Source organism: Micromonospora psammae (assembly GCF_036902725.1).
Lineage (GTDB): Bacteria > Actinomycetota > Actinomycetes > Mycobacteriales > Micromonosporaceae > Micromonospora.
Genome location: NZ_JBAKHM010000002.1, coordinates 566101 through 617110 on the forward strand (window position 1 = coordinate 566101; position 51010 = coordinate 617110).

The window sequence follows — 51010 nt, forward strand, 5'->3', positions numbered from 1 at the left end:
ACACCGGCTGGCTGGAGCAGCTACGGGCCGGGGCGCTGGCCGTCGGTGGCGACGGCAGCCGGGAACGCACCGCCACCCGTACCCTGCTGCCCCAGGTCAGCACCGCGGTGACCGAACAGCTGCCGCTGGTCCGGGAGGTGCAGCGGACCCGCATGTCGATCCCCGTCGCGGCCGACCTGATCACCGAGGCGCGGCTCGCGGGGGAGCTCAGCGCGACGGAGGGCGCCGTCCCGGTCACCGGGTTCCTGCTGCGCTCGGCGTTGGTCAGTGGCTGGCCCGGCATGGAGGTGCGGGCGTGGGCGAGTGACAGCCCGGCAGACGTGCCCTCCGGTGTCGATCCGGACGTCCTGGCCCGCAACCGCCCCGACCTGGTGGTCGAACTGCTGCGCCTGGAGCGGCTGTCGCCGTCGGTGCTGATCGCGCTGTTCCGCGGCGCGCCCCGCCTGGTCTGGCTGGAGGAGCCGCCGCAGAGCGTGCAGTTCGGTCTGGAGGCCGCCGGGTCCGGCTGGCAGGTGCCGATCCGCGACGGCGCGGGACGCGACGTGGGCATGGTGGCCGTGCCGATGCGATCGGCCAGCCCGGTCCCCGGTGTCGTGGACGTCGCCGGCCTGGCCCGCGCCCTGGACCAGGCCCGCCCGCTGCCCCGCGCGCGCGGTGGTGCAGCGGTGGCGCTGTCCCTGCTGCAGGCCCCGTCCCGGCAACGGTTCGGCGCTTCCACCCCGCCGTCGTGATCCGCCGCTCCGCCGACCTCCGCCGGGCCCGGAGCACCGGTCGGCCCGCCCCGAACAAGGGAGCCTTCGCGTGACAACTCTTCTCGTCCCGGTCGCGCTCGACGTGCTGGTCGTCCGGGAACCCTCCGCCCCATCCGCCTGGGCGCGCACCGCCCTGACCCGGCCCACCCCGCCGGCCAGCGGCCGGGTCCAGCAGGACCTGCTGCCCGAACCGTTCAGCGCCCGTGAGAACGCCCGGCCGCCCGGCGCGCACCTGCACTGGGGCCTGCCCGACGGGCTGACCCGCGGCATCGCCGACGACACCGGGGCGACCACGTTCCCGCCGGTGCCCGACCGGTGGCTGGTGGTCCGGCTGTCCGGCCCGGCCACCCCCGGACCGCGCGCGGTGGAGGCGTGGCTGCTGCCGTACGCGGGGCTGATCGAGCCGGTCCGGGTCGACCGGGCACTGACCGGGCCCACCCTGCCGCCGCCCGGCGCCGCGCCGCGCTCGCCGCTGACCGCGCTCGGTCACGGCGACCTCGGCTGGGCCGGCTACTACGACAACGTGACGAACCGGTTCGCGCTGCACGACGAGCTGAGCGACGTCACCGGGCCGGTGGCCTACCTGGTGCTCGGCTGGTACACCGACCTGGCCCGGGACCCGCTGCGGGTCACCGGCGAGGTGACGCAGCAGGAGCGGTTGGAGGAACTCGGTTGGGAAATCTTCCCCAAGCCACCGGGAGGCCAGCCGCTGCTCGAGCGGTCCGTCTACCACGCCGCCGCCGTCTCCATCGGCTGGCCCGATCCCCAGTGGCCGGGCGACGGTGGCCTGCTCGGCCGGGAGACGGACTACCGTCCCACCCCGGACGCGGTGGCCCTGGCCCTGGGGGAGACCCTCGCCGAGGCGCTTGCGGCGGTCGCCGCCGAACCCGACGACCCGATCGACGCGGCCCGGATGGTCGAAGCGCTGCTGCAGGGCGCGCTGTCCGACGTCACTGCCGCCGACGGTCCGGCGCGGCTGGACGCCGGGTTGCACCAGAGCCGGTTCGGCTCCACCCCGTCCGTCGCCGGCAACGAGTACATCTGGCAGCAGGCGACCGGCGCGGCGGGCGCCGCGGGTGGCGGGTCCTTCGTGCAGGTGGAACGGACCCGGCCGCGGGTGTGGCACGCGTTGGAGCCGGCGCTGGTGGTCGCCGGCGGCGGGCGCAGCCCGAAGCACGGCGCCGACGGCCGTTACTCCACGCTCGGCAACCTGCTGTGCCGCCTCGACGACCGGACGGTACGGGGGTTCGGGGTCGCCGCCGGCGACCCGGGCCGGGGTGCCGCGGTGCTGCCGCCCACCCCGCTGGCCGGTCTGCGGCCCGAGTACGGCGTGCCGCCCGTCGCCGGTGCGCTGCTCGTCGAACTGGCCAGCCTCGACCCCGGTTCCGCCCCCGATCTGGCCGGGTCCACCGCCACCCAACCGTCCCCGGTCGCCGCCGCCCGGGCCGCCTGGTGGGCGTCGTTCGACCCGGGCGTGGCCGATCCTGCGACGCCACCGCCGGGCGCCGTCGTCGACGGCGCGCTGCCCAGCCCCGTCGGGGTCACCCCGCCGAGCCGGCCGTGGAACCCGCTGCTGCTGGAATGGTCGGCCACCTACCTGCCCTCGCCGCGCGGCGCGCACGACTGGCCGCTCGGCGAGATCGACTTCGACCTGCCGGCGGTGGTGACCGAACCGGAGCCGGACTCCGGCCGGACCCTCCGCGGGCGGGTGATGCTGTCCGCGTCGGCCGCCGCCCTGCTCGACGCGACGATCGACGCCGACGACGCCGAGCGTGACCTGCTCTCCGGTGAGCTGGTCGGGATCGCCGAGCAACTGCGCCGCGACACCACCGGGCTGACCGTCGATGCGCCTCACGCCGCCGACTCGGCGCAGCCGCCGCCGACGCCCCGCGCGCCGGACTTCGTAGCCCTGCGCGCCGGGTTCCTGCGGCTGGACCGGGCCCGCCTCGTCGACGGTTACGGCCGTTACCTGGAGGTGCTCGGCGCGGACGTGGCCCAGCCGGCGCCGGTGTCGCACGGCGTGACGCTGGCCGTGCCCGGTCACTCCGACCTCGCTGCCCTCCGGCCGCGGTTCACCGCCCCCGCCCGGGTGCTGCTGCGCTTCGCCGACGCGTCCGGCGCGCCGCGCGACGCGGACGCGGGTGTCAGCCCGGTCTGCGGCTACCTGGTGCCGTCCCTGGTGGACCGGACGCTGGAGTTCTTCGACGACAAGGGCAGCGGCTACGGTCGGTTGCGGCCGGACCCGGAGACGGTGAGCGCGTGGGAGGAGGACCCGGGGCGGCCGGCGACGCTGGGCGCACCACCGAGCCGGTTCCTGCCGAACCCGCTGCTGGCCCGGTTCGCCGACCGGATGCTGGCCGTCGACCAGGCAGTGGCCACCGCCCGCGCCGGCGGCCACCCGGCCGGCACCGCCCAGAGCGCGCTGGAGTCGCTGCTGCGGGTGCTGGACACCACGCGCTGGACCGTCGACGTGACCGGGCGGGCCGGTGACGAGCACCTGGCCCTGCTGCTCGGCCGGCCGGTCGCGGTGGTCCGGGCGTACCTGAAGGTCGAGGTGGAGGACCCCCGCCAGCCGCCGGAGAACGCGACACGCGGCGTCCCGGTACGGCTCGGCGCGCTGTCGCGGGCGCAGGACGGGTTGCTGGCGTACTGCGTCGGTGACGACATGGACCGGCTGCACATCGTCGACCCGGCGGTGGCGCTGCTGGCGCCGGGGCTGCCCGACGACAGCGGGGCCGTCTCGGCACCTGGGGCGGATCCGATCACCTCGCCCTACGTGGACACCTCCGGCGTGTTCACGATCAACCCGGGACTGCCGGTGCCGCTCACCCTGCTCATGGTGCCCGGCTCGGACGTGCACGTCACCGTCGGCCTGCTGCCGCAGAAGTCGGTGGGGCTGCTGCGGGAGTGGACCGCCGCCGCGCTGTCCCGGCTGTCGCCGGCGCTGCGGTACGGCCCGGTCCTGCACGACCTGGAGACCACCCGGCTGCCCCTGCCACAGGACGTGCGAGGCTCCTGGCACTGGCACCGTCGCGACCAACCGGGGCAGTGGCGGTCGGACCCCGTCGTGCCCACCACCCCGGACGCGCTGCTTCCCAACGAGCCGTCGGTGGCCAGTGACGGCTGGCTGCAGGTGGAGCTGGCGCCCGACACCGAGTATTACGACACGGCCGTGCCGGTGCGGGTCAGCTGCGTCCGCACCGCGAACGGGACGACGGTGGCCCTCGGCGGCTACAACGCGGACGGAACGCACTTCCTCATTCCGGTGCCCGATGCGATCCAGTTGATGGGCAGCGGCCGGTTCGCGTTCTTCGTGCAGGAGCCGGGTGCCGCCCGGGCCGCCCTCCGGGTGGTCCGGCCCCGACACGGCCGTCCCTACCTGCGTACGGCCGCCGACGACGCCTCGCCGAACAACCTCGACAGCCTGCGGGAGTGCGCCCATGTCTGACCAGGGTGCCCGGTCCGGATCCGGCTGTGAGGGAGCACGCCGATGGCTCTGGTGATCGCTGGCCGGGTGGTGCCGCTGGCCTCTGATCCTGCCGTGGCCGCGGACACCTCGGCATCGTTTCGGGGCCGGGTGTGGATCGGCGACGACGGGATGATCGCCGCGGTGACGCGGAGCCGGCAGGCGGGGCCGGCCGGCTTCGAGGCGGCGCCGGTGGTGGACGTGGGTACCTCCCTGGTGCTGCCGGGACTGATCGACCTGCACAACCACCTGGCCTACAACACGCTGCCGTTGTGGAGCGAGCCCACGCAACAGGCACCCTTCGCGCATCACGACTCGTGGACCCGGGCCCGCTCCTATGCGGCGTCGGTGACGTGGCCAGCTCACGCGTTCGTCACCGCCGCCCCGCAGGAGCTGCTCGCCTACGCCGAGACGAAGGCGATCGTCGGCGGCACCACCAGCGTGCAGGGCTCACCCCCGAAGAACCGGCCACGCGACGGGTGGCTGGTGCGCAACGTGGAGGACGAGACCTGGGGCACCCGCAACCGGAACCTGGTGTACGCGTCGACGTTGACGATGACACCGACGGCGCTGGCGGAGCGGGCGAACCGGATGCGGGCGGGAAGCCTCTTCATGTACCACTGTGCGGAGGGACAGCCGGGTACGGTCGCGGCCGCGGAGTTCCGCGACGCCGTGGCGGCCGGCTGCCTTCAGCAGCTGTTCGTGGCCATCCACTGCAATGCCGTGGATTCGGGGGCGTTCGCCCAGTGGACCGAGCGCGGGGCGGTGGTGTGGTCGCCGCTGTCGAACCTGTGGCTGTACGGCACCACCACGGACGTGCCCGCGGCGCGCGACGCCAGGCTTCCGATATGTCTGGGCTCGGACTGGGCTCCATCGGGCAGCAAAAACGTGCTGGGGGAGCTGAAGGTGGCTCGGATCGTCGCCGACCACCACGGGTGGGCGCTGGCCGACGCGCAACTCGTGGAGATGGTGACGGCCAACCCTGGTGATGTGCTGGCCCGCAGCTGGGGACGGCAAACCGGCCGCTTGCAGCCGTACGCCGCCGGGGACGTCACCGTCATCAGGGCGGCGTCCGGCGCAGACCCGTTCGCCACCGTGGTGAAAGCCACCGAACGCGACGTCCAGCTCGTGGTCGTCAACGGCAAGGCCCGCTACGGCACGCCGGCCTTGATGAGGAGGTCGAGCGCCCAGCCCGTCACCGACCTGACGGTGGCCGGTCAGCGGCGGGTGCTGTCGTTGACCCGGCCGGACGACCCGGCGCAGGCGTGGCCGTGGGAGGAGATCCTGGCCCGGCTGGAGCAGGTACGCGCGGACCCGAAGCGGGAGATCGAACTCGGTCTGGCCCGGTTGGCCGCCTACAGCGGACCCTTCGACGACCCGGGCTCACCGCTGCGCCTGGCGTTGGACATGCCCACCGGTATCGCCCCGGTGGGTGGACTGCCCAAGGACCTTACCCAGATCCGGATCCCTGCGCTGGACAGCCTCACCCATGACGAGGCGTTCCTGGCCTCGCTGGTCGGTCGCGGCTGGCACGGCGGAGTCCTGCACAAGCTCGCCGACTACTACCGCTAGTTCTCCCGGACCCCCGACACGACAGGTAGGCGTAGATGCTGGCAAAACTTCCCGTTGACGTGCTGGCCGCGCAGCAGGGCACCGAACTCGCCGCGGGCCAGGTGCCCCGCCGCGTCGGCCGTCCGCGTGCACCCGGCGCCGAGCCGACGCTCGACGGCGGGCAGCGCCTGCAGGTGATCGACACTCTCGCATGCGTGATCGAGGGCGCCTACTGCCACCTGCCGCAGAAGCGCGCCGGCTACGCTGTGGATCCCGTGCAGGCCCTGCAGCTGCTGCGGCGCCGCTGCGTCGACATGACCGACGGGGAGTTTCACCTGGCCGTCACGGGCCTGGTCACCGGGCTGCGCGACGCGCACACCCGCTACCGCGGACCAGCCACCGTTCGCGGCAGCGTCGCCGCGCTGCCGTTTCTCATCGAATGCTACGGACGCGACCAGCAGCCCACCTTCCTGGTGTCGAAACTGGCGGCCAACTCGGGCATTCGCAAGAAGACCTTCGTCCCCGGGGTGGAGCTGCTGCACTGGAACGGCATCCCTTTCGCCCGTGCGGTCGACATCTACGCCAAGCGGGAGACCGGCGGACGACCCGACGCGCGTCGCGCTCGCGCCCTCGAATCCTTCACCTTTCGCGCCCTGGACTACGGCCCGCCCCCGGACGAGCAGTGGGTCATCGTCGGCTATCGCACGCTGGACGGCGACGACGACGAAGTCCGCGTGCCGTGGCGGCGCATCATGCCCGGCGCGGCCGGCACCGCCGTGCAACCCAGCTCCGGCGTACGCCTCAAGGTCGCGGCCGACCCGGCCCGCGAAGCCGTCCGCCGCGCCAAGAAGCTCATGTTCGCTCCCGCCCTGTGGCAGGCGGACCAGGCCCGCACCGCGGCGCCGGCCGGCGACTGGCTGCCCACCGAGATGCAGGACACTATCGCCGCGCGCCTCATCAGCACCCGCCGCGGCGAGTTGGGCTACCTGCGCATCTGGAGCTTTGACGTCGACGACCACGAGGCGTTCATCGCCGAGGCCATCCGCCTGCTCGCCCAGCTACCCGACCGAGGCCTGATCATCGACCTACGCGGCAATCCCGGCGGCCTGATCTGGGCTGCCGAGCGCCTGCTGCAGCTGTTCACGCCCAACACCATCGTTCCCACCCGGTTCGCTCTGCTGGCCTCCCCGCTGACCCGCGCCATGGCGGCCAGCCCCTTCAACCGGCTCGAGCTCGAAGCCTGGACCGCGTCGCTCGAGAACGCCATCGCCACCGGCGAGCTGTACTCCCAGCCGCTTCCGCTGACCGAGCCGGACTGGTGCAACGACATCGGCCAGCGCTACACCGGGCCCGTCCTCGCCGTCGCCGACTCCAACACCTACTCCTCCGGCGATTTGTTCGCCGCCGGCTTCCTCGACAATCGGATCGGCCCTCTGGTCACCGTCGGGCAGGCCACCGGCGCCGGCGGCGCCAACGTCTGGAGTGACAGACTGCTCCGCGACGCCCTCACCGGAACCCCGTACGCCTTCGCGCCGCTGCCCGCCGGTGTCGGATTCACCCTCGCCATCCGCCGCGCAATCCGCAGCGGACCCGCCGACGGCATCCCCATCGAGGACACGGGAATCCCCGGCATCCGTTACGCCATCACCCGACGCGACCTGCTCGAGGGCAACTGCGACCTGCACGACTTCTGCGCTGACCTCCTCGCGGGGCAGCAGACATGACAGGTGCAGGACCGTGCCGATCCTGACTGGCATCCTCGGCGGGCTCAGGCTGCGGCCGGTCGTGCCGCCCGAGACGCCGCAGGCCCGCAACCTGACCATCTGGCCGCAGCTCACTGAAGACGTCGCACATCGAACGATTGGACATGTCCGGACGCGGCGTCGCCGCGCCGAGGAGGCGGGGAGCAGATGACCCAGACCTTGAGCGAACCGGGCGTGCGCGAAGCCGTCCTCGGCAGTGTGGGGATGCGACGGCCCGAGCAGATGGCGGTCAACCAGCCTTCCCACAGCCGGGTGCCGCACCACGTGCTCCTCACCGAGCTGTACGAGGCCGTCGACGAGCTGGTCCCGTACGCGCTGGAGCTGCGGCCGGTGCGCGGGCGGCTGTACGCCTGGGCGAACCCGCCCGCCGACGCGCCCGCACCGTCGGCCACCACGATGGCCCGGCGGGCACGCGGCGTCGAACTGGCCTGGGTGATGGTAGTGACGCTCGGGCCGACTCTGCGCCAGCTGGCCGACCTGGTCCGGCCCGGGCGCTACCTGCCCCCGTTCGAGTTGGAGCTGTGCGGGCTGCTGAAGCAGGCACGGCGGGCGTACTGCGCCGCGATCGCGGCGGCCCTCGACGCGGCGCCGGCGCACCGGATCGAGGCCGAGCAGAACGCGGGCGACCGGCTGATGAGCGCCTTCTCGACCAGGATGCCGCTGCTCTACCTGCACGACAGCAAGGGTCTGGAGAGCACCATCCGGCAGCTGGCCGACCAGGTCGCCGACCTGGTCGCGCTGCGCGCCGAGCGGGAATCCGACGCGCTGCCGGAACGGGCCGCGGACGCCGAGACCGGCGTCGGCATGACCGACCCCGGCCAGGATTGGTTCCTGCGCAAGCGGCTGCTGACCGACCTGCAGAGCGTGCGCGGCTACCCGTTCCACGACTACATGCAGCCGTACCTGCGGTTCAGCCAGCGGCTGAGCGCGATCAGCCTGGCGGTGCAGATCCTGTTCGTCCGCGAGCAGCTGTCCTGGCTCGCCGACCAACCGCTGCTGCCCAGCGACGCCGCCGACCGGGCGGACGGCTACGTGCTCGAGCTCGCCGCGGCGCTCACCCACGTCGAGCACAGCATCCTCCTGCACAAGCAGGGCAAGTACGTCGAGGCGACGGACGCGGAACGGCTGGCGCGTGCCGTACTGGCCACCGTCACCGGGCGGCCGCAGTACCAGGAGGACTTCAAGGATCTCACCGACACCGTCGAGCTGCACCAGACGGCCAAGGCCGTCGCCGCCGCCGTGGCCATCGGCGTCGCCACCGCCATCACCGCCGGCGCGGTGGGTGCCGCCGCCGGCGTGGCGCTGGCCGCCGTCGTCGACACCACCACCGTGTTCGGCGCCCTCGTCGTCTTGGCCGGCGTTGTCACCACCCGGCTGATGTGGGAGACGCTCGTCGCGCGCAGTGGGTCGGAACTGCTGCTCGGACCGCAGTCCATCACCGGATCGTCGTTCCAGGAGGACCTCGCCTGGCTGGCGTTGCAGACCGCGGTCGTCCGCGTCGTGCTCTTCGGCTCCGGCGACATCTTCAAGGCCATCGCCCGGTCCGGCGACCGGGCCGAGCACGCCGCCCGGCTGGCCGTCGAGCAGATCACCACCTTCGGCTTTGGCGAGGTGCAGCACCTGGTCAAAACGGGCGAGCTGCGCAGCCTGCGGGACAGCGTGGTGGCCGCGGTGACGCAGGCCGCCACCACCGGCACGATCATGGTCGGCGGTCTGCTCGCGACAAGGTTCATCGACCGGCTCGGCGACGCCCGCGGCCGGCTCAGCACGGACGGCGAGCGGCGACTGCAGGAGTTGGAAGCCGAACGTGCCCAGGTCGCCGAGGACTTCGCCGCCGTCCGTGACGGCACGGCCACCCCGGAGCAGTTCCGGGCCTGGGCCGGTCGTGCCGCCGACGCGTGGAACGGGCTTGTCAAGCTCGTCGACGAGATGGCCGCGGGGCCGGAACGCGACGCCGCCAAGCTCCGGCTCGCCGCGGCCAAGGGCGAAATCGAGCTACGGCTGGCCGAGGCGGGTATCAGCGCGACGCTGACCTGGCCGGACGCCGTAACCACCTTCGAGGGCCTGCTGCCCGGCCTGGTGACCTACAGCGAGGATGGCCGGGCCGTGCTCGATGTCGCCTACCCGCCCGCCACCCGGAAGCCCACGGAGACCTCGGACGCCGTGCTGGTCCAGGGCACCGGCGGCCGGCGGCTGCTCCTGCTGCCCGAGGGCGACCTGCCGGCGCGACCGGCACCTCCGGAGCGGCTGGCCCACGTGCCCGAGATGGGCCAGCGTCCCGGGCCGCCGCCCGAGCCGGTGGTGCTGCCCGGCGCCGCCACCGTCGGACTGGAACTGCTGCGGGCCGCCTACAACCCGGACAAGACGGCGGCCATACTCGCGCAGGCCGCCAAGGGGCGGGAGGCCTTCCTGAGCCTGCTCGCGCACCCGGACCTGGGCAGTGTCGGAAAGATCCAGGCCCGGACCACGTCACTGTACGGCCTGGCGTCGCATCCGGCATCGATCGCGTTCGGCCGGCGGTGGGGCCCGTTGCTCGTACTGCGGCTGCGCGGCCTCGGCACCGTCAGGCTCGACGACGTTCTCCTGCGCGCCGAGGCGTTGCTGGAGCAGACCCCGGAGGCGGACCGGCCGGCACTGATCGAGCGGCTGATCAAGCGGAACGGCGACAGGCTGCGCCGGGAGCTGGAGCTGATTCCGCCGCTGCGCCGGCCCCGCCGCACAATCAATCTGGACAACCTGGGCATCGACCGCAGCCACCCCAGCTGGCACGCGCTTGCCGCCGAGGTCGCCCGGCACCACCCCGGCCTCACCCCGGAGCAACGCGCTGTGATGACCGACTGCCGGCAGATCATCGAGGTCGCCGAGTCCGGCGCGTTCGACCGGTACGGACCGTCGACCCGGCTGGGCATCATCGACGCGTTCGAGCGTCTGATGGTCAACGGGCAGATTCGCCGCCCGGAACTGACCGCCGTGGCGAACCGGATGCGGGGCCGCCTCGCCGAGCACCTCTTCCTCGGTCCGCTGCCCATCCAGCAGCAGACCATGTGGTTCCTCGGCGCACGGACCAACGTTTGGCTGACCGGCCGATCCAACCTGGATGGCCATTGGACGACCGGCAACGTCCTCGGCTTCCTGGAGTTGAAGTCCGACGACATCCACCTGCAGACCGCCACGGAGCAGCAGGCCACCGCCCGGCTGTACCTCCAGCATGCGCTCGCCGACTTCGAGAACATCCCGGCGGACGCGCTCTACCACCTGTGGTTCATCCGAGACCCGGGAGCGGACGGGCGGCAGCGGATGCTGTCCATTCTCATGCCGAGTGGCGGGAAGATCACCGGGGTGCACTTCGGGTCGCAGCCGCCGGTACCGGTGCCGCAGCGGTAACCGTCGGGCGGCTCTGGACCCGGCGGGCGAACCGCTCGCGCAGATCCCGCATGCCGAAGCAGAAAAGCCCCCGCTCAGATCATGTGCGACAAGCCTGCGATACACCGCGTGGACGAGGTCATCGGGTTCGTCCGAGTCCCGGTGATCCTCCGCGCCATGCACGCGTGTCTCGATCGGGCCCGAATTCGATGTCGTCGGTCGGCGGTCTGTCATCCAACTCCGCCATTGCGATTTCGACGCGGTCGGCGCGGATTCGTGAGTCACGCCGTTCGCGTCGGTCCTCGACGTCGTCGCTCGGCTGGCGGGGGCGCCCTTGTCGATTCCGGCTCATAGCGAGTGAGAGTCGCATCTTGGGCGTGCTTCTTCAAGAGCCTAACGACCTGTCGCCACCTTGCCGACTGACGTGGCTCCCCGCTTCGTCGCAGGCTCGCGCGTGTTCCCGGTCGCCAGGGTTCGCCCATGGAGCACTCGCCGGACGCGCAGCACCGGAAGTACATGTAGTTGGCCCCCGCTCGGCTGATCGGCGCGGGGACCGGTGGTCGGTGGCCTGCGACCGGGGCTGCTCCACCTACGCAGGGCCGCGCAGGCGCCGAGGAAACGCACTGCCGGAAGCTGGGCCGTGGCCAGCAGCCGCGGCGGTCTCCTCGCCGACGTGTTCAGCTTTCGGTCGAGCTCGCTGGCGCGCGAGGCCGGGTCTCTTGGCGGTGACAACTCTGCGACCTGTGGATGACGCCCTGATCATGCTGTGCCTGTACTACGGCCCCGGATCTCCGGGTGAGTTCAGTTGGTGTCGGCGTCAGGGTTGACCATCAAGTGGCGGTACGTCGGTGATGGCGAGGTCGAGGCGGGGGCGTCGGTAGCGGACGAGATGGCGCCACCGGTGGTGCTCGTAGGCGGTGTCGACGTCGATCTCGGCGGCGACGGCAGGGAGAATCGGGGTGTAGGGAAGCGGTTGTGGCCTGTTGAGCTGTCCCGTCCAGGAGGCGGGCAGTGGCTGCGGCCAGGGGTGGGTGGGCCCGTCTGGTGCCGGCGTGTGAGGCGTGAGCAGGTCAACCAGCTCCGCGCGCTGGGCGGGCCGCAGGGCGTGGGTGCGACCGGCGTAGCGGAGTCGTCCGTGCTCGTCGAGGCGGCCGAGCAGCAGAGTCTGCGGGTTGCCGAGGTCAGGGTTGACGCCGCCAATGATGGCCTCTGTGGTGTGGTAGGCCCGGTACTTCTGCCAGCCGCGTTTGTCGGGCTCGTAGCGGCTGTCGAGCCGTTTGATGATGATGCCTTGTGCACACCCGGTCAGTGACCGGCATGATCACGGCCGTGACGAGCCCCGTGTGGCGTGTGCTGTTTACGCGCGCCGAGTTGATCGTGCCGCCGTCGCCGATTCATGGGATGGCGGAGGTGTGCGCGGGTTGGCCAGCATGGCTGGCGGGGTCCGGGCTGGAGCCGGGTACGCCGTTTCTGGTGTCGCCGTCGCTGGAGTACGACGTGGCGTTGAACGAGTTCTTCGTCGATCCTGCGATGCGGGCGGCGGCGGTGACGACGCAGGCAGGGTACGCGCGGGATCTGGCGGCGTTCCTGTCGTTTCTGTGGTCGGCGCGGGGGAAGCGGTCGTGGCGGGACGCCACCGAAGCTGATCATGTCGCCTACCTCGTGTGGCGGCGTCGGGACCCAGATGGGCCTCGGGTGGCCGGTGCGACGTGGGACCGGGAGGTCGCTGCGGTGAACCGCTTCTACCGCTGGGCGGTGCGCCGCGGTCACGTGGCGAGCAATCCGGTGCCACAGGTGTCGCGCCGGCCGGCTGGTTTCGGCGCTGGGCGGGCTGGTGCTCGGACGTTGGATGAGCAGCGGCCGGCGACGTACTCGCATGACGTGGTGCGGGAGCGGGTGCAGTGGCTGCCGCCGGAGTCGTATCGGCGATGGCGCGATGTCGGGGTGCGAGGGTTCACCGCCGATGGGCTGCCCAGGGCGGGGTTCCGTGGTCGGTGGGCTGGCCGCAATAGCGGGTTCTGCGACTTGATGGTCCGTACGGGGCTGCGGTTGTCCGAGCAGGCGGCGTTGACGGTGTTCGACGTTCCGCTCGGTCGGGGTTACGGCGGCTATCAGCGGTTCTGGCTGAGCGAGGCGGTCGCGAAGGGCCGGTCCGCGCGGTGGGTCTACGTGCCGGCGTCGATCGCACTCGACCTGGCCGCGTATGTCGAGTGGGACCGCGCCGAGGTGGTGGAGCAGGCGCGGGCGGCGGGCCGGTACGCGGCGTGGCGGCGGCCGTGGGTGGTCGAGGATTCGGATCGTGCGGTGGCGCGGCGCGCCGGCTCGTCGGAGAGGGTGAAAGTGGCGCAGTTGGGGTTCGCTGAGCGGCAGCGGCTGCTCGTCGATGGCCCGGGCGGGTTGGCTCCAGCGTGGTTCTGGCTGGGTGAGAGCGGTCTGCCGCTATCGGTGTCGGCGTGGAAGGCGATGTTTGCCGAGGCGAACCGGAGGTGCGCGGCGGTGGGGCTGGCGGTGCGGTGTCACGCGCATATGCTGCGACACACGTTCGCGGTGGTGACGTTGGAGCAGCTGCAGCGCGGGCATATCGCGGCACTAAATGAGATGGTGGCGCCGCAGCGGGAGCACTACACCCGCATTTTCGGTGACCCGCTGGACTGGGTGCGTCGCCGGCTCGGGCACCGGTCGGTGCTGACGACGCAGATCTACCTGCACGCGCTGGCCGAGCTTGAGATGCATACGAGGATGGCGCTGGTGCCTGACGGCTGGGAGGATCCGCCGCCTGCGGCAGCTGGTGTGTTGGCGGTGCGGGCGTGAACCGGACCGGCCGGGGCAGCACCCGGCCGGGCGTGCGCGCACCGCTGCCCTCCGGTGCATACGCGCCGAGCTCGGTGCAGCGGGTGAGCAGCGCCGGCAACCCGGTCGTCGAGTTCGAGGGTGAAGACGGTCGGCGGCGGACGTTCGACTTCGCACAGTGCCCGCTGCCGGGCTGGCATCCGGTGTTGGCGGAAGTGCTGGCGCGGCGGGTGGGGCCGGCCGGCGGGTTGCGCACATCGACGTCGTCGCTGGCGGCGTGGAACAACCTTCGTGCGTTCCTGCGGTTCTTGGAGGCGCGCTCTGACTGCCCGGGTGACCCGTCGGCGTTGACGACGTTAACGCCTACACCGCTGCGGAGATTGGCCGGGCGGGCCCGGTCTATGGCGCTCGCAGAGCGGATCACGTGTGGCGGCTGCTGCGGCTGGAGCCGGCCGCCGGCGTGATCGATGCGGCGGCGATCGGCGCGTTACGGCTGCGCGGCGCGGGCACGCCCGGCGGGGGCACGGCTGGATACAGCGATCGTGAGCTGGCCCTGATCGTCGACACCGCCCGCCGTGACGTCATGCAGCTGCGTGACCGGCTCCAGGCCACCGAGACGTTGCTGGGCCGGTTGTCGCTCGAGCCGGCGCGGCTGACCGATATGGAGCGGGCCGAGGCCTTGCGGCTTGCCGAAATCGCAGCCGAGGGCGTTGCTGCGCCAGGAAGCGGGCAGGGCTTCAATGCTCACCGTTCTCGGCGGGAGCTTGCCGAGCCGCTGTTCGTGACCCGCCGGGATGTGCCGGCGATGCTGGTCCTCCTGGTCGCGGTGACGGGCCGCAACATCGAGACGGTCAAGGAACTGCCGGCGCAGCACCGGCTGCTAGACGGACGCGCCGTGGAGGTCCAGCTGACCAAGCGACGTCGCGGCGCCGGACGGTGGGTGCAGACTGTGACATGGGAGATCGGTCCGCCCGGTCGGGAGCTGCACCATCCCGGTGGGGTCTACCTGTTGCTGCACCGGCTGATGGCCTGCGGACGGGAGCTGAGCACCGGCCCGTCGTCGTTCTGGGCGGTCTGGCGCAACCTACGCCGACAGGCCAGTGCGACAGTCAACGAGATCGGTAACCCGTTCGCGGCGGCGCTGACCGCAGGGATCGAGGTCCGGCAGTGGGGCCTGGACCAGCATCGGCTGCGCGGCGACGACGGGCAGCCGCTGCCCGTGGCGTTCAAGCGGCTGCGCACGAGCGTCGAGGTTCGCCGGACTCGGGCGCTTGGCGGGCATCTGCCGTCAGCGGCACGGTCAAACACGGCCGTAGTGCTGTTCCGCAACTATCTGCAGGCCGACCCGGTGGCGCGCGAATGGGCGCAGGAGGTGACCAGTGATGCCATCACCGCCGCCGAGCAGGCCGCCCTGGACGCGCACCGCAGCGCCCTTGCCGGACCGGTACGCCCCACCGTTTCCGGCCAGCCCTCAATGTCGCATGACGCCGCGCACCAGGGCGGCCAGGAAGGGCCTTGGTCGGCTTGTCGCGACGTGAGCAGCCATCCGGCGACCGGCCGGGCCTGCCGGTCGTCGTTCCTGGACTGCTTCCACTGCGGCAACTGCCTGATCGACTCGAGCCATCTGCCCCGACTGCTGGCGCTACTCATCGCGCTCGAAGAACGCCGGCAACAGATGACCGAGGAGCAGTGGTGGGCCAGATACGGGCCAGCGTGGGCCGCGATTCGCAGCGATGTACTGCCCCGATTCACCCCGGCCGAGGTCGCACGCGCCCGCCTGGCTCAGGTCCCGGACGCGCTGCTCGACCTCGTCGACGAGCCCTGGGAGCACCCGTGAGCCACGCGACCGCATCCGCCGCCCTAGGCCGCCCGGGATGGCCCGACGGTGACGATCGGCACAGGTGGTGTGGCCGCCTGGTCCTCGCCGATCGGCCACTGCGCCCGGGCCACACGCTGGAGGGCACCTCCTCGTTCGATGGCGACGTCTGGGACCTCACCCCGGCGATCTTCCAGCAACAAGCCCGGGCGCTTGTGCTGAACTTCGCCCCGATTCCGGCCGCCTACCGCACCTCGGTCAAAGAACTCTGCTACGTCATGCTCAGCGGGGACCTACCACCGAACGAGGCCCGGCCGAAAATCCTGTCGATCCGCCGGCACCTGGTCGACCTCAAACGCTTCACCATCTGGCTGGACACTCGACCGCAACAGCAGGCGCTGAGGGACCTGACCGCTGCCGATCTCGCCGCCTACAGCTCGCACCTGGACTCGGTGCTGGGCCGCGGCGCATCGCGGGAGGTCGCCGAGGTCGCCGTCCGGCTGTTCTGGCGCTACCGGACCGTCCTGCCCACCGACGGGCTCAGCGTCGACCCGTTGGACGCCGACGGCTGGGGCAACAGCACCCGCCGCCGCGCGGAGAACACCACGCTGCGGATCCCCGAAGACGTCATGGGACCGTTGCTGGCCTGGTGCCTGCGTTTCGTCGACGACTTCGCACCGGACATCATCGCCGCCCGCGCGCACTGGCAGAAGCACCGCCACGCTCCGCGGCGCAGCCGGCTGCCCGTCGCGGCGGTCCAGGAGCAGCTCCACGCGACGCTGGAGTGCTACCTGTCCTCCGGTCGTCCGCTGCCCGGGCATGCCGGCAAGGTGAACTATTCGGCATTGGCCGCCGAGATCGGCTGCAGCGACTCAGCGCTGTACCTCCCGCAGAACGATACGAAGATCGCTGCGGTCGCGGCCCGCACCGGCATCACGGTCTCGCCCCCGGTGCCGATCCCGATTACCGGCCGGCTTGACGGGCAACCGTGGCTGCCGCACATCGGCACCTCGACGTCGGACCCCAACGGCACGGTGCCGCTGGCGATCCTGCTGCAGGCTGCCTGCTACATCACCATCGCCTACCTGTCCGGAATGCGCGACAGCGAGATCAAGCACCTGCGTCGCAGCTGCGTCCGCACCCACCGCGACAGCACCGGCCACCCCTACCGGTGGACGATCACCAGCCTGGCGTTCAAAGGCGAGACCGACCCCGCCGGCACCACCGCCAACTGGGTCATCGGCGCAGCCGCCGCCCGCGCCGTTGACGTCCTGCAACGACTGCAGCCCGACACCGTCGACGAATTGTTCCGCACCGTCGCCAACGGCGGCACCCGCAATAGCCCCGAGCCGCGCCCGACCCGTACGCAACACGTCGGACGCACCAATGAACTGCTCAACCAGTTCACTGCCTGGGTCAACACCTACTGCCACACCCACGGCCGCACCGACACGATCCCGCCCATGCCAGGCGAACACTCCCTGCAAACCCGCCAGTTTCGGCGCACCCTTGCCTGGCACATCGCCCGCCGCCCCGGCGGCGCGATCGCCGGGGCCATCCAGTACCGGCACCTGAGCATCCAGATGTTCGAAGGCTACGCCGGTACCTCCGAATCTGGCTTCCGCGTCGAAGTCGAAGCCGAACAAGCCCTCGCCCGCGGCGAACACCTCCTGGCGATGACCACCAGCCACCACCACGCAAACCTGACCGGACCCGCCGCCGCCGACGCCCGCCGCCGCATCACCACGTTCACCGCCGCCGCCGACACCGCCCCGTCCACCACACCATCGCCTGCCCACCCGGCGGCCGGCGCCGGGTTCACCGGCACCGTCGTCACCGACCCCGCCCGCCTGAAACGACTCATGCAGCGCCGCGACCCACACATCTACCCCGGCACCTACAGCACCTGCGTGTTCGACCCCGCCAAAGCCATGTGTCATCCCCGACCCGACAGCGGCGGCACCACCCGCCCCGCCCAAGCCGCTTGCCAGCCGCTCGACTGCCGCAACACCGCGCTCACCCCGGCCAACCGCACCGCCCTGCGCGCCGAAGCTGACCAGATCAGCATTCAACTCGACCAACGGCCACCCCTGCCGCCACTGCTCATCCACCGCCTCACCGACCGCCGTGACAAGATCACCACGTTCCTGACCCGTCACGAACCCGCCGAGGCACCATGACACAGCCGTCGCCGCTTACCGACACCGACGTTCGCGCCGCCCTCGACGCGCTGCACCACGAGACCGCCATCACCGGCCGCCGGCCCAGCGTCCTCGCCCTCGCCCAGCGCCTCGGACTGCCCAACACCACCCTGCGTCGTCGGTTCCCCGAAATCTGCGCCGAGCTCACACCCGGCCGTACCACGCCAGCAGCATCACCCGCGATCGACGGCGCCACCGTCACGAACCTGCGCCACGACAACGCCCGACTACGCCGCGACAACCACAACCTCGCCGCGAACCTGGAAGTAGCGATCTCGAACATCCAGCAACTCACCCTCGAAGTCCACCAGCTACGCGAAGCACTCGAACACGCCCGCAACGTCACCCGCCTGCCTCGCCCACCACGCTGACCGAAGCCGACCGGCCTACTTCTCCACCTGGGCGACCCCACCGCGGATCGAACAGTCGCAGATTGAACTCGCGGGGCAACCACGATCCGGCCGAAGGTGAGGTACCCGCATCTGCCGCCGTTCGTACGTGCCAGCCCGCGGGAAGCTTTCGCACCGCTCGGCGAGCGGTGCAAGGGCACCTGAACTGCCGGCGTGAGTGCGGCGCCTGCCGACAGGGGCGCGGGCTCTGCCATCACCGTGCGGTCAAGTAACCATCGGCCGTCGGCTACTCACACGGCAAACGTGAAGATTCTGCCGTTCGGTGGTGCCTGCTAAGGTTGTCCGTGGAACCGATGAACGCCGACAGAGAACAGCACGTCAGAGGGTGCGTGAAATGCCTCCTCGGCGAAGCCGGCGTCGGCGAACCAGCCTCGTATCGCCGGGGTGAGATCAGGATGGCGGCGGGTCCTGGTCCAGATCACGGTTGCATTGGATGCGCAGAGCCGAGGCAAGGCGCCGATCGTTGATTGCACGTCTCCGTCGCTGATGTTGCCCAGCACCCCGGCGAGAACGACCAGATCGGCGGGGGCGGCCGTGCGGTACGTGGCGAAGTCGCCCGCATCGGCTTGGGTGGCGGTGATCCCGTCGAGCCTAGCGGCGGAAATACCCATCCGGGCGGCGGCCACGTTGCGTGGGTCATACTCGATCAGCTATGCGCGTACACGATCAGCGTCTGACCGCAGCGCAAGGGCGCCGATGAGGTCATGCCCTTGTCCCGCGCACACGCTGACAACCCGGAGCGAGGAGTCCGGCCGTCGGTCAAGCCAGTCGCTGATGTGCCGCTGAACGAGCCGAAGCCTGCGCGATAGCGGCGATGTGTCGTCGTCGTAGGGCAGGTGCCAGTCGTGCCAGTCCGTAGTAGCGGTCACCGAAGCCATGCTGCCATCCGGAGGGGAACTGCCTTGCTGGGCGGTCAACGCACGGCGGCGAGGGAGACGACGCAGGGGTAGCCGTGTCGTAGGCAGGTGCGGGCTTGGTATTGGCGTTGCGGTCGACGTTCAGGCCAGTCGCCCGACACCCCGGAGCGAACTCAGCCTGCCAGCGGGCGCGCTCAGCGCGGCTGGCTCACCAATTGCATGGTCGACCAAGGCCAGCGGTAAAGCGCCGACAGGCCCGGCCTGCGGGCGCCTGGGAGTATTTGCGACGCCCCGGCGACGCGCTCACCCGTCGTGTCGCTGGACCGGCTCGGCCGCTCCCTGGAAGACCTCATCACCATCCTGGGCCGACTCAAGCGCGAAGGTGTAGAGCTCGAAGCCCGGGGTCGCGGGTGGGTGATAGGTGTCGGCTGATTGATCCTGAGGCGACCTGTCCAGAGAGCAGTCGCCGTTGTCTGGGCAAATTGCATTCGATGAAATTCCCGCAGGCTGGCAGCGTGAATATGAGTCATGTCGCAGTATTCACCTTCCGCAAGCTGGGCGCTGAGGAAGTCATTGACGCATTGAAATGCTAGAACTACGTCCTGCTCATGCAATGTCGCTGTCTGGAATCCCAGAGCGCGGCTCTTCGTCGCTCCGGTAGGCCGACACGATCCACAACACGGGAGGGAACGGCATGAGTAGACGACGGTTGGTCAGTCGGCTCGCGAGCGTAGGAGTGGCCAGTATCTTGGCCGCCGGGCTCGTGGGCTTCGGCTCGGTGTCGCCGGCGTTGGCCGACGGGAAGCCGGGTACCACCGCGCCGGCGCCGGCCGGGGGCTTCGGAACGCTGGCGGCCTGCGGCGACACCCAGGACGTCAACCTGTACAACGGAGGCGTCAAGGCCGGCGAAGCTCACTGGACCGTGGGTTGTCCCAACAGCACGGCCGTCAAGATCACCGGCTGGTCCGAGGACCATCGGTCTGACGGCTTGTGCGTCCAGGTCTACGCCCTGATCGGCAGCACCTGGCACTACGGGCCCCGATCGTGCCCGAATGGTGATGTCGACAACTTCGAACTCAATGGCAGCGGCCGGCCTATCGAGGTGTACGCCCGCCTGATCGCGTAAGGGGGAGGCCCGCGAATCGCGGCAATATTCCGCTCTGGTGGCCTACGATGTACGCCGGGCGTCGTCGGCGTCCACGCTTGCTAATGCCGGTCGCGAGTCGTGTCTTGGATGCTCTCAGACTCGGCTCGGGGCCGGTTCGGCTTGACCCGGGAAGATCGGGGGCTTCTGTCGGTGGCGCACGATCCGGTATTGACGTTTCGGGGAGTAAGTCGCGTCTATCACGTCGGAGGGACGACCGTCCACGCCTTGACGGACGCCGACTTTGAGGTGTACGCGGGCGAGTTGGTTGCGGTGGTCGGACCATCTGGCGCTGGCAAGTCCACACTTCTCGCGATTGCGGGCGGGCTAGATTCGCCTACCGGTGGCGAGGTGTGGGTCGACGGCGCACCACTTCACGCGCTCGGAACTGCGGAACTGGCGGAGCTACGGCGTGATCGGGTCGGTTATGTCTTTCAGGACTTCAACCTGGTAGGCGCACTGACCGCTGCCGAGAACGTCGCGTTGCCGCGTGAGTTGGCCGGTGTCACGCGGCGGGCAGCCAGAGGTGAGGCGCTGGCCGAGTTGTCCGCAGTGGGCTTGGCTGACCAGGCCGACCGCTACCCGGACCAGTTGTCGGGCGGCCAGCAGCAGCGAGTGGCTATTGCCCGGGCACTCGTTGGTGGGCGGCGGTTGTTGCTCGCCGATGAGCCGACCGGCGCGTTGGACACGTCGACCGGTAGCGCGGTCATCGATCTCCTGCGTGCTCGGCTCAGTCGTGGTGCAGCCGCTGTTGTCGTCACCCACGAGCGGGGGGTGGCCGAGCGGGCTGACCGTGTGATCGAGATCCGCGATGGAAGCATCATTGCCGCCACGGCAGATCCCGCCAGCGTGGGGCACGCCGAGGAGCGGACGCCGTGACCCGCCGTCCACGGGAGTCAGGTAGGGCGCGCATCGGCTCGTGGCGGATAGCGCTACGAATCGCGACGCGGACCGCGGCGCGGCACCCGGTCCGCAGCGGTTTGGTGGTTCTGTTGCTGCTCGTGCCGGTCTACGCGGCGGCGGTTCTCGCGTCGGCTTGGGCAGCGGTGTCAGTTCCTGCCGAGCGGGAGGCCACCTGGCGGCTGGGGCAGGCCGACATGCTTATCTCCGGCGGGCAGGCCGAGGAGGTCCTGCGGGACTTGCCGGCAGGCAGCCGGACCACCCCGTATCACGACGGGGAAACGGTGGTGGCATCTCATGGTGGTGGCTATCTGATCCGTGAGTACCGCGCGGTGGACCTGGCCGACCACGTCAACGACGGCGCCTATCCGGTGAGGGCAGGTAGGCCACCCGCGGCAGCCGGCGAGGTCGCGATCACCGCCGCCCTAGCGACGGCGCTGCGGGTAGGGCCGGGCGACTCTGTACGCGCTGGCCTGCCCGAGCGGCGGCTCGCTGTTGTCGGCATTGTCGACACGCCGGACAAGCTCAGCCGTGAGGCATTGCTGGTAGCGCCCTCGCAAGAGCTGTCGGCAGGCGGGCGCCGGGGCTTCCTCGTTCAGCTTCCACCAGCCGCAGCCGGCTGGCATCCACCCCTCGGTCAAGGGCGCACCGATTTGGGCTATCTCTTGCGGGACTCCCTCGGCCCGGACCCGTCTGAGCAGGCGCTTGTCGCGGCCGGCATTGCGGTCGTGGTGGCTTTCGCGGGTGCGCAGGTCGTACTGCTAGTAGCCGCAGCGTTCGCGGTTGCCGCCCGCCGCCAGCGACGCGAACTTGGACTGGTCGCCGCTGTGGGCGCCACCGGCCGCCAGTTGACCCGAATCGTGCTCGCGAACGGGCTGGTATTGGGTCTTCTCGCGGGCGCGTTAGGAGTCGTCCTCGGGGTGCTGACGGCCCAGGTCGGGCGCAGCTGGCTGCAACGACTGGTGGATCGACCCCTGGCCGAGGAGGGAATCGCCACGTGGCAGTTACCGGGCATCGCCCTACTGGCGGTGGTGGCTGGCCTGCTGGCTGCGTTGGGACCAGCCAGGGCGGTGGCCCGAGCACCCGTCCAGGCTGCCCTGGCCAACCGCGAGGTGGCCGGTTCCAGAGGAAGCCGTCGACTGCTGATCACCGGACTTGGCGTGAGTGCTGTCGGTATCATCCTCACGACCTGGGCGGCGCAACCCGAGGTCGCCGGAGTGGCCATCGTCGCGTTCGGCAGCGGGCTGATCCTGCTGGGCGTGGCAGCGTGTGGCCCTGCCATGGTCGGGCTGGCGGGGCGACTCGCGGGCTTTCTTCCCACGGCGGTAAGGCTGGCATGGCGACACGGCGCACGCCATCAATTCCGCACCGGTGCCGCGGTTGCCGCCGTATGCGCCGCGACTGCGGGCAGCGTCGGGCTCATGCTTTTCACCGCTGCCGATACGAGAACCGGCTCCGCCACTCAGCCGGACGCCCGAACCGGGCAGATCCTCATACCAGCCGACGTCGCCAGACTGCTCAACGCCGACCAGGCCCGTATGCTGCGGCAGGCCCTGCCCGTGCAAAACCTGCAGCACCTCACCGTAGCCGACACAGAGGTCGCCTACGCGAATGTCGCACCCCAACCGGGGCCGCCTCCAGTGGTGTCACAGACCGTTGTGGTCGGCGGGGAAGAAGTGGTCCGCGCTATGACCGGGCAGGAGCCCGGCCAGGCGATCAGGAACGCCATGGGCAACGGACAGGCTGTGGCGTTCTATCCGGAGTTCATCTCCGACGATCGCCTACGCCTGAACGGGGCAGCGCAACCGACAGCGATCCCCGCAGTGTTGGCCGCCGCGCCCGCGTACTTCCGTGACCGGTCCGTCCTGCCCGGCGCGCTGATCTCCAAGGAAACCGCAGCCCTCCTCGGGATACGGACCCGTCCTGGAGGAATCATCATCGACACCACCCGCAGGCCCAAGCCGGACGAGCTGGCGACCGCCAGGAACATCGTGCTCGGCGCGCAAGCGCAAGCATCGCCGACCGATGTCCCGGCTAATCCCGTCCGGCTCATTGCCGGGCAACCAGACAACTCAGCTGGCCCCCGCCTCGGGCCAATCGCCCTGCTGCTCGCCCTGGTCAGCGGCTGCGTCACTCTCATCGCCAGCGCGACCGCCGTGGGCCTCGCGACATCAGAGCTCAGGAGCGACCTTTCCACCCTGGCTGCTGTCGGCGCCGGTCCAAGAATCACCCGCTGGATCACCGCAGCCCATGCCGGACTGGTCGTCGGACTTGGCGTACCACTCGGTGCCCTCGCGGGCGTCGCGCCGGCAGCGGGCGTGATCGCGCTTCGCCCCGAAACCGCCTGGAAAGTGCCATGGCCGGCAGTTGGCGTCGTCATAGTGCTAGCACCTGCCTTGGCGGTAATCGGCAGCGCAGCCCTGACCAAGAGCCGACTCGTCCTCGTCCGCCGACTGACCTAGTAGTACTGCAACGACAGCAAGCGAATCGAGTTCGATTCGAGTTCGTTGGCCCCGAAATTCAGCGGCAACGCCGAGCGGTCAAACGGTCAACCACAAACCCTAACTACAACAGTCCTTCGAGGCCGGCGGCAGTCCAGGTGTGCAGCCACTCGGTGGCCTGTCCAACGTCGGTGCTCGCCGGTGACAGGGTGACCTGTGCCGGGGCGTCGGCGAGCAGTGACGTCAGCAGGGCGCGCCGTTCGGCGAGCGGCTTGCCCAGCAGGGGCAGGCCGGGCGGAGCGCTAAGGAGGTCGAAGACCACATAGTGGGCGGGGTGGTGCCTAACCAGGGCCTCGCGGTCAGTCCCGGCGGTAACCCGCCGCTGCAGCTGGGAGAAGTCGGTCCGTTCTCTCTCCCAGACCACGAGTTCCCCGTCCAGCACGGTGCCAGGTGCGACCGCGCGGCAGACGGCCTCGACCACGTCCGGGAAGTACGTGCCCAGGTCCCGGCCGGCTCTGGACTGCAGGTAGACCCCGTTATGTTGGCGGAACGCCAGGGCACGCCAGCCGTCCCACTTCGGCTCGTAGGACAGGCCGGGGCCCTCCGGCACGTTCCCGACGGGTTTTGCCAGCATCGGCGCGATCGGTGGCCGCAACATCCCATCGGCGTCGGGCGGCTTGGCCCGCCGACGGCCAGGGCTCACCGTGAGACACACCTTCGCCAGACCTGAATTGCCCTCACCTCCCTTCTTCATGGTTGGACCGCGCGACGAGTGGCGCAGGAAGATGCCGAACAGTCGATGGCTGTACGACATCCCTTCACAGGCATGCCCTTCGATCGACATGATCGTTAGAGACGGTAGCCGTCCACCACCACGAGGAGGCCCGCATGTCGATCACCCAACCCTCTGCCCGATTCCCGCGCGCCAGACGGCACGCTGCCGCGCTCGCCGTCGCGGCACTCGCGGGAACCTTGCTGGCGAGCGTGAACGCGCAGCCCGCGTCGGCCACGCCTCCCGGCATCCCGTCCAAGGCCACGGCACAGTCCCAGCTCAACGCCCTAACGGTGGCGGCGCAGGGCTCAACCAGCGGCTACTCCCGGGACCTGTTCCCCCACTGGATCACCATCAGCGGCAGCTGCAACACCCGCGAGCAGGTCCTCAAGCGCGACGGCACCTCCGTCGTCGTCGACAGCTCCTGCGCGGCGACCTCCGGCCGCTGGTACAGCCCGTATGACGGTGCCACCTGGTCGGCGGCCTCGGACGTCGACATCGACCACGTCGTGCCCCTGGCAGAGGCGTGGCGCTCCGGCGCCAACTCCTGGACTACCAGCCGGCGGCAGAGCTTCGCCAACGACCTCACCCGCCCCCAACTGATCGCGGTCACCGACAACGTCAACCAGGCCAAGGGCGACCAGGACCCGTCCACGTGGCAGCCGCCGCTGTCTTCCTACCGGTGCACCTACAGCAAGATGTGGATCACCGTGAAGTACAGCTGGGGTTTGACCCTGCAGTCGACGGAGAAGTCCGCGCTGCAGAGCATGCTCAACACCTGCAGCTCCTGACCGGGCAGTTCCGGCCGGGCGACTACCTTTGCGGGATCCGACGTCCCGGCCGGAACTGGACCCGTCACCGGGGTGAGGCGGCATCACCGGCGTGTTCGCGCCGACGCCCGCGTCGCGGCAAGGAGCCGCCGGCCCATCGCCATGGCTTTCGCTTCCGTATCGAACTCCCACCGCAACACCCGGCCCGTTTCCACGTCGCCGGCGCGGGCGATGACCTTCCACCGGACCTTGCGGGTCAGCCAACGTCCCGGCGGCCCAGGCGCCCCCCGATGCCGTTTCACCAGCCCCGCCACTTCCCACACCAGCGCGTCGTGCAGGTGTTCGATGTTGGGTCGGCGGGCTGATAGTCAAAGGCGGCGGGGCAGGGTCCGGCGCCGACGGTCGGCAAGGCAGTGGCAAGCGAACGGCGGGAGCCCGACGTGGGCGACGAGTGCCGACACCCGGCGATCCTGGGAGTCAGGAAACTGAACTGAGATAGCCCCTGGCCTTTCCCCTAGGCTTCGGCTGTCTGATCATCGGTGCGTCCCTGGCTCTGGCCGTCGAGGTGCGTCACGGTTGGCCGCTCGCTCATGATGGCGAGGTCGGCGAGGGGCCACCAGGGCCCGGACGTCAACGCCACCTCTCGGCAACCTTCCCAGCCAGGGAGCGGGGTGGTGGCGAATGCCGTGCGGTAGGTGTCAATGGCGGCCAGGACGACGAGGTCGGGGTAGAAGTGCCATGCGGGGTCGAAGAATCGGTCGTTGGCGTCCGGGAGGCAGTACTGCACGACGGCGCGTGCCTCGTCTTTCTGTTCGACACCGGTGTCGTAGGCCTGCCAGTACCGGGCGGCGCTGAGGGCGTAGCTGCGCATTACTGGGCCCAGCGCGTCCCAGGCGGGGCGCAGTCGCTGCTCGTAGGTGCTGCGCAGGGTGGTCAGGACCGGTTGCAGTACGGCGCGTTCTGCTGGCAGGACTGGTGAGCAGAGGTAGGGGTGTTCCATCAGGTCGTAGCGTTCGTCCACGCCGTCGTAGCGTTGTTCGCCGTAGTAGCCCTCCCACTCGAAGAAGTGATGGAAGGCGCTGAAAGCCTTGCTCTGTTCGAGGTCGGATGCCTGCTGCCACAGCGGTGCCCGCGCCGTGGAGAGGGCCTTCTGGAGGACGTCTCGGCGTACCTGACGCACCAGCGGCGTGTGTCCCTGGCTGATGTGGCGCCGGAGCTGGTCCATGGCGTCTTGCAGTGACGTGCACCAGATGAAACGGGGCGGTGCCGGCAGGCTGGCGGCGCGGTAGGCCGCCTGGGCGGCGGCTTCGGCCCGATCTCGGTCGACGGGACCGGTCGCTAGGGCAGCCTTCGTCCAGAGGGCGGCAACGTCGTCGGTGGATGCTGGCGTGATCGATGGTCCCACAGCTCTATCCAATCCATGGTGGTCAAGGTGTTACAGCGTTCAAGGGCAGTAGGGGAGATCACCTCCAGTGATCCCCGTCGTCTTGCGCGCTGGTGCTGTGCGTGATTCACGGGTGACGAAAAGATGATCCTCATGTTTGACTGAGATCTATGCGACCGGGGGAGGCGCGGCTAGCGATCGACTGTGGCAGTGCCACCACGACTGCGGTCGTGGCCTGGCCGGACGGTCGGTGGATTCCGCTGCAGTTCGACGGCGAACCGGCGCTGTCCAGCGCGGTGTTCCTGGCCGATGACGGGAACGTCCTGACCGGGCAGAGGGCCTGGCAGGCGGGAATCGCCGAGCCGCAAAGGTTCATTCCGTCACCTCGACGGTCCGCCGAGCAGATGCTCACCGTCGCCGGCGCGGACGTCGACACGCTGGATCTTGTCGCGGCTACTCTGCGCCGGGTCGCCGGGGAAGCGCAGCAGGCGGTGGGCGTCGCGGTGGAGGACGTACGCGTGGTGGTGCCCGCGGGGTGGGGCCCCAGGCGGCGGACATGGATGCGCCACGCCGCGCACCGGGCTGGCCTCCCGCAGCCCCGCCTCGTCGAAGCGCCGGTCGCCGCGGCCGGCCACCTGGTGTCGACAGGTGCGCAGCTTCCGGTCGGCGCGTTCCTCGTCGTCTGCGACGTCGGCGCCGCAGCGGAGGTGAGCGTTCTGCGTCGTGGCCCGACCGGCTTCGAGGTCCTGGCGACCCTCGCTGACCCGGACGCCGGTGGCAGCGCCATCGACCAGGCGCTAGCGAACATGTTGGCCGGCGCAGCGACCGGTTCGGCTGGCGAACAGGGCCAGAGGTGGGCGCTGGCGGCCAGCGTGCAGGCGGCGAAGCACGCCCTCACCCACCACGCCGCGGCCACCGTTCCATTGCCAACCGGGCCCGCGGCGGTACTGAACGGCGGCCTGCTCGAGCAGGCCGCACAACCCGTGCTCACCCGGGTCGCCGAGCTGACGGTGGAAGCCCTCGCCGCGGCGGAAGTAGACCGGGCCGACATCGCGGGCCTCTACTGCGTCGGGGGCGTCGCCCAGATGCCGGCGCTGGAGAAAACCCTCGCCCAGACGACCGGTATAACCCCGGTCGTGGCCGCCGATCCTAACCTCGCCGCGGTGCACGGCGCCGCCGACGCCGGATCCACCCAGGCCGGCGACGCTGCCCCCGAGGACCAGTCGGCTACGGTGCCGCCGGTGCGAAGGGCTGTCGCCATCGCGGTACCCGGCTTCGCGTCCCTAGCTCTGGTGGCACAGTTCCTCCTCACTCCGGAGTGGAGGGGAGGGTTCCTCGGCGTCATTCCTGCCACGGCGGTGCTGAACTGGGGTGAACTGGCCATGGCCGCGGTCTTCGCCCTGATCGCCTGCCTCGCCGCCGGCACGGTCATCGCCTCGGCCATCGCCGCCCGCAACACAGCCGACCACAGCCCGCCCGGTGTCCAGACCGGCACCGGCATCCTCGCCGCCGCGAGCATGGGCACCGCGGTCGCCGGCATGTACGCGGTGGTCGGCAGCCTCTACATCGCAACGGCTGTCGGGCCGTTCCTGCGGTGGGCGCTGATGCCTATCGCCCCGATCGTCGTGGTCGCGGCGGTGCTGGCACTGGTCGCCGCCCGACAGTGGCGCACACCCCGCGGCGGCTGGTCACAGCTCCTATCCTTCCCCACCAGCTCGGTACTGACAGCGGCCGCCGGGATGCTGTGCATCCAGTACTCACTGACCGCCGACCGCTGGCCCGACATGATCCTGTTCATCGACATCACCGGCCGCCTCGGCGGACTGCTCCTCGGCGCCGGCACCATCATGGCGGTGGTGCGCCAACCGCTGCTGCGGCTCATCCTGGGCGCACCCCTGGCGGTCATCACCGCAGCGCTGGTCAGCCCCCGCGCCTCCGGGATCCTCGGCGTCATCTACGCCATCGCGGTCGCGGTGTGGTGGCTTCGCCAGCTGTGGGCCCGGATCTTGCGCCCTCACCCCCGCCTCGCCTCATGAGCGCCCTCACCGAGGTCAATCCTGATCGTGCCTGCGGTGCCGGCGGCTGGTGGCGGCGGTGAGGTGGCCGCGACGGATGGCGGCGTGGGCGGGCCTGCTGATGCTCCTGGTCGGTCCGCCCTTGCTCCTGGTCAAAGTCTCAAGCTGGCCCCTGCGAGGCGTGCCCACCACTGAGCAGGTGCAGGAGTGGGTGGCGCAGCCTCTGACCGAACGGACACTGACCGCCGGTTTGACCCTGCTGGCCTGGTCGATCTGGCTGTTCGTCGCCTACACCGCCGTCGCGGCCACTGCCCGCCGGGTGCGCTCGAGCGCGCGGTGGCTGCGCCGCCTGCCACTGCCCACGCCGCTGCAGGCCACCGCCACCGGCGTCGCCGGCGCGGCGGCCCTGAGCGCGGGTCACGCCGCTCTTGCCCAGCCTGCCGAACCGGTGGCACCGGTCACCGCCTCCGCCGTTGATGGCGCACCCCTAGGCCCCGACACCGCTGACACCGTGGACGTGGGGGAGGGCGTCACTATCGCGGGAGGGTGGCTGCCCCGCGAGGCGGCTGAGCAGGTAGCGGCTGCGTCGGCGCTGGTGTGGCTGCGTCGCCGCCGCGACTATGAGCCCCTGACCGGGTCAGAAGCGCCGCTCCATGACCTGCCGCCGCTGTCGAGGACGGTCGCGGCTGTCCGGGCGGCCCTGGACGCCACCGCCCATACCGGTGTCGAGTCTGAACGGCCGCCACCGGGCGAGGCTAGGGCGGCGGGGCCGCTGACCGTGCTGCCGGCGGCTGTCGCATTGACCGGTCCCGGTGCCCTGCACGCCGGCAGGGGAGTCCTGGTCACCACACTGCTTGCCGCGCTACGGCAGCCGGCGGGCGGGACGCCGACCGTGATCACCCGAACGGCGTGGGCGATGCTGCTCGGCCCGACCGCCACCATGACACCGCACCAGGGGCTTCCCGGCTTGCAAGTGACGGCCAGCCTCGACGAAGCGCTGACGCTTGCACACAGCACCGCACGCGCGATGCTGCTGATCAGCGAAACCGTGCCCGCGCCCGCTGGCAGCCGGTTGGCCACCGTGCTCGATACCGGCACCGTCACCGCAGTGGTTCTCGGCACCTCACCGGTCGGGACGGCGTGGCACGTCGATGTCCACGGCCACACCAGCGAGGCCGGGCGCTCGCAGCAGGGCGGGCCGCGGCTGTGCGTCCTGGACCAGGTCGCCGCCACCGACCTGCTCGCCGTCCTCACCCTCACCCAGCCCCCGCTGCAGCGCCAGCCAGCCGACGCCACGGCCGTTCCCCGCCCACGGCCCCCCGCCGACACCGTCACCGTTCACCCGGCCATCGCCCGCCCGGCCCCGCCGTCGACGCAGCTGAGGGTGCTCGGCAAACCCGCCCTCCTCGTCGGCGGACAACCCGTCACGATCCGCCGCAGCGCCGCCTGGCAAGCTCTCATCCTCCTCGCTGTTCACCCCGACGGCCTGCGTACCCGGCAGCTGACGGACGCGATCTGGCCGGGTGTACCCGCCCACACCGTCACCGGACGCCTTTACACCACCCTCAGCGAGCTGCGCCGCAGCATCAGCGCCGCTGTCATCGACCACGCCGAGGACCGCTACCGCCTCGATCCGGAGCAGGTAGACGTCGACCTGTGGCACCTGCGTGCGGCAGCCCGCCGCGCCGCCACCGCCCTCACCGATCACACCGGCGCCTGGCAGAAGGTCACCGACGCCTACACCGGCGATCTCGCCACCGGCCACACCTGGGCCTGGGTCGATCCGCCGCGCGAAGCTACCCGGCGACTGGTCATCGACGCCTACGCCGCCGCGGCCGCCGCCCAACCCGAACCGCGCCGCGCCGTGGAGTTGCTGCAAGCCGCGCTGCGCGTCGACCCCTACAACGCGGACCTGCACCGCCGCGCCGCCGACGCGCTCACCGCCGTCGGTGACCACACCGGCGCAGCCGAAATCCTGCGCACCTACACCCACCGCCTCACCCACGCCGGGCTCTCACCCACGCCCCTCGACCAGGCGGCGCCCTCCACGCGGTGACATTCCCGGGGCCTGACTGCCCGGGCCCTGCCTAACCTCGGCCGGATGGAACTGCCCTCTTACTTGGCTGACCTCGGGGTGTAAGGCCGTGTGAGGTCGTGTGAGGCCCTGTCAGCTGCCAACCCCTGCCCGCTCCTTCCCGCCACTTCTAGCGTCGATCACGAACCTTGCCGATCGGATCGTGTGGGCGTGAGGAGATGACGGGTGAGTTCCAAGACGGGCGGCGCAGCCGCCACCACTGCGACAGCCTTCGTGTCCGCGGGCTACGCCACGCTCCTACACACCGAGGTGTGGCAGAGGCCGCGGGTCCCCTCAGCGTCGCAGGCGCGCGCCTGGCTTGCGCAGCCGCTGACCGAGGGATTCATCATCTTCCTGGCCCAGGTCGGCGCCGCCGCCCTCGCCGTCTACCTGATGACCGCCATGTTCGCTCGCCTGGTCGCGCGGCTCACCCGCGCCACCCGCTGGCTACCAGCGCTGCGCCTGCCCGGACCCCTCCAAGGCTTGGCCGCCGCGCTGCTGGGCGCCACGGCGATCACCGCCACCGTCGGCGCCAGCCCAGCCACCGCAGCAACCGACGCCGCCGCCGAAGGCGACGGGCAACCCACCCGGCCCCGCGCACCCCACGACAGCCACGACGCCCCTCAAGAGCCGTCACCGGTGGCAGAAGGCGTCCCGGATAGCCCCACCTACACCGTGCGGCGGGGTGACACCCTGTCCTCAATCGCTGCACGACAGCTTGGCGACGACAGTCGTTGGTCCGACATCTACGCCCTCAATCGCGGCACCCACTTCCCCCGAGTCGGCGGCACCCTGCACGACCCCGACCTCATCCGCCCCGGCTGGATCCTCGACCTGCCCGCCGACACCACCGAATCCACACCACCCACGCAACGAGCGACCCCGGCACCGCCGACCCGCCAGCCGGACACCAGACCACAACCAGCGCCCACCACCGCACCGGCGCCCAGCCCGGCGCCCACCAGCACCGCCGACGACCCGGCGGCCACGACAGCCCCCAGCACTCCCACCGCGTCCACGGACACCTGCACCGTCGGCAGCAGCCCGGATACGAAACCGACCCACGACCACGGCGCCGAGCGGACACCTCGCGGGATCACGTTGCCTACCGGTAGCTGGATCGACGTGGGCCTGGCTTTGGCCGTCGCGGCCGCCGTCGCGCTGGTGTGGGCGCACCGCGGGCACCGCCACACGCCCCGCCCACTGGGAGCGCCCAGCACGGACACCACCAGCATCAGTCCCATGCCGCGCGTCGTGGATCAGATCCGCCGCGGACTACGCCGGGCCCCCTCCACACACCACGGTGACCAGCCAATCGAGCCCGTCACAGACGCCCCGCGCGGCGAGAGATTGAACGCCAGTCACCCCACGTCTGAATGCGGGCACGCGCCGGCCAGCGAGGCCCCCGACACCAACGGCACTACTCCCGCCGCCACCGGCCTTACCGGTCCACAGATGGACAGCGGCAGCGACAGGACCAGCGGGCAGCCGACACCACTGGCGCCGGCCCTGCACAATCCGCTGTCGGCACTGTGGCCACCGGCCGGACTCGGACTGACCGGGCCCGGCGCGGCAGCCGCCGCGAGGGGATTCCTGATCGCCGCCCTTGCCTCCGGCGGGCCACACCAGCCGCATGCCCAAACCACGGTGGTCGTACCTGCACCGACCGCGGTAAGACTGCTCGGCGTTGCCGCAACGGATCTGCCGCACACGCCACGTCTGCTGACCCCGTCCACACTCGAGCAGGCCCTGGACCTCGTGGAAACGCAGACGCTGCACCGCACTCGTCTGGTCGACCAACACGACGTCAACACCGTCGCCGACCTGCACGACTCCCACCCCGACGAGCAACCGCCGCCGCCGCTCATGCTCCTAGCCGACGCCACGCCCGACAACGAACGCCTCCGTGTCGCCGCGCTCCTGAACCAGGGCGAGCACCTGAACATCCACGGCGTGCTGCTCGGACCGTGGCCGCACGGCAACACCATCGTCGTCACCGAGGACGGCACCACCACCCCCGCCGACGGTGAAGGCGCCCGCCATGGCACCCATCCGGCCGACATCGGCCGGCTTGCCGTGCTCAACGCCGCCGAAGCTGTGGACCTGCTCGCCACCCTCGCCGAGTCGCACACCCGGCAACCCCAACCGCATAGACCAACGACGCAGACACCGCCGCCACGGACCGGCTCCCAGGCCGGGTTCACCTGCCGACAAGCGCCAGACAGCCCAGCGTGGCCGCCAGACCCCACCGATCAAGCCACGCCTGCCCCAACCGTTGAGTCCTCCGACCACGCGGTCGAAGACGAGGTGCTGGACGGTGATACGGGCCGGGCGGGCGTGGTCGAGGGCGCCGCGGCCCCGACCGACGCCGTCAACGACACGCCCAGGTTTTCCACCGAGGTCACCGCGACGAGCGGTAAGGGTATGCCTCCTCCGGAGGACTTCCCCGATGTCGCCGCACAGGGTAAAGACGCAGACGGTGAGCCTGCGCGGGAACTGTCAGGGCGGGTGAGGCTCACCGTGCTGGGCGCCCCCCGCATCGTCGACGGCGACCCCCAACGCAACATGCGCGCGAAATCCCTCGAGCTGCTGGTCTACCTGGCCGTGCACAACGGGGCAGCCTCGGCGGAGGCCATCCTCGACGACCTGCTACCCGACGCCCCAACCAGCAAGGCCGCCGGCCGGCTCTACACCTACGTCTCCGGGCTACGCGCCGCTCTGCGACACAACGGCGGCCCCGGCAGCTACGTCACCCACCCCGACCACCGCTACCTGCTCAACCCCGACATGCTCGACATAGACCTCTGGCGGATGCGGGCGGCGATCCGTGAGGCCGGGCAGGCCATCGACCCGCAGGCCCGCGCAGCCGCCCTGCGTCGGGCGGTCGAGGCCTACCACGGGCCACTCGCGCAGGGCTGCGACTACGAATGGGTCGAGTCCTACCGCGAGGCGATACGCCAGGAAGCCCTCGACGCCCACCTCGCTCTCGCCGACACCTTGGACGGACAACCGGCACAGCAGGCCGCCGTCCTCGAGGCCGCCATCGCCCACCAACCGCACCACGAGGCCCTCTACCAGGCGGCGATGCGCGCCCGCGCCGAACTGGGCCACCTCGACGCGATCCGCACCCTGCGCCGCAGGCTGACCCGCGCCCTCGCCGACATCGACGCCAGACCCGGTGCCGACACCCTCGCCCTGGCCGACCACCTCGTCGCCCAAGCCACACACCCCAAGCCAGGCCCGAAACCCGCACCCCACATGGCAGGGGAGACCCCGGCATGAGCACCACCGCAGCCGTTGCCAACGTCGAGGTGGGGGAGCGGGACCTGAGCCAGTTGCGGCGGCTGCGGTGGGCCGTTCGGGGTGTGCTCACCCTCGGCGTCGCTGCCTCTGTCGCCGCGAACGTGCTCCACGCCCGACCCAACCCGGTCAGTCAGATCATCTCCGCGTGGCCACCTCTGGCGTTGATGCTCACCGTCGAGCTCATCTCCCGCGTACCCAGCCACCAGCGTGTGCTCGCCGTGGTGCGGCTGCTAGCCGCCGCCTCGATCGCAGGAATCGCGGCATGGGTGAGCTACTGGCACATGGCCGGCGTCGCCGCACGGTACGGCGAGACCAAGACCGCCGCCTACCTGCTGCCCATCAGCGTCGACGGGCTCGTGATCGTCGCCAGCGTCAGCCTCGTCGAGATCACCGCACGGATCCGCTGCGCCACATCACACCGACCCCGACCGACGACCCGGCCCGAGCCCGGACCGTCCGTCACCTCTCCGGATACTCCCGCATCGCACTCGGCCACAACCCGCACACTCGCCTCTTTCACGCACCGTCCGGAGGCTGACTCTCACCCTGCTGCGACACCAGCCGCCACGGCGCGTACCACCAAGCCGGTGACCGGATCCATCATGGCTTCCGCACCCGAGATGGTGGCGGGTCTTGCCGCTGAGGCAGGCAAGCAGCGGCGGACCGAGTCAGCCCTGCCCTCCGATCCCGCGCAAGCGGCTGATGCGCCGCACGAGACGAAAGGTAGCGAAGGGCTGCCCGCCACGCAGACATCGCCATCGGATCCGCATGACCGCCACGAAAAGAACAGCCGGCAGGCACCTGCCAGGACCGGTAACGTCTCCTTGCGCGTACCGGCTCAGGATCGCCGACGGCGCACACAGGTGAGCCACGGCATGCCGAACGACGACACAACCGGAGGCGAGGTGCCGTCGACAACACCCGCTGCTGTCGCCTACTGGTACCGGCGGGATCCCAATCTGCATCCAGCAGAGATCGCCACGCGCATTGGCCGATCCGAACGCACCGTACGTAGGCATTGGCCCCCGCCCACCGACACCGCCTCGCCCCCCGTCAACGGCCCGCGCCATCGCCAGGTCGCCGACGGCCTGCACCGGTGAAAGCGCGTTGTGTCAACCTGGGCAGCCGTCGCAACGCACAATGCCTACGTTCATGCTCCGATCCCGGCCTCCTGGTCAAGCTTCTCGCCTGCTTCTGACCACGCCCAGTCTCCGGGCCGGGCGAGGATCGCGACCTTATCGGACGTGCGGCCGCCGCGGGTGGGTGCGGGTCAGGTCAGGACCGGTGGTTCTCGGTGCCCGTCATCCGATCTTGGTGAGCGTGACAACCGAATCGCCTGGATAACCGGAACAATGATTCTCAGTTGCGACGGCCGGCCACCGGCGGCATAGTGCGAAGGCCCTCCACCGGAGCCACCTCCCTCTGTGCAATCCAGACGGGGCCGCGGACGAGGCCGGACCAGAGCCCCACTGGCAGGGCCTCGATCATCCCTGATCGTGCGCATCGGACTGCTGACCTAGTGCGGATCAAACGGTGAGGGACTGTCCGATGCTGGTGTAACGGCCCGGCACGTTGGTGCTGCTGGGGGCGGTGCCGCCTTTGGAGGTGATCGCGAAGCCGTTGAGGGCGGGCTTCCAGCGCACGGCCCACTTGTCGCGGCCTCCGCCGGTGGTCGGGGTGATCGGTGATCGGGTGACCAGGTCGGGCGTTGAGGGCGGTTTGGTCGGTCGGGAAGTGCCCGCGAACCCGCACTGGCCGGCGGTGGCGGGCGTTGAGGGACTCGATGGCGTTGATGGAGCAGATGATTCGGCGGATCTCCACGTCGTAGTCCAGGAAACAGATGAACTCCGACCAGGCCGCCCGACAGCTTGACGAGATGTGCTTGCAGATCCCGCAGGTATCGCACGGCGCGCGCTGACCGTGGCTGCTTAAGAGCAGGCGTACAGCATTCGGGTACGCAACCCATCGCACCGTCAGAGCCATGACCGACCGGCAGTTCCCATGGGTCGGACCCAGACCGGCCAATACAACACCGGCCATACCGACCCACCCCGCGCCTAGCGTCAGCCTGGATCCCGCGATAGCCGTCTCTACACCACCAGCGCGGACTTGATCAGGCGTAGTTCACTACCAGGCCTTGCTGCGGATCGGAGGGACGTCGAGGTCGTGGTGCCCGCCGCGGTGCTCGGCGAGCAGCTGGCGGCGGATGGTGCGCCAGGCGATGCGCTCCTGGCGGTGGGCGAGCTTGCGGTACAACTGGAAGGTGCAGAGCTGGCAGCCGCACAGGTTCGGGGCATGGGCCGACGCCTGCCGGTAGCAGCGGGTGCGGATCCAGCGGTCGGCGGCGAGGAATTCGTCGAGGTCGCACGGTCCGCGGCCGTGCTCGTGAACGTCGGTGAACCAGTGGCGCACCAGCGGGTCCCGCTGCTGCACGCGTTCGGGTCGGTGGATGTCGGTCCGGGCCATGTGACGACCTGCCCTTCGGCTGCCCGCGCACCGTGCGCGGGACTAACGCCTGGCTGACATGTCGATCACCTCCGGACAGGGGGAGTGGAGCGCGTGGGGTCCAGGGTAGGGGTTGGGTCCGACGGGCCGTCGCATCGGTGCGCGATCCGCCTCAGAGGCGGCAACCACCGCGGCGGGTAGACGATGAACGCCCGAGGGCCGCAGCTTGGGCGTTCCCAAACCTCGGCGCTCAAGATCGTCGGTGGCGCAGGCGTCGCTCTTTCGGCGAGAGATGCCGCCCGGGATGCGGCCAGCGCCGGCGACGGTCTCGCTGCCGACGACATGATCGCCGTGGGTAGCCCTGGCATGCGCGTCGACAGTGCCAGCGTGTTCAACTCGGCCCTCGTCACGTCTGGGTTGGTGCCGCCAGGCCGGCACGCGTGCGTGTCTTCATCAGGGCTCTTGAATGACGCGGTCGGGATGGCATTGGCCGTGGTCGAGTTGGGTGAGGCTGTACTTGCCCATGATGACCCGTGCCTGGTTGCGGATGCTGACGCTGTCCTCGTTCCAGTAGTCGCTGTGTCTACGGGTGTCGGCGGTGTGGCGGTTAGCTCCGAAGCCGTCGTAGTGAGGGCTGGGCCCACGTCCGTGGTCGTAGGCGGCCCGGCCGGCATCGACGGTGCCGCCGAGGAGGGTGCCTCGGAACACTTGCTCGTGTTGACAGGGGAGTGGCCGAGGCATCGAAACTAAGCTAAGACGGCTTGATAGACGCTCCACCTTGTCACCTGGCCCTGGGCCCACTCGGTGGAGTGTTGATGCGCAGCGGGAGGCGAGATCAACATTCACGCCGAAGTGGTGCCGATGTCGCGTGGCGCGCACCGTCAGCCGGCGCGATGTAAGGCACCTCGGCTGACGGTGGCTTCAATTCCCCGGCGGATGCGGCCAGTGCCACGGTGAAGCAGTACGAGTATCAGGCCGATGAAGCTAGCGGTGAAAAGCGTCCAGTAGTCACCTCCGAGGGCTCGCACCAGGGCGAGGCCGGCAAGGCCAGCTAGGACGACGAGCAGGATGAGCCGGATTCCCGCCAGAGCTTTGCAGGCCGAGACGAGCCGGGACCGAGAGACGGCTGCCTGGCCTGTGCCCGATCGTGCCCAGAGCACGGTGGCGACCAGTGCGATGGTGGCGAGTTGGGCGACTGGGCCGCCGATGGCGAATGGAAGTGCGGGTGTCTCGCCGGCTGCGAGCATGGCGATGCCGCCGGCGGTGAAGCCGGTGAGGAGGCCGACGACGACGATGCCGGCCCAGATGGTGCGGCGGGCGCTGCGGCGTGCGGCGGCGGGATCTGGGAGTGGAATGCGGTCGTCGCGATCGTGCACCGGCGAGGTCTCCATCAGTTCTTGATGTTCCAGTCGAGGGTCTTACCGCCGTCGTGGACCCGGCCGTTGGAGATGTCGGAGACGAGGGTAGGCCAATTGCCGCCCGGCAGGCCGTCGCTGTTGTGCAGGCGTTGGTCGAGGTCCCGCATCTGGGTCCAGAGGGTGGTCAAGTAGGTGATGGCCGCGGTGACGACGGCGGTGGTCAGCGCGATGGCCTTTGCGGTGGATGCTCCGGCTGCTGCTGCCGAGGCGGGCGCCGTGACAATGCCGAGCGCCGCTGCGGCAGCCGCGATCAGCTCGACGATGTAGGGCACCAGCACGGCCGCGATGCCGAGCCAGAAGGCGATGATCCCACCGGCTACCTTCGAGCGCGTCGTCCAGCTCGTCCGTGGCGGCCTTGATGGCGGCAAGAGCCTTGCCCTGGAGCGGAACTACGCCGGTGTAGGCGGTCGCGGCGGTTCCGGTCCAGTAGTCGTCGATGAGCAGTTGCCCGGCGTCGACCTTCGCGGCCAGCTCGTGCACTGGACCGCCGACGTGTCGGGTCCAGGTTTCGCCGTGGGAGTAGAGCGTCCAGGGCACTCCCCAGCGGGTGAAGAACTTGCCCACCTCTGAGTAGAACTTGAGTACGAGTTCGTTGAAGCGGCGCAGGAGGTCGAGCGCGTCCTGCGCGAGCGATCCGAGCCAAGCGAGCTGGCGGTTCACCCGCTCGATGATCTGATTTGCCAGCCGTTCGATGCGGCGCATGCCGTCCTCGATTGTCTGAATCAGCTCGTTGAACTCTGGCTCGGACAGCGGAAGTGGGTGTGTCACCGGCGGCCCTCTCAGTAGATGTTGTTCAGCCGGTGCACGGCGTCGGCCTCGTCGCGCTCGTACCCGTCGGCGGCGTTGCGCAGCGAGGTGGCGATCGTTTCGAATGTCTCGCTGCCCTGGCCGAGGAGTCGGATCATGCGGTCCTGGAGCTGCTGGTAGAGCTCGACCAGTCCGACCTTGTCGCCGATGTAGGAGAAGTGCAGGGCCGCGAGGTCCAAGCGCGCGGCGACCTGTGCGGCGTTCCTCATGACGTCGCCTGAGTCGTCCCAGACTGCCGCGTCGTTGCGGAGCGCCTCGATCGATACCTTGAGCTTCTGCTCTCCGGGCGGTGGCATGTCAGCCGCTCCCTCGTGGGTCTCTTGTCATGAGGCCGAGATTGGCGAACAGCTGGAACGGATCTGCCGTCATGCGGTCCAGCTCGTTAAATGGCCACGACTCCTGCCATTGCGCACGCACTGCGGCGCGGTTGGCATAGGCCGCCGCGATCGCGGCGGTAACGGCGCCACTGACCTGATCATCCTCGGCGGAGGCCAACCATCTCTGGTCCAAGGTCACCGAGCACAGCCGGTCCCCGCTCAGCACCGCTGTCACCCGGCTGGACGAGTCGCTGCCGGTCGAACCCATTTTTGCCGCCTGCTCAAGCTCCGTGGCCATGTCGTCCAATCGGGCGGAGGAATCCTTGAGCACGTAGAACAGGCCGCGAGCGAAGTTGACTGCTGACTCGTCCACGGGCGAGCCCGAGGCTGGCAGCCAGGAAAAGTCAGTTGCCTCCGGCGCATCTAGGTCACCGCTGGCGTGGCTGCTGATCCCATGAGCCCATGCCTCCGTACGGCGCCGCGTGGCCTCGTCCGCAGCTTCCACAATGGCAGAACCCAGCTCTTCCGGAGGTAGGCGCCGGCGCCAATCGGCCAGCATTTCGACTAGGTCGACGCGACCATCGGAGGTCAGCGCCACCCTCAGGCCCTCGCGGGAGTCGCGGGCCGATGACTCTGCGGCTTCCCGATTCCCGGCCAGGAGCCGCGAACGCAGGTCATCCGCCTGTCGGCGTAGCTCCTCCAGCTCCGCGAACTCATCGGATGCGTCGACCACCCATAGCCCCCGTTAATCGATCAGCCTCAGCTCGAACAACCTAACGTGTCCGCGCCATCACTGCCGCCCCTCGCGGACGCGATCGAGCCCTAGTGCTACGGCTACCACTGCGCTCGTGCAGCCGGTTGCGGAGCCGGCGGTTTCTGTCGAGCCAACCAGCGCAGAACCCAGCTCCCCCGTCCCGACCCGCACCGTCAGCCCTAAGCCGAAGCCGAGCCCAACGAAGCGGTGGGCCGATCGCTATCGCAGCGATGGGCCGGCGGGTATGGCGGACCGGTCATCGCGACCACATCACCGCCGGTCGCGGACACCGCAGCCCGCCGTCCGCAAGATCGCTCACTTGCGCTGGAAACAGCGTCTGGGTCCGATCCAGATCGCTGGGCGGCTCGCCAGGCCGGCCTCGACGGTACATGCCGTGTTGACCCGTGCGGGGTCACCGGCTGTCGCACATCAATCGGGCCACCGGCGAACCCGTGCGCCGATACGAGCACGACTACGCCGGCACCATGATCTCGGGGCAGTGTGCGGCCCGTTAACAGTGCTCCTTCTTCGCTTGTTCGGCGACGGACCTCGCCTGCTTCAGCAGCTCCGCAACCTTGGTCTGGTAGCCGGATCCCTTCTTGCGCCAGGCATCCGTCTTCAGCAATACCTGATTGAGGAGGTCCTTGACTTGGTTTGCGTCTGGCGCCTGGGGCGGTGTGTAGTCCGGTAGCGCGGTGGCAGCCTGCTGATACTCAGCCAATGCGCGGTCGAGGTCAGCGGCGGCGTCTTTGAGGGAATCGATTTCGCCCGTCAGGCTCAACATGTCGCTGTCGATGGTGTAGGCGTCGCTCTCCACGGTGTAGGCGTCGCTGTCTGCGGTGTAGGCATCGCTGCAGGCAACCGACTGGTCAGCCTCCTTGTCCGCCTTTGCAGCGTTGGCTCTTGCGTCTGCGAGGTGGTCGCGAGCGGCGGACAGGTGACTGTCAAAGTCCGAGAACGAAGGCGGCGAGGCGAGCCCGGTTCGAACCGCCTGCTTCTTCTTCATAACGGCGTCAGCTGCGGACGTGATCCGCTGCTGACTCTCTTGCGCTGAGGCCGCCGCTGCGGCACTCGCCGCAGCCGCCTCATGCGCTGAGGCGTTGGCCTGAGCCGACGCCTGCACGACATTCACGGCATCGTTGTACGTCTTGAGCGACCCCGGCTTCAGGGTGACAGATGCGATTGCGCCGTCGTCCTGAGGTACCTGCAGGCTCATGCTGGAGCTCGACAGGGTGCCGGAAATGTTGTGGACGAGCCCGAACCTCTGGGGGAAGCTGAGAGTCAGGGCATTGCCGTCCAAGGTGCCTGTGAAGGCGATGTGCGACGGCGTCGTCGTGGTCGCGCTTTCGTGGGTCATGCGGATCTCGTCCAGGGTTCCCGACAGCGCGTTTGCCTCCCGGGTGACCTGGACCATGACGGCGCTTGTTGCGTCGGCTCCCACCCAGAGGTGGGGGAAATCCTCGGCCTGGCTGCTGAGTCTCGAGCACGACGTCACGGCGAGTCCCGCCGTGAGTAACAAGCCCGCAATCAGTCGAGCACGCCAGGGGCACCTTCGCACCGCTGCAAGTTAGCGATCGCGGCACGCACGCGGTACCGCCATCCGGACGGTGTCCCCTGTAGCTACGTCTATGGCATCCCGCCTTGCCCCGGGGCCGACGCACCGCGGTACCTCGCCAGGAGGACAACTTCCCAAATCAGGAACGTCCCGCTCCGGCATGTAGCCCCAGATCCGATAGCTGGGCAGGGGCGAGCAGCCACCCGAGTAGCCAAGGCGATGCGTCCCGACGACATGCCCGCACGTGATCGCGTCGACCGAGGGCGGCTGGTGCGCGCGGCGGCGGTCGGCGGCTCCGGCCTCGCGTTCATGCCAGTCGACGGGGAACCGGATGGTGCCCTCGCCGTTACAGCCGAAGCAGACGTCGCCGGCCACGTGGGCGTACATCCCGATCCGGCCCTGGCCCTTGCGCTTCGGGCAGGTGTGTGGTTCCGGGTGCGCTGGTGCCGGTGCACTGCGACGTGATTCACGACCGGGCGGTCTACGTGGAGCCGAACGTCTGGGTCCGGCACGGCTGTAGGCGCGCCCGAGCGGCGGGTGCCCGGGGTTCAGCGGGTCGCGTCCGGGTGTCCCGGCATGCTGGAGCCGCCGCCGCTGCTTCCGGAGCCGCCGGCAACGCCGGAGCCGTCGTCCTTGGTGACGATGTCTGGCGGTTCGTCGGTGTTGTCCGGCGCCGGCACCTCGGTGTCCGTCTCGACCTGGACCAACCGGGCCTGGCCGGCCTCGTCCTCGGCGTGCTCCGGGTCGACCGGCAGCTCACCGTCTCGCGCCTGGTACCCCACGGTCGCCTCCCGTCGGTGCCCGATTCCGGTCACGGCTGGCTTCCCCGTGCGTCAGTGGGGAAACCTTCCGGCCGGGTACCCCATCCCGATGACCTCGCGGGCGGCGGCGGCGACGCCGTCCGGCGCTTCCTGCGGAAGGTTGTGGCCGGCGTCGGGGGCACCTGGTGCACCCGGGGGCCGGTGAAGTGGGCTGCCGTGGGGCTGCCGTCCGTGGCGGGGAAGCTCCCGTCCGCCGTACCGTCCAGCGTCCCCAACGGCACGGCGAGCCAGCGGGCCGGGCCACCCCCGCAGACGGCCCGCCCAGCCGGTCACCCCTCGGCCCGCATCCGGGCGGCCATGACTGCCAGATGCGCCTCGTACGCTGCGAGGGCGAGGACGGTGTGGAAGACGTCAACGACCGTCTGGGCGACAAGGGGGGGGGTCACGGCGGTGCGGGCATCCGGCAGTGAAGACGATAGCTGAAGGTGAAACATCGCTTGAGCGCTGATCTTGGTTCACGGGTCGCCTCGAAGAAACCACGCTCGCGTGCACGGATCTGACGCGCGATGCGCGCCCCTGTCGCGGACCGTTCAGGGCCCCGCGCCTCTTGAGGATCATGTGAGGCATCAGGTGGGACGCGAACGTCGAGCGTGCCTCGGGACACGACAGCGCAGAAGGCCGTTGATACTGCCGAATTGACCTCTTCAAGGATCAAGGCGGCCCGCAAGCGCGCGCCGGCCCAGCCCCGGCCTGCTGGCGACCTTCGGCCGACGAGGAGATCCGCCAGTCACCCAGCGCTGACAGAACCTGCTAGAGCGACGAGGGTGGCACTTCTGAATGGCTCCTACGCGCCACCGTGCGTGTGTCCGTGGGGGCGGTCTTAGCGCTCGTCGCTTGCACTGCCAGGGCGGCGACGAGCAGCGCCCCGGCCGTGACGCACAGCAGCCGTACGACAGTCGCCCATGGCAGCTCGTTGGCTGGCAGAAGCGGGGTCAGGGTGTAGCCGATGATTGCGGCGGCGCCCGCGACGGACCAGAACACCGTCGGGCGGGCGGGGACCGGCGGTGGGTTGCCGTGCCAGACGCGAAGGAGCCGGCGGCGGCCGACCACAACGGCGACGCCGAGCGTGACCAGCGCGCCGATGAGGCTGCTGGGAATGTCGGACACGGTCCACCAGGCGACGTCGCTGACCTGGTCCCAGTCGATGCCGAATACGATGCGCAGCCACGCCACGGTGTGGGTGAGGTAGTCCCAAGCGATGTGACTGGCTGCGCCGAGCAGTGCCGATCCGGCGGTGATCTGCCAGGGGTGGCGCACTGTGGCGAGCACCCCGTAGTCGCGCAGCGCGAGCGGGCCGAGGTGGGGTAGGTGGGCGGCGAGGGTCGCGACGGTGGCGCGGACGATCCACGCGCCGAGCAGCGCCACTGGCAGGCACCACCACATCAGCGCGGTGAGGGTGTGGCTCTGCCACTCGGGTCCGATCCCGAGGAATGCGTATTTGATGTCGGGTGCGACCGCCCCGGTAGTCAACGCGACCCCGTCGAACCATCGGGGTCGCCAAAGCTTGAGCGGGAGTACCACACCTGGGTGCGACGGAAAGGTGAGCGGCATCGGCGCATCTTCCCACCTGGGGTCAATAGTGGTGTTGTCAGCGTGGCGCGCCGCATCTGGGAAGCCATTGCTCCACGAACTGAGCCATCCGGCAGACAGACAGCTGGTCCGCATTTAGTCCGCAAGGGGTTGACGGACGGAGAGAAAGCGGTGCGAGATGTCGAGAACCACTTCCCCTGGTAGACCCCGGGTTCCCAAGTCGTCGGCACGGGCAACTTGATCTCATAATGCGTAGGTCGACGGTTCGATTCCGTCAGGCGGCTCGGTACAGAAGCCCAGGTCATCGGCCTGGGCTTCGCCGTTTCCCGAGGTCGACAATGCCGGTGCATGTGCTGGGACGGATCCGTCAAGCAGTGCTGGGGCTAGACACCCGCCTCACCCGTAGCAGTTGCCGAATTGCGCTCTATCAGATCAAGGCGGCCCAAGCGGGCCGCGCCGGCCCGGCCCCGGCCTGCTGGCGACCTCCGGCCGGCATCGGCCGGGCCGGCCGGCCACGCTGCGGAGCATGAAAGGCATTGGAGGCTGAGGCGGGACGATCGCGGTCGGGGTTGCTCTCCATCGAGGGCGGGGCGATCGCTGCCGCGCAGCAGAGCTGCTTGCCTGCGAGTTTCCCAGGCTAGGTTCGCGCATCGATGGCGACGAGGACCAGGGCGTGACCCATCCCCCGGATGCCTAATCCTCTACACCGCTCGTCCGGCGTCAAGGGCGCTGCGCGTCGGCACGCCGATGGCCTACGGCCACCCTTGACCCCGACCGAGCGGCGCAGTCTTTGGCATCTATCCGGGGGATGGGGGCAGACTGGCGGCCACCATCCGTCGAGGCGGTCTGACGGTCAGCTCTCGTCCCTTGCCTCAGCCCGCGCCAGCATCGTCTGGTAATGCTGGTCGATTAGCTCTTGGGTAATGCCCGCACGCTCCCGCTGCGCATGGCCGAGCTGGGTGAGTTGTTCATCAACCCGGATGAAAAGCTCCCTGGCCTGTTCGAGGAAGGCGATCATGTCAGCACGTCCCGCGTCGGAACAGAAGTCCTCTGCGCGCTCTCTCCAGAAGGCATGCGCCAAGTGGTTCCGCAGCCGCACTGCCTCAGCCAGATCATCGATCAGCTCTTGATCGCCCTCCGCCTGCTGCGTGAAGCGGCGAACCAGCCGCCCCAGGGTCTCCTTGAAGTGTTCGTCCCATGGGTCGTTGAGAAGCTTCTTTGCTTCGGCCTCGGCTTCAAGCAGTTTCGAGAAGGCCAGCATGTTGACCACCTGGTGTTCCAGCACGCAAGCCCGGTAGTAGGTCAGGCCGAAGTGCGCATAGGTGGTCTTGTGATCGGTGCCGTCCTCTTCGTCTTCAGGCGGTGGGTCGATCTCAGGCTCGTCACCGAACCGCACGACGTACAGGTGGCTCATACGTTCATCATGGCGAGCGCGACAGCACGACGCTACGGAGTAACGCGGCGAGCAGTCCGCATCCAGTCCGCAAGAGGTCGACGGGCGGTGGGGAAGTGGTGAGAGATGTCGAGAGGTGTTTCCGCTGCTAGTAGCCCACTCGGGCAGGTCGCTGGGTCACCCATCTTGATCTCGTAATCCCTCGGTCGCAGGCTCCAGTCCCGCCGGCCCTCGCGGAAACCCTTTGGTAGGACACAATCACCGCATGGACGATGGTTCCGGGGATGAGGCGGACGCGCGGCGCAACGGGCCGTCCCGTTGGCTCCTGTGGCGGCCACGAGAGCCACGCTGGGTACCGCTCGCCGGTCCCACGGCTAGCCCGGACGTTCCGTTGGCGCTTGACTACGTACTCATTCAAATCCTCGTTGCGGCCTACGTGGCACTCCAATGGGTGATCGTAGTGCTGATCGCACCAGTGGTCTTCGCCGTTCGGACTTTGCGGGCCACTGGCGGGCCATAAGCCCGTGCCCCGAAAGGCCAGTTGAGGCCGTAAGGGACCGCACCGAGCGCGGGAAACGCGGCACGCAGATCCGATCTTGTCCACATCCCAAGCTGACAGTCTGGGAGCCACTGGGGCGAACGGAGGCGGACGAGCCCGGACCGATCCAGTTGCCGAGAGCGCGGCGACCAGGACGACACGGACGTTGCCGAACGGCTGCGGAGCGGCCTTGGGAATCTACGGATCAGATGGCGGCGTGCCAGCCACGTGCCAGTAGCCGGTGCCCCGAACGGGCACGAGCGGGCACGAGCCGTGACCCACTCCCCCGCCACGAGCAGGCGTTTCGGGCATCTCGTGGCGGTGATCTTCGCCCTTCCAAACTGACGGTGCGGGTTCGAAGCCAGCCCGGCCGACCGTGGCGACAGCATGTCTGATGGTGACGGGATGTCGCGCGCCAGCGACCGGGAAACCGGTGGGTCGGAAGGCGGGCCGGGCTGTGATGATCACCGTGTGGAAACCTTGCTCAGCCGGCTGGACGGGATCCAGTGTGCCGAGACGGCGGCCGCTGTGCCATTGGTCAGCGGGACCTTTCCGGCGGGCGAACACGACCGGGTCTGGCGCGCGCTGCGGGCCGAACAGCCGCGCACGGGGCTCTGGCCAGTGCTTGGCTGGACGGCCGACAATGCGGCGGAGGGGACGTACCAATGGTGCCGTGAGCAGCAGGGTCCCGCGTGGCTGGCGGTCCTGCGAGAGGTCGACCCGGCGGAGCGGATGGCGCTCATCATCAGGTCCAAGCTGGAGTGGACTCTCAGCGGGGGCTATCTCACCGAGCCACAGGTCGCGGCGTGGCAGGAGGAGGATCGGGCTGGGTTCGACCCGGTGCGGGTTGCCGCGGCGATTAGCCCGCTGGCGGAGATCCCGCCCGGCGTCGCCCGCCACACCCGGTCGTATCCGCCGACCAGCGTGCTTCTCGTGCCGGCGGCGGCCGGCCACGAGGTGCTCGCCCTGGTGCCGGGACTCATGGCGATCATGAACAATTGGATGGGCGGCCCCTCCCACCCGGACCTGCTCGACGTGGACCACGTGTTCGTGCTGCGGCACTGGGAGAAGGCCTGGGGCGCGGAGCTGTACGCCCCCGACTTCGACGGCCTGGAACTCTTGGTCACCCGCCCGCCGCGCGACCCGCTGGCCGCCGCCATCTGCGCGATCGAGCAGTGGTCCTCCTGCGACGACCTGGAACAGATCCTCGGCGACGTGCACGACGTGGCGCGGCGGCAGGCTCCGGCGGGCCACTGGTCGTTCTGGTGGGACTGAGCGTCCGGCACGCCTACCCCAGCCCCTTGCCAGGCGAGCGGTCCGCATCTGGTCCGCAAGAGGTCGACGGACGGCGGGGGAGTGGTGTGAGATGTCGAGAGGTGTTTCCGCTGCTGGACCCCTATGTATCCAGGTCGTCGGAGCTGGCAATTTGATCTCGTAATGCGTAGGTCGACGATTCGATTCCGTCAGGCGGCTCGGTACAGAAGCCCAGGTCATCGGCCTGGGCTTCGCCGTTTCCCGAGGTCGATCACGAAGGCGACCGCTACGGTCACCCGACGCCGCAGCAGATCCAGCCGTGACACCCGCAGTGCGGACGCCTCACCTGACCACAGCCCGGTGTAGGCGAGGAACCGCACGAGCAGCCCGTAGGTCATTGGTGAGGCATTGGTCCTGCCCCGCAGCGATCAAGTGGCGTTACGAACGTGAAGGAGACGGCGAAGGCGTCGATGAGGTCGCTACCTGCAGAACGCGTTGCTGAAGCTCGTCACGCATCGAGCGGTGGGGAGGGGAGAAGGCGGCGGCTTCCAGCGATTTGGGAAAGATGCGCCGGATGCTGTCCCCGTTTCGTTCGCCATCCTCCGGGGCCTGGTATGTGACGGGTGGACCCAGATGCAAGGCGATTGGCATTCCCAGCCCGGAGAGCTGGTTGAAGTCGAGACCAGCCGGCCCCCTGGCAACATCGGCCGGCCACAACCACAGGCAGTCGACCCACGTATAGACGGTGCGCACGTCCGCAACGGTGTCAGCCCAATCCGGCGCCACTCCGAACACCGACGCCACGCAAACCGGGTGCGGACCTGGTTCCTGGGTGACTTCGGTCCGAAAGGTCGGGTCGCGTTCAAGCACCTCCACGACCCGCGCGGCGAGCTGGTCGCGCACCGGCCCGGGGGGAAGCTTCCGCCCGCTGGGCACGGACATCCACCGCACGACGAAGACGCCGGACGCCGCGACGACCAGCAGCGCCAACGTCAGTACCGACCACCGCCGCATGTGCGAGCCTCCCTGTTCGACTCACGTGATGCCAGAGCGACAAACCCAGATGGTCCCGCTGGCAGGACCACTCGGTCCTGCCAGCGCGGACGTTTCAGACCCTCGCAGCCACGTGCCGCCCCGACTAGCGAGGGGGTGAAGTCTGTGGGCACCTTTGCCGGTGCACAGGCGTGACGGTAGCCGACCGCGCGAGGCCACGGTGACCCTTGACCGCGCGACCACGTGGAGCATCTGGTGGGACACATGAACGTCGAACCTGTCCCGCGATGGGACATCCGACGACGGTCACAGACTGCCGAATCCGCTTCATCAGATCAAGGCGGCCCGCAAGCGGCCAGCGCCGGCCCGGCCCCGGCCTGCTGGCGACCTCCGGCCGGCATCGGCCGGGCCGGCCGGCCACGCTGACGGATCACAACACCTGGAGGACCTCGGGGCTCCGCCCCGAACCCCGGCCCTCCTCAGAGATGCCGCTGCGGATCACCTCGCCGGGCACCGCAAGGGCTACCAGCCTCCCCGGACGGGGCCAAGGTCGTTCCTTAGGGTTCCTGCGTCTGGATGTTGTTCCGGGCCGCCGGGCTGGCTGGGTGTGGCTCAAGGTCGTTTGCCGTTGGGTGGCCATAGACGAGCGGCCGCCCAGCCAGCCCAGGGCGCCTTGGCCGCTGATTGAGATCTGCGAATCGTCGCTTGCTAAGGAACTGCCGGTGAGGTCGTCCGAGGTGACCTGGATCTGTGTGAGGTTCGGGAGGATGTCTTGGCGCAGGTATGGGTAGGCGTCGACGCTGGCAAGCAGACGCACCACGCGGTCGCGGTGGACATTGCCGGGCGGGTGCTGTGCTCGACGCGGGTGGCCAACGATCAGCAGGCGATCGCGGAGCTGATCGACCGGGTCGGCATCAGCGACGAGGTGGTGTGGGCGGTTGACCTGGTGGGTTGCGAGACCGCGCTGCTGCGGGCCATGTTGGCCGTTGCTGGTCACCGGGTCGTCTATGTCCCGGGCCGGACGGTCAAGACGATGGCCGCTGGGTTCGCCGGCGAGGCGAAGACTGACGCGCGTGATGCGGTGGTCATCGCGCACACGGCTCGGATGCGGCATGACTTTCTGCCCGTCGAGGCACCGACGGAGCTGATCGCCAAGCTCGCGCTGCTGGTGGCGCACCGCGCCGACCTGGTCGAGGACTGGGTCCGCACCGTCAACCGGCTGCGCCGACTGATGCTCGGGATCTCCCCGGGGTTGGAACGCACGTTGACCTTCACCAACATTGCGGCGCTGGTCCTGATCAGCGCCTACCAGACCCCCGAGCAGATCCGCGATGCCGGTCGCGAGCAGCTCATCGCGCACCTGCGCCGGCATCGGGCGGTGCACGCCGCGAAGGTCGCCGATCAGGCGCTGGCCGCCGCGGTTGAGCAGGACCTCATCCTGCCCGGACAAGACACCGCCGCCGCCCTGGCCGGTGAGCTGGCTACGCATCTGCTACAGCTGCACCAACGCATGAAGAACACCGACAAGGCCATCGAGGCGGTGTTTGCTGCCCATCCGCAGGCCCGCATCATCCGCAGCCTGCCCGGAATGGGGCCGCTGGCGGCGGCGGAGTTCATCGTCGCGGTCGGGGACCTGTCCACCTTCGCCAGCGCCGACCATCTGGCCGCCTACGCGGGCCTGGCGCCGGTCGCCCGTGACTCCGGCAAGCGCACCGGCAATCTGCGCCGCCCGCAGCGTTACAACCGGCGGCTGCGGCACGTGTTCTACATGTCCGCCCTGAGCACGCTGCGGATCGACGGCCCGAACCAGGATTACTACCAGCGCAAACGCGCCGAAGGGCGCAAGCACCAACAGGCCCTGATCGCCCTGGCTCGCCGCGGCGTCAACGTCCTCTGGGCCCTGCTACGTGACAATCGGTGTTTTCAAGTCCAACCACCATCGATGGCCACCGCATAGACCCACTGTCATGGTGGTTCGCCGGCCACCTTCTTCCGAGATCAGCCGCCGAACGTCAGGCCGGGGAGGAGCCACTCAGCTCGTCCGCACGAAGCAAGAGTTCTCTGGCATGCTCGTTCCAGTCCGGCCCGTGAAGATAGAGGTCCGTGCCGGCCGCCCGCAGCAACTCGGCGTCGTCCGGGCGCTGAAGGCAAGCCAAACGGTAGGCGAGGTTCCTCGCCCAGACCGGCAGACCCACCGTCGGAACCGGGCTGGTTTCCTGCATCATCGTCGTGATCTCGTCAGCGTCGGCGAAGGTCAGCGTCTCGATGAATTCCCAGGTGGCGTCGTTCATATGGTTCCCCGGACGCTCAGGATGTTCCGGATCAGCGCAGAGGTCGAGGGCAAGTTCGCTGAGGCTCTTCACGATCCAATCATCCCCGCCACCGACAGCCAACGGTGCGCTGCCCCGCGCGACCCTCCCTCAGAGACCACCGCGACCCTCCCTCAGAGACCACCGCCAGGGTCTCCCCGGTCGGGCACCCAAGGGCTGCCCGAGAACCTCGGCCAGGAACAAGCCTGCCCGACCGAGGAGACCCAACGCCCACCGCACCGACTCTTGATACCCACCATTGAGACTCGGCTGGTAAGGCGCTCCACCTTGTCCCCGTCCGGGGAGGCTGGACGGTCGGAGACTGCCCGACGAGGAAATTCGCCGCTTTCCAGCCAGGCCCGCATGGCTACTCAAGCATTGACCTGTAGCGGTCGCCAGCGTCGCTGATCGGGCGGTAGCGCTCGTTGGCTGCCGCTGCGTGCAGTGCGGCCAGGAGCTCGTCTGCGGCCGGCAGATCGAGTGCTTCCCGGAGCCGGTCCCGTTCCATGTCGAGCTGCGGCCAGTCAGCGCGAATGTAGTGGTCTGCTTGGGCCAGCCAGTCCCGTAGCTGGCTGCCATCATCAGCGAACGGCCTTGCGGTCGCGTCGTGGAGACTGGACAGGCCAACGACGAGTGCCAGCGCATCACGCAGGGACGTGGCAATTATCCCGCCCTCGCCTTCTGACCCGACGTACACGACTGGTCGTTGACTACCTGAGCCGACCAACATGAATGCTCCGCCCGAGGCATCCCCGGCGATCATCTCAAGGGATTCGCCATTGGCTAGGTGGACCGGCTCCCCCGGTCCGTATGCCGCCCGGGAGACATCGAAGTCGAACAACCGCGCCAACAGGGCCGCGATCCACGGCGTAGCGCGGATTTGATCCAGCAGAGCGCGATCGGATTGCACGTCAGCGACGGTACCGCCCAGGGTCGGTGGGCCATCCACGGGCCAGTAACGGTGTCCCTGGACGGTCACGAGCGGGCACGAGATGCAACCAGACCGCCCGCCGGCCGCAGGCTTTCGGGCATCACGGCCGGTTGAGCACGCTCTTTCAAACTGACGGTCTGAGTTCCGCGCGGGCAGACTGAAATTAGTCTCCA

38 protein-coding genes and 2 pseudogenes (1 of these 40 cut by a window edge) are annotated in these 51010 nt (G+C 69.6%); 23 read left to right on the top strand and 17 right to left on the bottom strand.

What is annotated here, in order from left to right:
* The 11 genes from V6U79_RS05935 to V6U79_RS05985 all read left to right on the top strand — a co-directional run.
* Positions 1–731, top strand: partial view of a hypothetical protein gene (locus tag V6U79_RS05935; RefSeq protein ID WP_334521403.1) — the 3' portion only. Its footprint begins 292 nt before the window's first position; 731 of the gene's 1023 nt are visible here — the last part of the coding sequence; the start codon falls outside the window, past its left edge; the stop codon is at positions 729–731.
* Between the two features lie 70 nt (positions 732–801).
* Entirely contained in the window at positions 802–4200 is a 3399-nt protein-coding gene (locus V6U79_RS05940) for a DUF3892 domain-containing protein (RefSeq protein WP_334613786.1), read from the top strand.
* 42 nt (positions 4201–4242) lie between these two features.
* Positions 4243–5790: an amidohydrolase family protein gene (locus tag V6U79_RS05945; RefSeq protein ID WP_334613787.1), complete on the top strand. Its 1548-nt coding sequence runs from the start codon at positions 4243–4245 to the stop codon at positions 5788–5790.
* A 35-nt stretch (positions 5791–5825) separates the two neighbouring features.
* The gene (locus V6U79_RS05950) at positions 5826–7493 is read left to right on the top strand and encodes a S41 family peptidase (RefSeq protein WP_334613789.1); all 1668 of its coding nucleotides are present in this window, start codon (positions 5826–5828) and stop codon (positions 7491–7493) included.
* Between the two features lie 186 nt (positions 7494–7679).
* Entirely contained in the window at positions 7680–10916 is a 3237-nt protein-coding gene (locus V6U79_RS05955; protein ID WP_334613791.1) for a hypothetical protein, read from the top strand.
* Between the two features lie 1033 nt (positions 10917–11949).
* Positions 11950–12207 (top strand): hypothetical protein, encoded by a 258-nt coding sequence (locus tag V6U79_RS05960; RefSeq protein WP_334613792.1) that lies wholly within the window; start codon positions 11950–11952, stop codon positions 12205–12207.
* Between the two features lie 5 nt (positions 12208–12212).
* Positions 12213–13706, top strand: a complete 1494-nt coding sequence (locus V6U79_RS05965; RefSeq protein WP_334613856.1) for a tyrosine-type recombinase/integrase — start codon at positions 12213–12215, stop codon at positions 13704–13706.
* Positions 13703–14149, top strand: a complete 447-nt coding sequence (locus tag V6U79_RS05970; protein WP_334613794.1) for a hypothetical protein — start codon at positions 13703–13705, stop codon at positions 14147–14149. The genes V6U79_RS05965 and V6U79_RS05970 overlap by 4 nt, the downstream gene beginning before the upstream one ends.
* Complete coding sequence (locus tag V6U79_RS05975) at positions 14110–15522, top strand: hypothetical protein (RefSeq protein WP_334613796.1); 1413 nt, start codon at positions 14110–14112, stop codon at positions 15520–15522. Before V6U79_RS05970 ends, V6U79_RS05975 begins: the two co-directional genes overlap by 40 nt.
* Positions 15519–17681, top strand: coding sequence for a hypothetical protein (locus V6U79_RS05980; protein ID WP_334613798.1), 2163 nt, complete (start codon positions 15519–15521; stop codon positions 17679–17681). Before V6U79_RS05975 ends, V6U79_RS05980 begins: the two co-directional genes overlap by 4 nt.
* Positions 17678–18073 carry a hypothetical protein gene (locus V6U79_RS05985; RefSeq protein ID WP_334521378.1) on the top strand — a complete coding sequence of 132 codons (396 nt, stop codon included), beginning with the start codon at positions 17678–17680 and terminating at the stop codon, positions 18071–18073. Before V6U79_RS05980 ends, V6U79_RS05985 begins: the two co-directional genes overlap by 4 nt.
* A 311-nt stretch (positions 18074–18384) precedes the next feature.
* Here the strand turns inward: V6U79_RS05985 and V6U79_RS05990 are convergent, their stop codons facing one another.
* Complete coding sequence (locus V6U79_RS05990; RefSeq protein WP_334613799.1) at positions 18385–18723, bottom strand: hypothetical protein; 339 nt, start codon at positions 18721–18723, stop codon at positions 18385–18387.
* 994 nt (positions 18724–19717) lie between these two features.
* On the opposite strand from V6U79_RS05990, the gene V6U79_RS05995 reads away from it, so the two are divergent.
* From V6U79_RS05995 to V6U79_RS06005, 3 genes are all read left to right on the top strand, one after another.
* A complete protein-coding gene (locus V6U79_RS05995) occupies positions 19718–20095 on the top strand; it encodes a hypothetical protein (RefSeq protein WP_334521374.1) in 378 nt (125 codons plus the stop codon).
* A gap of 246 nt (positions 20096–20341) precedes the next feature.
* A complete protein-coding gene (locus V6U79_RS06000; RefSeq protein ID WP_334521371.1) occupies positions 20342–20992 on the top strand; it encodes an ABC transporter ATP-binding protein in 651 nt (216 codons plus the stop codon).
* Positions 20993–21096: 104 nt separating this feature from the next.
* Positions 21097–23475 carry an FtsX-like permease family protein gene (locus V6U79_RS06005; RefSeq protein ID WP_334521368.1) on the top strand — a complete coding sequence of 793 codons (2379 nt, stop codon included), beginning with the start codon at positions 21097–21099 and terminating at the stop codon, positions 23473–23475.
* 103 nt (positions 23476–23578) lie between these two features.
* Here the strand turns inward: V6U79_RS06005 and V6U79_RS06010 are convergent, their stop codons facing one another.
* On the bottom strand, positions 23579–24088 hold the full coding sequence (locus tag V6U79_RS06010; RefSeq protein WP_334613800.1) for an ATP-dependent DNA ligase: 510 nt from the start codon (positions 24086–24088) through the stop codon (positions 23579–23581).
* A 254-nt stretch (positions 24089–24342) separates the two neighbouring features.
* Here V6U79_RS06010 and V6U79_RS06015 point away from each other — a divergent pair, with 254 nt between their 5' ends.
* Complete coding sequence (locus tag V6U79_RS06015) at positions 24343–25017, top strand: HNH endonuclease family protein (protein WP_334521364.1); 675 nt, start codon at positions 24343–24345, stop codon at positions 25015–25017.
* Positions 25018–25510: 493 nt separating this feature from the next.
* Here the strand turns inward: V6U79_RS06015 and V6U79_RS06020 are convergent, their stop codons facing one another.
* Positions 25511–26401 carry a DUF6745 domain-containing protein gene (locus V6U79_RS06020; protein ID WP_334613801.1) on the bottom strand — a complete coding sequence of 297 codons (891 nt, stop codon included), beginning with the start codon at positions 26399–26401 and terminating at the stop codon, positions 25511–25513.
* A 209-nt stretch (positions 26402–26610) separates the two neighbouring features.
* On the opposite strand from V6U79_RS06020, the gene V6U79_RS06025 reads away from it, so the two are divergent.
* From V6U79_RS06025 to V6U79_RS06040, 4 genes are all read left to right on the top strand, one after another.
* Positions 26611–28416, top strand: coding sequence for an Hsp70 family protein (locus V6U79_RS06025; protein WP_334613803.1), 1806 nt, complete (start codon positions 26611–26613; stop codon positions 28414–28416).
* Between the two features lie 76 nt (positions 28417–28492).
* The gene (locus tag V6U79_RS06030) at positions 28493–30451 is read left to right on the top strand and encodes an AfsR/SARP family transcriptional regulator (protein WP_334521356.1); all 1959 of its coding nucleotides are present in this window, start codon (positions 28493–28495) and stop codon (positions 30449–30451) included.
* A 204-nt stretch (positions 30452–30655) separates the two neighbouring features.
* Complete coding sequence (locus V6U79_RS06035; protein WP_334613804.1) at positions 30656–33751, top strand: AfsR/SARP family transcriptional regulator; 3096 nt, start codon at positions 30656–30658, stop codon at positions 33749–33751.
* The gene (locus tag V6U79_RS06040) at positions 33748–34872 is read left to right on the top strand and encodes a DUF2637 domain-containing protein (protein ID WP_334613805.1); all 1125 of its coding nucleotides are present in this window, start codon (positions 33748–33750) and stop codon (positions 34870–34872) included. The genes V6U79_RS06035 and V6U79_RS06040 overlap by 4 nt, the downstream gene beginning before the upstream one ends.
* A 426-nt stretch (positions 34873–35298) precedes the next feature.
* Here the strand turns inward: V6U79_RS06040 and V6U79_RS06045 are convergent.
* From V6U79_RS06045 to V6U79_RS06065, 5 genes and pseudogenes are all read right to left on the bottom strand, one after another.
* Positions 35299–35629, bottom strand: a pseudogene (locus V6U79_RS06045) (transposase); the annotation flags it as partial.
* A gap of 270 nt (positions 35630–35899) precedes the next feature.
* Complete coding sequence (locus V6U79_RS06050) at positions 35900–36238, bottom strand: hypothetical protein (RefSeq protein ID WP_334520442.1); 339 nt, start codon at positions 36236–36238, stop codon at positions 35900–35902.
* 432 nt (positions 36239–36670) lie between these two features.
* A complete protein-coding gene (locus V6U79_RS06055; protein WP_334613806.1) occupies positions 36671–36925 on the bottom strand; it encodes a hypothetical protein in 255 nt (84 codons plus the stop codon).
* Between the two features lie 173 nt (positions 36926–37098).
* On the bottom strand, positions 37099–37608 hold the full coding sequence (locus V6U79_RS06060; RefSeq protein WP_334613808.1) for a hypothetical protein: 510 nt from the start codon (positions 37606–37608) through the stop codon (positions 37099–37101).
* Positions 37608–37913: a hypothetical protein gene (locus tag V6U79_RS06065; RefSeq protein ID WP_334613809.1), complete on the bottom strand. Its 306-nt coding sequence runs from the start codon at positions 37911–37913 to the stop codon at positions 37608–37610. The genes V6U79_RS06060 and V6U79_RS06065 overlap by 1 nt, the downstream gene beginning before the upstream one ends.
* A gap of 7 nt (positions 37914–37920) precedes the next feature.
* Here V6U79_RS06065 and V6U79_RS06070 point away from each other — a divergent pair, with 7 nt between their 5' ends.
* Positions 37921–38205 (top strand): hypothetical protein, encoded by a 285-nt coding sequence (locus V6U79_RS06070; protein ID WP_334613810.1) that lies wholly within the window; start codon positions 37921–37923, stop codon positions 38203–38205.
* A gap of 209 nt (positions 38206–38414) precedes the next feature.
* Here the strand turns inward: V6U79_RS06070 and V6U79_RS06075 are convergent, their stop codons facing one another.
* Complete coding sequence (locus V6U79_RS06075; RefSeq protein ID WP_334613811.1) at positions 38415–38738, bottom strand: hypothetical protein; 324 nt, start codon at positions 38736–38738, stop codon at positions 38415–38417.
* A 1-nt stretch (position 38739) separates the two neighbouring features.
* A complete protein-coding gene (locus V6U79_RS06080) occupies positions 38740–39492 on the bottom strand; it encodes a hypothetical protein (RefSeq protein WP_334613812.1) in 753 nt (250 codons plus the stop codon).
* A 211-nt stretch (positions 39493–39703) separates the two neighbouring features.
* Here V6U79_RS06080 and V6U79_RS06085 point away from each other — a divergent pair.
* A pseudogene (locus tag V6U79_RS06085) lies at positions 39704–40004 on the top strand (leucine zipper domain-containing protein); the annotation flags it as partial.
* A gap of 20 nt (positions 40005–40024) precedes the next feature.
* Here V6U79_RS06085 and V6U79_RS06090 read toward each other — a convergent pair.
* The 4 genes from V6U79_RS06090 to V6U79_RS06105 all read right to left on the bottom strand — a co-directional run bounded on the left by V6U79_RS06090 (position 40025) and on the right by V6U79_RS06105 (position 44833).
* Positions 40025–40927, bottom strand: a complete 903-nt coding sequence (locus V6U79_RS06090; protein ID WP_334613814.1) for a hypothetical protein — start codon at positions 40925–40927, stop codon at positions 40025–40027.
* Positions 40928–41616: 689 nt separating this feature from the next.
* Entirely contained in the window at positions 41617–41883 is a 267-nt protein-coding gene (locus V6U79_RS06095) for a preprotein translocase YidC (RefSeq protein WP_334613815.1), read from the bottom strand.
* Positions 41884–42639: 756 nt separating this feature from the next.
* Entirely contained in the window at positions 42640–43440 is an 801-nt protein-coding gene (locus V6U79_RS06100; protein WP_334613817.1) for a DUF4184 family protein, read from the bottom strand.
* Between the two features lie 832 nt (positions 43441–44272).
* The gene (locus V6U79_RS06105; protein WP_334613818.1) at positions 44273–44833 is read right to left on the bottom strand and encodes a hypothetical protein; all 561 of its coding nucleotides are present in this window, start codon (positions 44831–44833) and stop codon (positions 44273–44275) included.
* A 922-nt stretch (positions 44834–45755) separates the two neighbouring features.
* Between V6U79_RS06105 and V6U79_RS06110 the strand changes: the two genes are divergently transcribed.
* Positions 45756–46625, top strand: a complete 870-nt coding sequence (locus tag V6U79_RS06110; protein ID WP_334613819.1) for a DUF4253 domain-containing protein — start codon at positions 45756–45758, stop codon at positions 46623–46625.
* A gap of 417 nt (positions 46626–47042) precedes the next feature.
* On the opposite strand, the gene V6U79_RS06115 is transcribed toward V6U79_RS06110, so the two are convergent.
* Entirely contained in the window at positions 47043–47618 is a 576-nt protein-coding gene (locus V6U79_RS06115; protein WP_334613820.1) for a hypothetical protein, read from the bottom strand.
* Between the two features lie 751 nt (positions 47619–48369).
* On the opposite strand from V6U79_RS06115, the gene V6U79_RS06120 reads away from it, so the two are divergent.
* Complete coding sequence (locus tag V6U79_RS06120) at positions 48370–49554, top strand: IS110 family RNA-guided transposase (protein ID WP_334613821.1); 1185 nt, start codon at positions 48370–48372, stop codon at positions 49552–49554.
* Between the two features lie 55 nt (positions 49555–49609).
* Here V6U79_RS06120 and V6U79_RS06125 read toward each other — a convergent pair whose 3' ends face one another.
* Positions 49610–49960, bottom strand: coding sequence for a hypothetical protein (locus V6U79_RS06125; RefSeq protein ID WP_334613822.1), 351 nt, complete (start codon positions 49958–49960; stop codon positions 49610–49612).
* Positions 49961–50273: 313 nt separating this feature from the next.
* Positions 50274–50816: a hypothetical protein gene (locus V6U79_RS06130; protein WP_334613823.1), complete on the bottom strand. Its 543-nt coding sequence runs from the start codon at positions 50814–50816 to the stop codon at positions 50274–50276.
* Positions 50817–51010: the final 194 nt, after the last annotated feature.

What these genes read in the sequence shown, in the direction of transcription:
- V6U79_RS05945 (WP_334613787.1), top strand. Translation starts at nt 4,243, where the DNA reads ATGGCTCTGGTGATCGCTGGCCGGGTGGTGCCGCTGGCCTCTGATCCT.
- V6U79_RS05950 (WP_334613789.1), top strand. Translation starts at nt 5,826, where the DNA reads ATGCTGGCAAAACTTCCCGTTGACGTGCTGGCCGCGCAGCAGGGCACC.
- V6U79_RS05955 (WP_334613791.1), top strand. Translation starts at nt 7,680, where the DNA reads ATGACCCAGACCTTGAGCGAACCGGGCGTGCGCGAAGCCGTCCTCGGC.
- V6U79_RS05965 (WP_334613856.1), top strand. Translation starts at nt 12,213, where the DNA reads ATGATCACGGCCGTGACGAGCCCCGTGTGGCGTGTGCTGTTTACGCGC.
- V6U79_RS05985 (WP_334521378.1), top strand. Translation starts at nt 17,678, where the DNA reads ATGACACAGCCGTCGCCGCTTACCGACACCGACGTTCGCGCCGCCCTC.
- V6U79_RS05990 (WP_334613799.1), bottom strand. Translation starts at nt 18,723, where the DNA reads ATGGGTATTTCCGCCGCTAGGCTCGACGGGATCACCGCCACCCAAGCC.
- V6U79_RS06010 (WP_334613800.1), bottom strand. Translation starts at nt 24,088, where the DNA reads ATGCTGGCAAAACCCGTCGGGAACGTGCCGGAGGGCCCCGGCCTGTCC.
- V6U79_RS06015 (WP_334521364.1), top strand. Translation starts at nt 24,343, where the DNA reads ATGTCGATCACCCAACCCTCTGCCCGATTCCCGCGCGCCAGACGGCAC.
- V6U79_RS06030 (WP_334521356.1), top strand. Translation starts at nt 28,493, where the DNA reads ATGGCGGCGTGGGCGGGCCTGCTGATGCTCCTGGTCGGTCCGCCCTTG.
- V6U79_RS06040 (WP_334613805.1), top strand. Translation starts at nt 33,748, where the DNA reads ATGAGCACCACCGCAGCCGTTGCCAACGTCGAGGTGGGGGAGCGGGAC.
- V6U79_RS06050 (WP_334520442.1), bottom strand. Translation starts at nt 36,238, where the DNA reads ATGGCCCGGACCGACATCCACCGACCCGAACGCGTGCAGCAGCGGGAC.
- V6U79_RS06060 (WP_334613808.1), bottom strand. Translation starts at nt 37,608, where the DNA reads ATGGAGACCTCGCCGGTGCACGATCGCGACGACCGCATTCCACTCCCA.
- V6U79_RS06070 (WP_334613810.1), top strand. Translation starts at nt 37,921, where the DNA reads ATGCCGAGCCAGAAGGCGATGATCCCACCGGCTACCTTCGAGCGCGTC.
- V6U79_RS06075 (WP_334613811.1), bottom strand. Translation starts at nt 38,738, where the DNA reads ATGCCACCGCCCGGAGAGCAGAAGCTCAAGGTATCGATCGAGGCGCTC.
- V6U79_RS06090 (WP_334613814.1), bottom strand. Translation starts at nt 40,927, where the DNA reads ATGGTCCAGGTCACCCGGGAGGCAAACGCGCTGTCGGGAACCCTGGAC.
- V6U79_RS06100 (WP_334613817.1), bottom strand. Translation starts at nt 43,440, where the DNA reads ATGCCGCTCACCTTTCCGTCGCACCCAGGTGTGGTACTCCCGCTCAAG.
- V6U79_RS06105 (WP_334613818.1), bottom strand. Translation starts at nt 44,833, where the DNA reads ATGAGCCACCTGTACGTCGTGCGGTTCGGTGACGAGCCTGAGATCGAC.
- V6U79_RS06110 (WP_334613819.1), top strand. Translation starts at nt 45,756, where the DNA reads ATGTCGCGCGCCAGCGACCGGGAAACCGGTGGGTCGGAAGGCGGGCCG.
- V6U79_RS06115 (WP_334613820.1), bottom strand. Translation starts at nt 47,618, where the DNA reads ATGCGGCGGTGGTCGGTACTGACGTTGGCGCTGCTGGTCGTCGCGGCG.